This window comes from Streptomyces sp. NPDC025651 (genome assembly GCF_055558735.1).
Window position 1 is genome coordinate 1,488,071 of record NZ_JBVHLZ010000001.1, and the last position, 56,213, is coordinate 1,544,283.

Below are 56,213 nucleotides of genomic sequence, written 5' to 3' on the forward strand. Positions count from 1 at the left end.
CAAGCGCCTGGACGGCGTGGACGAAGCGCTGCGGACGCTGCTCACCACGTTGCTCACGGAGTCCGACACCCCGGCCCTCGACGTACGCAACCTGCTGAGCGGCCCGGCGGCGACGATCCCGGCGGTCGCGCTCTGGGGCTACGAGGACCGCATCGTCCCCGCCTCCAACGCGGCGTCCCTGAAGGGCAGGGCGGAGTTCCGCCTGGCGCGGGGCGCGGGCCACATGCCCCACATGGAGACACCGGGGGAGGTGGTGGCGGCGGTGGAGGAGGCGGTGGCGAACGCCGGGCGCTGAGGGGCCGTTCCCGCCCGCGCTAGGCGCTGAGCGACCGTTCCCAACCCGGCGCCGTCCCGGTCACCCGGCACAGCGCCAGGTACAGGGGAATCGGAGGCGTGTAAGGAACCTCGTCCTCCGGCCGGTTGATCAGCACGGGCTGCCGCCAGGCGTCCCGCACCACGGCCCCCGCCGAGTAGGCGACGGGCGCGGGCCACTCCATGGCGACGTCGGAGTCCGCGGGGACGATCCACCACCAGCGCGGCCCGTCCTCGTACACGCAGCCCACGCGGGGCAGCCGGGACATCAGCCGGGGGCCGAACGCCGCCGGCACCGCCACCGCGTCGCAGCCGAGCGGCTCGGTCATCCCTTCGGGCAGATCGAGCCGCAGGGGTGGTGGTGTCGGCGCTCCGGCACGCTGCCGCTGCCGCGACAGACGGACCAAGGTGTTCAGATCCAACGGCCGCACCGTACCCGCGCTCACATGCCCCCCGCCCGCGTTACTGCCACGCTCGACTCACTCACGAACTACGAACCACGAACTACGAACTACGAACTCGAACCAGGAACTCGAACTGAGAATTGAGAACCAAGAACTGAGAACCAAGAACTGTGAAAACTACGCACACGCGGACGCCGACGACGCCGTCGTCACCGTCCGCCGCAACTCCGCCCACACCGTGAGCCCGATCCCGGGCCCCGCGTCGTGGACGCCCCACGCGCTGCTCACCGCGTCGACAAGAAGCAGTCCCCTCCCGTGCTCCTCGTCGGCCCCCCTGTGCACCGGGTGCGGCGTTCCTGAACCGCACCCTTCGTCACGTACGGCTATCCGCAGCTTCTCCGGATCCGCGCAGAGCTCGCAGATGATCCGCCGGCTCGCGGTGTGCACCACGGCATTGGTGACCAGTTCGGAGAGGACGAGTGCCGCCGCGTCGCGGGCGTCGTCGTCGCACACGGCCCATCCGTCGAGCTGCTCGCGCATCAGGCGTCTGGCCTGTGCGACGGAGCCCGGACGCGGGGCGAGGGCGAAACTGACGCAGACCTCCGCGGCCTCGGGCCACGCCTCGGCGAGATCGCCAAGACGGCCTCCGGCGGCTTCGGTTCCTAACGGCGCGGGCGGAGTCACGCTCTCCACTATCGCCCCGCCCGGAACACCTTGGCAAGGGCCACTCTGAAAAGTGCACAGTGGCGTGTGCCTTCGAGAGCGCGCATGGCACACTGCTCGCTACAGCTCGCGGTGCGGTGTGAGTTGAGGCAACGCGGAGTCAGGTGGAGGTAGGAGACAGTGAGCGAACCGCGGTCCGCGCCGACCGTAGGTCAGGTCGTTCTCGGTCGTCGCCTGCAGGATCTGCGCGAGAGCGCGGGCCTGAAACGCGAGGAGGCCGCGAAGATACTGCGCGTCGCCCCCGCCACCGTCCGCCGCATGGAGACGGCCGAGGTCGCGCTGAAGATCCCGTATCTCCAGCTGCTCCTGAAGTCCTACGGTGTCGCGGACGACGAGGCCGACGCGTTCGTGACCCTCGCCGAGGAGGCCAACAAGCCGGGCTGGTGGCAGCGGTTCCACGACATCCTGCCGGGCTGGTTCAGCATGTACGTCAGCCTGGAGGGCGCGGCCAGCCTCATCAGGTCCTACGAACCCCACTTCGTGCCCGGGCTCCTGCAGACCGAGGAGTACGCGCGCGGCGTGATGCGCTCCGGCGCCATCGGCCAGACCAGGCCCGAGGACATCGACCGGTATGTCGCGCTGCGCATGGAACGCCAGGCGCTGCTCACCCGTGAGGACGCGCCCCGGCTGTGGGTCGTGATGGACGAGACCGCGCTGCGCAGGCCCGTCGGCAGCGCCGACGTGATGCGCGAGCAGCTCGACCGGATGCTCGAAGCCACCGAGATGCCGCATGTCACGCTGCAGATCGCGCCGTTCTCGGCGGGGCCGCACCCCGGGACGTACGGACCGTTCGTGCTCTTCAGGTTCGCCATGGCGGAGCTGCCCGACATGGTCTACAGCGAGTACCTGACCGGCGCCGTCTACCTGGACGCGCGCAAAGAGGTGGCCACCCACCTGGAGGTCATGGACCGCATGGCGGCGCAGGCCGCCACCGCACAACGCACGAAGGAGATCCTCAGGGATCTCCGCAAGGAGCTGTGACATGGACCGACATCGAGCCGGAACGCGCCCAGCCGGTCCGCGTTCACCCGGAGCCCGCGACGACTCGCGCAGTGAACCCCGCGGCGAGTCCCGGATCTACAACGGCATGCCCGCCCGTGACCTCGGCAACGACGGCTGGCACAAGCCGTGGAGCGGCGGCAACGGCGGCAACTGCCTGGAGGCCATGAAGCTGGCCGACGGGCGCGTCGCGGTGCGCCAGTCCACCGACCCGGACGGCCCCGCGCTCATCTACACGCGTGGCGAGATCACCGCGTTCATCCAGGGCGCGAAGGCGGGCGAGGCGGACTTCCTGCTCTCGTGACCCCCGCCCGACCGTCAGTCCGTCGTCGACCTCTGGAGCGCACATGACCGACCCGTCGTACATCGACACCAGCAAGCCGCACCCGGCACGGATGTACGACTGGTTCCTGGGCGGCAAGGACAACTACCCGGTGGACGAGGAGATGGGCCGCCAGCTCGTCGCCATGGACGGGCGGGTCCTGACCACGGCGCGGGCCAACCGGGCGTTCATGCAGCGCGCCACACGCTGGCTCACGGGCCATGGCGTGCGGCAGTTCCTCGACATCGGCAGCGGGATACCCACCGAGCCGAACCTCCACCAGATCGCCCAGGGGATCGCGCCGGACACGCGCGTCGTCTACTGCGACAACGACCCGATCGTGCTCGCCCACGCCGGGGCGCTGCTGCGTTCGACGCCCGAGGGCGTCACCGCGTACATCCAGGCGGACTTCCGCGAGCCGGAGAGGATCCTGGAAGAGGCCGCGCGGGTCCTGGACCTGGACCGGCCCGTGGCCCTGTCGCTCGTCGCGCTGCTGCACTTCATCGCGGACGAGGACGGTGCGTACGAACTGGTGGACCGCCTGATGCGGGCGCTGCCGTCCGGCAGCCACCTGATGCTGTCGCACGGCACCGGCGACTTCACCCCGGAGACGGCGAAGCGGGCCGCGGAGCTGTACAAGGCGCGCGGCATGACGCTCGCGCTGCGCACGCGCGCGGAGGTGGAGCGCTTCTTCGAGGGGTACGAGATGGTGGACCCCGGGGTGGCGGTGGTCGACCGGTGGAAGCCGGAACTGGGGGAGCGGGCACCGGAGTCGGGGGACGGGCCGACTCCCGGGTACGGGGCGGTCGCGAGAAAGCCCTGACGGGGCAGGCCGCGGCCGTGCGCAGGCTCAGGTCAGCGCGAGGACGAAGGCCGCCGTCGCGCCGATCGACGCGACACCGCGGACGTGGTTCCACGCCGTCCACTCCTTGACGTACGTACGCCAGTACGCCGCGCCCTCCGCGCTGTCCGGGTCGACCTTGGCGAGGGCGTCGTTGCGCGGAATGTTCGCCGCGACGGTCACCCCGAACGAGCCGACCAGATACAGCGCGCAACCGACCAGCAACTCGACGGTGCCCTCGTCGGGCCAGAGCACGAACGTCACGACGGCGAGCACCACGCACAGCCCCGTGGCACCCAGGAAGATGGCCATGAAGGCCGGGGTGACCGCGGCGACGTTGATCCGGTTCATCGCGGCGATGCCCTGGGCCGGCGGCAACGCGGCCAGGCCCTTCATCACCATCGTCGAGAACGCGGCGAAGACCCCGGCGGCGAGTCCGCAGGCGAGCGCCCCGAGCACGGCGAGTGCGAAGTACGGTCCGTCGATCATGGCAACTCCCGTGGGTACTGGGGCGATTACATCCGGACGGGCGGCCCGCGGCTGACTGATCCTGCACGGCGCCTGTCATCACCACAAGTCAATTGCCACGAGCGCCGAACGGCCATACGTGACACCCGCGCTCCCATACGCGGCCGTCTCGGCTACGCGGCCGTCTCGGCTGTGGTGGGCACGACGCCGTCTCTGCTGTGGTGGGCGCAGCGCTTGAGCCCGGGCACCGATTCACCGAGCCTCAGGAAACGCTCCCGACCCCCGGTTCCCGCCACTCCCGCAACACCGCCTCCACCCCAGGCGCAATCCTGCGCCGCGCCTCCCCCCGAGGCACCCCACTCATCAGCAGCCGGTCGTAGGGCGTAGCCGCATGCCGCACCGCCGCCACGACCGCCGCCCGCACCGCCCCCTCCGAAAGCGCCCGCCCCGCCGCGCTCCGCCCCACCCGCCCACTGCCCCGCACCGAGGCATGCGCGGCGATGGCGTCGGCCCGCTCCCCGGGGCACCCGGGAAAGAGCCTGCGTATCTCCGCGGCGAACGCCCGCGTGAACCGCACGTCCTCCGCCGCCCGCCGCGCCGCGTCCCGCACCCTGCGCCGCGCCCGCGCCTCCGCGTCCGCCAGGCACCGCTCCTCGGCACGGGCGAGCGCCGCCTCCTCGACGAGGACGCCCTGCCGTTCGTAGCGCGCGCGGCGCCGGTGGAAGCGGACGACGACCGCGGAGAGACCACTGCCCTCGCGGGCCCGCCGCGTGAGCGCCGTGTCGCCGCGCGGCAGGTACACGAGGTGCCCGAGGTCGGCGCAGTCCAGGCAGCGCGGCTCGCCGCCCTCAAGGGCGAGCAGCGGCAGTGGCCCGGAGCGGCACTCCGCGCAACGGCGCCGCTTCAACGGCTGGTAGACCACGAGCCCTGCCATGCCCGTTACCTTCCCCGTCGCGGTGGCCCACGACCGTCCCTCCGCGCACGCCGCGGCACCCGGCATCATGGGTCCGTGCGACTCGAACCGATCACCTGGGAACGCCTGGCCGACACCCTCGCCGACCGCCTGCTCGACCTGAAGGCGGCCGACGGCGGCGCCTGGCCGCGGATCGCCTTCGACGGCGCGCCGGCCGCAGGCACCGGCGACCTCGCGCGCCGGGTGAGCGACGCGCTGCGCCTGCGCGGTCGGATCTCGCTCGTGATCGGCACGGAGGACTTCCTGCGGCCCGCGTCGCTGCGGTTCGAGTACGGCCACGAGGACGTGGAGGCGTACTACAGCGGGTGGTTCGACACCGGGGCGCTGTGGCGCGAGGTGTTCGGGCCGCTCGACCCCGGCGGCACGGGCCGGGTCCTGCCCGACCTGTGGGACCCGGCGGCCGACCGCGCCACCCGCAGCCCGTACGTCCGACTCCCGCCCGGCGGCCTGCTGTTGCTGCACGGCCCGCTGCTCCTCGGCCACTGGTTCCCGTTCGACCTGACCGTGCACGTGCGGCTCTCGCCGGGCGCCCTGAGCCGGCGTACACCGCGGGCGGAGCAGTGGACGCTGCCGGCCTTCGAGCGGTACGAGACGGAGACGGACCCGGTGGCGGCGGCCGACGTGGTGGTGCGGGCGGACGACCCGCACCACCCGGCGTGGAGCGGCTGACCGGGGCCGGCACCGCCGGCCGGCTCCGGATGCGGGCCGCACCGGGCGCCGCGAGAATGAAGGGCGCCGGGACCAGCGGCGCCTGCGCGCCGCTCCGGACACTGCCCGGCAACGGGAGGTAGTGATGACCACCGCCGGAGACATCATGCACCGGGGCGCCCAGTGGATCCCCAGGCACGAGACCCTGGACCGCGCCGCCCAACTGATGCGCGAACTCGACGTGGGCGCACTGCCCATCAGCGACGAGAACGAACGGCTCTGCGGCATCCTCACCGACCGTGACATCGTCGTCGGCTGTGTGGCCATGGGCCACGACCCGGCCAAGGTCACCGCGGGCGACATGGCCAAGGGCACGCCCCGCTGGATCGACTCCGGCGCCGACGTCGACGAGGTCCTGCGGGAGATGCAGGGCCATCAGATCCGCCGCCTTCCGGTGATCGAGAACAAGCGGCTCGTCGGCATGATCAGCGAGGCCGACCTGGCCACGCACCTCACCGACGACCAGCTCGCGGGCTGGGTCGAGAGCGTGTACGCCAAGAGCTGACGCGCATGCCCGGAGGCGGCGCGCATGTCCGAGGCGGCGCGCATGCCCGGGGTGCGCCTTTCACAACCAGCCGTTCCGCCGGAAGCCGCGGTACAGCGTGAAACAGATCGTCGCGATCACGCACATGACCAGCGGGTAGCCGAACTGCCAGTGCAGCTCGGGCATGTGGTCGAAGTTCATGCCGTACATACCACAGACCATCGTCGGCACCGCGATGACCGCCGCCCAGGCGGTGATCTTCCGCATGTCCTCGTTCTGCGCGACCGTCACCTGGGCGAGGTGCGCCTGGAGGATCGAGTTCAGCAACTCGTCGAAGGCGGCGATCTGTTCGGCGGCCCGCTTCAAGTGGTCGTCGACGTCACGGAAGTACGCCTGTATCTCCGGGGCGATGACCCGCATCGGCTGGGTGGCGAGCACCTGGAGCGGACGGCCGAGCGGGACCACCGCCCGCTTCAGTTCCAGCAGTTCGCGCTTGAGCTGGTAGATGCGGCCGGGGTCGGTCCGCTCGCCGTCCCGGGCGAAGACGTCGGACTCGACCTGGTCGATGTCCGACTGCACCGCGTCCGTCGCCGCGAGGTAGTCGTCCACGACCTGGTCCGCGATGGCGTGCAGCACCGCGGCGGGGCCCTGGGCGAGCTGCTCGGGCGCCGCCTCCAGCGCCTCGCGCAGCGGGCCGAGCGAGCCGTGCCTGCCGTGCCGGACGGTGATGACGAACTCCCGGCCGACGAAGACCATGATCTCGCCGGTGTCCACCACCTCGCTGGTCGCGGTGAGTTCGGTGTGTTCCACGTAGCAGACGGTCTTGAAGACGGCGAACAGCGTCTGGTCGTACCGCTCGACCTTGGGGCGCTGGTGCGCGTGCACCGCGTCCTCGACGGCGAGGGGGTGCAGGTCGAAGAGGTCGGCGATGCCCGCGAACTCGTCCTCCGTCGGCTCGTGCAGCCCCAGCCAGACGAAGCCGTCGCCGTTCTTGCGGACGCGCTCCACCGCCTCGACCAGATCGCGGGCGGACGGCTGGCGCACCCCCTCGCGGTAGGTCACGCAGTTCACCACCGACGAGCCCAGCGGGGAGCGCGCGGGGTGACTCAGGTCGACGCGCCCGGCGCGGTGGCGCAGCCGTGCGACCTTCCGCAGGCCGCCGACCGTGCGCAGGCCACCGGCCTTGCCCAGGCTTCCGACCTTCCGCAGATTGCCTGCCATCGACATGTGGGGCTCCTTGCACCGACGACTTGGCGTGCCAGTCTGCCAGTACGTTCCGACACTTCGCCGAGGGCTGTGGGAACGGAGTATTCCGCCCCGGAACATCCGGTTCTGCTACTCGGGAGCAAGCGGGACAACTGGGATGATCACGGCATGACGCGAATCGACGGACATCTCCTCGACCCCCGGCAGTACTCCGATCCCGGACAGCTCTCCGACCACCGCCGGCTCCCCGACCACGGGCCGTCCGCGGCGCAGTCGCGCTCCGACGCCTTCGCCGCCCTCTTCGACCCGACGACCTTCGGGCACATCGAACGCCTGGGCATCGGCCCCGGCTGGCGCTGCTGGGAGGTCGGGGCGGGCGGCACCTCCGTGATCTCCTGGCTCGCCAAGCGGGTCGGCCCCACCGGCCGCGTCCTCGCGACCGACACCGACACGTCCTGGCAGACGCGGGCCGCGCGCTCGCCCCTGGAGGTACGGAAGCACGACGTCGCCGTCGACGCGCCGCCGGTCGAGGGCTTCGACCTGGTGCACGCGCGCCTGGTCCTGGTCGAAGTCCCGGACCAGGAGCGGGCCTTGGCGTCGATGCTGCGGGCGCTGCGGCCCGGCGGCAGGCTGCTGATCGAGGAGGCCGATCCGGCGCTGCAGCCGCTGGCCTGCCCCGACGAGCACGGCCCCGCACAGGAGTTGGCGAACCGACTGCGCCACGGGGTGCGCGCGCTGCTCGCGGAGCGCGGCGCCGATCCCGCGTACGGGCGCCGGCTGCCGGGGCTGCTGCGCGAGGCGGGCCTGCGCCAGGTGGAGGCCGACGCGTACTTCCCGCTCGCCTCGCCCGCCTGCGCCGCCCTGGAGACCGCGACACTCCGTCAGCTCCACCCGGAACTGACGGCCGCGGGCCTGGCCACGGCAGAGGACATCGACGAGCACCTGGCGAACGTCGCGACGGGCACCTTGGACCTGGCGACGGCGCCGTTGATCGCGACGTGGGGGAGGAAGGCGTAGGGCACCCCCGGGTGGGGGTGCAGTCGTCACTGCCGGGCACCTGGCGACGGCTTCGGTTGTTGTCGCCGGGTTCTCGGCGGCGGCTGGGGTTGTTGTTGCCGGGTTCTTGGTGGCGGCTGGGGTTGTTGTTGCGGGTTGTTGTTGCGTGTTCTTGGCGGCGGCTTCGGTTGTTGTCGCCACGTTCCTGGCGGCGGCAGCGGCTACTGCCGCCGTCGCCAACCGGCCGCACCGCCGCTCCGGCACTCCCCGCCGCCTCCGGGAGCGGTGGCGCCCGCCGTGCTCCGCGTCGCCACCTCCCGCTACGTCCCCATCGGCGGCGGCCTGCCTCCCACCTGTTCCACGGCCCGCGCCCCCGCACCACACCCCTCGCCCGCCGCCTCGCGGAGCCCCGCGCCGCCGAGTCGCGCGGCGAGGAACGCGCCGGTGAACGCGTCGCCCGCGCCCGTCGAGTCCCGCACACGCGCGGGTGGTGCGGGGGCCCGGCCGAGCACCTCGCCGCCCCGCGCCACCCACGCCCCCTCGGCGCCCGACGTGACCACCACAGAGGGGAAGCGGCGGCTCAGCTTCGACGCCGCGTCCGCGGGATCGGGCAGCCCGGTGAGCAGCTCCGCCTCGGCGCGGCTCGGCAGCAGCGTCTCCACCCCGTCCACCGCCGAGAGGAACCGCTCGGCGCCCGACTCCGCGAGGAACCCCACCGACGCGGGATCCACGCTCACCGGCACCCCACGCGCGCGTGCCGCGGCCAGAGCGGTCCGTGCCGCCGCGCGGCCCGGCTCGGCGAAGAACAGGTAACCGGACAGGTGCAGCAGGGCCACGCCGTCGAGCAGTTCGGGCGACCAGTCGGCGGGGGAGAGCCGCAGCGAGGCGCCGTTGTCCGTGAGGAACGTCCGCTCGGCCGCGGCGGCCCCGTCCACCAGGCAGATCACCGTCCCCGTCGGCTCGGCGGGGTCGACGACGAGCCGGGGCCGCACGCCCGCGCGCGTGAGGGCGTCCTCGTGCCAGGCCGCCGCGTCGGCACCGACCCGCCCCAGGAGAGCCACGTCCGAGCAGCCCCAGTACGCCGCCCAGCACGCCACGTTGGCACCCGCGCCGCCGGGCACGGTACGGATCTCCGCCGCGGTGTCGGTGCCGGTGAGAAGAGCCGTGCGGTGCCGGGCGACGATGTCGGTGACGACGTCCCCGACCACCAGCAGCCCGCCCTTTGCCGCCCCCGCACCCCGCGGGCCCACGAACGGATCAGGCCCGCCACCCCGCGCGTGGCCGGTCCCGCGCGGGGCGACAGCCGCCGCCTCCGCGCCCCGGCGCGTTGCCTCTGCTCCCCGGTTCGCTGCCTCCGCGCCGCGGCGCGTTGCCTCTGCGCCCCGGCCCGCCGCCTGCACGCCCCGGTCTGCTACCTCCGCACCCCGGTCCGTTGCCCCTGTGCCCTGGCCCGCCGTCTCCGCACCCCGGCCCTCCGCCTGTGCGCCCCGGCCCGTTGCCTCTGCGCCGCGGTCCGCCGTCTCCGCACCCCGGCCCGCTCCTTCGGAGTCGGCCCTCGCAGGACCGCCCTGGGACCGCTGGCTTCCCGTCCTGCCCTCGGACCGCATGCCTCCCGTCCTGCCCTCGGACCGCACGCCTCCCGCCCCCCCCTTGAACCGCAGGCTCCCCGCCCCGCCCGGGCCCCCGCCGCGCACCATCACCGCTCCGCCCACGCCACCGCGATGCGCCCCGCCAGGCGGGTGTTGCCGCGGACCGCCGCGAGGTTGGCCTCCAGGGAGGCGCCGTCGGTGCGGCGCACCAACTCCTCCAGGAGGAACGGCGTGATCGCCTGCCCCGTGATGCCCCGCTCCTTGCACGCCTCCAGTGCCTCGGCGAGCACGCGCGCGTGGAGGTCGGGATCCAGCTGTTCGTCCCGAGGCACCGGATTCGCCACGATCAGCGCCGAGTCGGGCCCGTCGAGCGCGTCCTGCGCCCGCATCACCTCCGCCACCTCCCCGGGGCTGCGCAGCGTCCAGTCCACGGGGTGTCCGGAGTCGGCGAGATAGAAGCCGGGGAAGCGGTCGGTCCCGAACCCCGCCACCGCGACGCCCAGCGTCTCCAGGCGCTCCAGCGTCGCCGCCACGTCCAGGACCGACTTCACGCCCGCGCACACCAGCGTGATCCTCGTGCGGGCGAGCAGCCCCAGATCGGCCGACTCGTCCTGTGCCACCGTCCACTGCCGGTGCACCCCGCCGAGCCCGCCCGTGGCGAACACCCGCACACCCGCGCGCGCGGCGAGCAGCGCCGTCGCCGAGACCGTCGTCGCCCCGCTCGCACCCGTCCCGAGGGCGAGCGGCAGATCGCGGTGGCCCAGCTTGCGGATGCCGTCCTCGTGCGCGACCCGACCCAACTGCTCCTTGTCCAGGCCGACATGGGGACGCCCGTCCAGGACGGCGATCGTCGCGGGGACGGCGCCCTCGTCACGTACGACCGCTTCGAGCTCCTCGGCCGTCCGCAGACGCCGCGGGCGCGGCAGCCCGTGCGCGATGATCGTGGACTCCAGGGCCACCACGGGCCGCCGCTCCGCGACAGCCGTCTGCACCTCGTCGGACACCACCAGCACGGGCCTGCCTCCTGCCTGTCGGGTCTCCCCTCATCCCTGGCGGGCCGGGCGCCCCGCCAAACCCGACCCCGACCGATGCCGACCGCGAACCCCGGCTAGGGTGACCGGCCATGACCACGAATGATCAGGCTGTTGCGTCTTTTGCCGTGCACATTCCCGACGTCGAGCTGGAGGTCGAGCCGCTGGACCCGGAGCAGATCGTCTCCGGCGACCCGGTGGTGACCGGCAAGGTGCTGTGGGAGTCCGCCGACGGCAAGCAACTGCGCGGCATCTGGCAGATCACGCCGGGCGTGGTCACCGACACCGAGGCCAACGAACTCTTCGTGGTCGTCAGCGGCCGCGCCACCGTCGAGGTCGAGGGCGGCGACACCCTGGAGATCGGCCCCGGCGACGCGGCCGTGCTGCGCGAGGGCGACCGCACCACGTGGACCGTGCACGAGACGCTGCGCAAGGCGTACCACATCACGCTTCCCTGACCGCGGGGAACGCCTCGCTCACCGCGCGGCCGAGCCCGGCCAACTCCCGCAGGCCGCGGGGGAGTCACGCCTTCCTGACCGCCCTGCGGACGGCGAGCGCGGCCATCGGCAGCAGTACACAGGCGCCGACGAGGTTGAGCCAGCCGTAGCTCGCCTTCGCGACGATCAGACCCGCGGCCGCGCCGCCGATGCCCGCCGCCGCGTTCATCGTCAGGTCCGACAGACCCTGCACGGCGGCCCGGGCCTGCTGCGGCACCGAGTCGGTGAGCAGCGCGGACCCGGAGACGAGCCCCGCGGACCAGCCGAGCCCGAGCAGGAAGAGACCGGCCGCGGTCCGGCCGTGGCTCGGCCCGGCCGTGCCGGCGAGCAGCGCGGCACAGCTCAGCAGCCCGACCGCGAGGCCGATCACGGAGAGTCTGCCGAACCGGTCGGCGAGCCAGCCCATGACCGGCGAGAACGCGTACATGCCCGCGATGTGCCCGCTGATGACCAGGCCGACCAGCTCCAGGCTCGCTCCGTGGTGCCCCAGGTCGACCGGGGTCATCACCATGATCGAGACCATCACCGTGTGCGAGGCGGCCACCGTCACCAGCGCGAGGCGGGCCATCGGGGACGCGGCCACCGCGGCGATCCCGGCCTTCAGGGAGCTGCCCCGCGGCGCCGCGTCCTGTTCCGGGTCCAGGGCGCGGGCGGTGAGCAGCGGGTCGGGCCGCAGCAGCACCGCCACCACCAGCGCGGCGACCGCGAAGATCCCGCCGGCGAAGAGGAAGGGGCCCGCCTCCTTCGAGATCGCGGTGTCGGCGAAGACGCGGCTCGTGGGCGCGGCGATGTTCGGCCCGAGGACCGAGCCGATCGTGGTGGCCCAGATGATGAGGGAGATGGAGCGGCCGCGCCGGTCGGGCTCGGCGAGGTCGGCCGCGGCGAACCGCGCCTGCAGCGTGGCCAGCGAGCCCGCGCCGAACGCCGCCATGCCGAGCAGCAGCAGCGCGAAGCTCCCGACGACCGAGGCGAGCACCACGACGCCCGCGCCCAACGCGCCGATCAGATACGCGAGGACGAGCCCGGCACGCCGTCCGCGCGCGTTCATCAGCGCGGCGAGCGGCAGCGAGAGCAGGGCCGTGCCGGCCGCGGAGGCCGTCGGCGCGAGGCCGGACACCGCCTCCGTGCCGCTCACGTCGGTCGCGAGGACGGGCGCCAGGGTGATGCCGACCGGCACCCCGAGCCCGCCCAGTATCTGACCGGCGATCAATACCGCGTTCGTACGGCGGCGCAGTGCGGGCAGCGCCTCCGGCGCGGGTATGTCAGGAGCGTCGAGGGTCGAAGTCACTGACGCAGTGTGCCAGGGCGCCCGTGCGCACGAAACCACGCGGGAGCCGGGCAACGACCACGTCCGGAGGCGTCAGAACAGCGGCTGCGGAAGCACTCCCTCCAGCGCGAGCAGCTGCCGCTTGGTCTCCAGACCGCCCCCGAAGCCGCCGATGCCCCCGTCGCTCTCCACCACGCGGTGGCACGGCACCACGACCGGCAGGGGGTTGGCGCCCATGGCGATGCCCACGGCCTGGGCCGCGCGGGGCTGGCCGACGCGGCCTGCCAGGTCGCCGTACCCCACGACGGCGCCGTACGGCACGCCGGAGGCGAGCTCGCGCAGCACCTGGCGGTTGAAGCCGGAGATGAGCGACCAGTCCAGCGGCAGCTCGAAGTCGCGGCGCTCACCGGCGAAGTACTCCGCGAGCTGGCGTATCGCCTCGGCGAGCAGAGGTGAATCCGGCGCGTGGAGCGGCTCGGCGCCCAGGCGGGAGCCGAGCCGCTCCAAGGTCTTGTCGCGCACCGCGTCCGTGGCGTGGAAGGCCACGGTGACCAGGCCCTCGTCGGTCGCGGCGAGCAGCAGCGGGCCGATGTCGCTGCCGACGACGGCCCACACGACCCGCCGCTGCTCCCGCTCCCGCTGACGCGGCTCCTGCTCATGCTCCTGCGCATTCGCGTTCATGCCGACCACCGTACGGCGGCCCACTGACAACGCGGCGCGGCAGCCGCCGGCCCTCAGTCCTCGCCCAGAGCCTCGCGGACGACGTCAGGCTTGTTGGTGATGATCCCGTCCACGCCGAAGCCCGCGACGCGCACCGCGTTCGGGGCGTCGTTGACGGTCCACGTGAAGATCTCCAGGGGCTTGCCGTGCGGGCCCTTGAGCGCGTGGATCGCGGAGACGTAGTCGGCCGAGATGGACGTGTGCGTGGAGTTGATCTGGTCGGCGAACTTCGCGTACGCGGGCAGGTCGGCCACCGCGGGCGTGCCGAGGAAGCCCGTCTTCACGTCGGGCCGCAGCTTGTGCACCGTCTTCACACTGTCCGCGCTGAAGCTCTGGATGACGAGCTTGCTCTTGACGTGGTGCTTGTCGAGCCAGCCCGTCTTGCGGAGCACCCGCAGACCCTCCTTCTCGATGCCCGGGTACAGCTCGGGCTTCTTGAACTCGAAGACCAGCTTCTGGTGGTTGTGCGACACCCGGCGCATGTACTGCTCCAGCGTCGGCACGCGCTCGCCCGCGTACTTCGGGCTGAACCAGCTGCCCGCGTCGAGCCTCGCGATCTCCGCCGCCGTGAAGTCCGCGACCTTCCACGGGGCGCGGTCGGGGAAGAGCTCCTCGACGTTCGTCGTCCGCTTCAGGGTGTCGTCGTGCATGATCACGAGCTCGCCGTCCCTGGTCCGCTGGACGTCGTTCTCGACCCAGCGGAAGCCCATGTCACGGGCCTTGTCGATGGCCGCGAGGGTGTTCTCCGGAGCGTAGGCCGAGGCGCCGCGGTGGGCGACGACCAGTGGTCTGTCGTGCCGGACGTCGCTCTGCGCGGCGGGCGTCCGGGTCGAGTGGGTCTGCGCGGTGGCGGTGGCGGTGGGGAGGACGAGTGCGCCGGCTCCGAGAAGGGCGGCAGTGGTGACGGCAGCGCGTGCGTACACGTGTACTCCTCGCGTCGAGAGGTCGCGGACCGGTCGAGAGTGACAGTCCACGGCCAACGGGAGACAGGTGCAGGATGGCCACAGGTTGAACGGAGTCGACAAACTCTGGGACCCCGCGCGTGGGTAACGCGATTCTTTGCCGGAAAATCGTTCGTACGTTCCGGCGCGAGCTTTACTCTCTGCCTCAGCCGACGGTCTTTCAGATGGCCGCCGACGGGGGGTGTATCGGGCGTTATCAGGGCATTTGGGCACAACAGGCGGAAGGGCTACCGCGCATGCAGGGCACGGTCGACGGGTTCAGCTACGGAGTCGTCACACCGGTGGTGGCCTATCTCATGGCCTGTCTGGGAGGGGCGCTCGGTCTGCGCTGCACGACCAGATCGCTGCTCGTCGCGCACTCCTGGCGGCCCGGCTGGCTGGCGCTCGGTTCGGCCGCGATCGGGTCCGGGATCTGGACCATGCACTTCGTGGCGATGATGGGCTTCACCGTCGAGGAGGCCCCGATCCACTACGACAAGGCGCTGACCTTCGCGAGCCTGGCCGTCGCCATCGTCATGGTCGGCATCGGCATCTTCATCGTCGGCTACCGCGGCGCGACGGGCACCGCGCTCTTCACCGGCGGAACCATCACGGGCCTCGGCGTCGCCACGATGCACTACCTGGGAATGGCCGGTATGCGCCTTCGCGGGACGCTGGAGTACAACACCCTGACCGTCGCCGCGTCCGTGGTGATCGCCATGTGCGCCGCGACCGCCGCGCTCTGGGCGGCGGGGCAGGTCAAGGGGCCCCTGTGGAGTCTGGGCGCGAGCCTCGTGATGGGCCTGGCGGTGAGCGGCATGCACTACATGGGCATGGCGGGGCTCAGCGTCCATCTGCACGGCTCGGGCGTCGCGCCGCCCGGCGACTCGCCCGCCGAGATCCTCGCGCCCATGATGATCGGGCCGCTCGCCTTCCTCCTCCTCGCGGGCGTGATCGTGATGTTCGACCCGCTGATGGTGATGGGCGGCCAGGCCGACACCAGGAGCCACGCGAACGGCGGCCGCCCCCGGCAGCCCTACCCCGTCCCGCGCTCGGGCGACCGGCACGTGCCCGGGCCCCGCCGCCGGACCCGCAACCGCACCCGCCCCGGCTCCCGCACCCCGCAGAACTGGTGACGGGACACCGCTGAGCGGGCGATCGGGCCCGGTTGTCAGTGCGGGGTCGTACGGTGGATCCCATGCGGCCCGTATCCAAGATCGAACGCACGGTGGCGCCCTTCGAGGTCGTCAGCCCGTACCAGCCCAGCGGCGACCAGCCGGCGGCCATCGCCGAGCTGGAGCGGCGCATCCGCGCAGGTGAGAAGGATGTCGTCCTCCTCGGCGCGACCGGCACCGGCAAGTCGGCCACCACCGCGTGGATGATCGAGAAGCTCCAGCGCCCCACGCTCGTGATGGCGCCGAACAAGACACTGGCCGCCCAGCTGGCGAACGAATTCCGCGAGCTCCTGCCCAACAACGCCGTCGAGTACTTCGTCTCGTACTACGACTACTACCAGCCCGAGGCGTACGTCCCGCAGTCGGACACCTACATCGAAAAGGACTCCTCGATCAACGAGGAGGTCGAGCGCCTGCGTCACTCCGCCACGAACTCGCTGCTCACCCGCCGTGACGTGGTCGTGGTCGCCTCCGTCTCCTGCATCTACGGCCTCGGCACCCCGCAGGAGTACGTGGACCGGATGGTCCCCCTCAAGGTCGGCGACGAGATCGACCGCGACCAGCTCCTGCGCCGCTTCGTCGACATCCAGTACACGCGCAACGACCTCGCGTTCACCCGCGGCACCTTCCGGGTGCGCGGCGACACCATCGAGATCTTCCCGGTCTACGAGGAACTGGCCGTCCGCATCGAGATGTTCGGCGACGAGATCGAGGCGCTCTCCACCCTCCACCCGCTCACCGGCGAGGTCATCAGCGACGACGACCACCTCTACGTCTTCCCCGCCTCGCACTACGTGGCGGGTCCCGAGCGCATGGAGAAGGCGGTCAACGGCATCGAGAAGGAGCTCGCCGAGCGCCTCGCGGAGCTGGAGAAGCAGGGCAAGATGCTGGAGGCCCAGCGCCTGCGCATGCGCACCACGTACGACCTGGAGATGCTCCGCCAGATCGGCTCCTGCTCCGGCGTCGAGAACTACTCGATGCACTTCGACGGCCGCGAGCCCGGCTCCGCGCCGAACACCCTCATCGACTACTTCCCCGACGACTTCCTCCTGGTCCTCGACGAGTCGCACGTCACGGTCCCCCAGATCGGCGCGATGTACGAGGGCGACGCGTCCCGCAAGCGCACCCTCGTCGACCACGGCTTCCGGCTGCCCTCCGCCCTGGACAACCGCCCCCTGAAGTGGGAGGAGTTCCTCGGCCGCATCGGACAGACGGTCTACCTCTCGGCGACCCCGGGGAAGTACGAACTCTCGCGCGGCGACGGCTTCGTCGAGCAGATCATCCGCCCCACCGGACTCGTCGACCCCGAGGTCGTCGTCAAGCCCACCGAGGGCCAGATCGACGACCTGGTGCACGAGATCCGTACGCGCACCGAGAAGGACGAGCGCGTCCTGGTCACCACGCTCACCAAGAAGATGGCCGAGGACCTCACGGACTACTTCCTCGAACTGGGCATCCAGGTCCGCTATCTGCACAGCGACGTCGACACCCTGCGCCGCGTCGAGCTCCTGCGCGAACTGCGGGCCGGCGAGTTCGACGTCCTGGTCGGCATCAACCTCCTCCGTGAGGGCCTCGACCTGCCCGAGGTCTCCCTCGTGGCGATCCTGGACGCCGACAAGGAGGGCTTCCTGCGCTCGGGGACCTCCCTGATCCAGACCATCGGCCGCGCCGCGCGCAACGTCTCCGGCCAGGTCCACATGTACGCCGACAAGATCACCCCGGCGATGGAGAAGGCCATCGAGGAGACCAACCGCCGCCGGGAGAAGCAGATCGCGTACAACAAGGAGAAGGGCATCGACCCGCAGCCCCTCCGCAAGAAGATCAACGACATCGTGTCGCAGATCGCCCGCGAAGAGGTCGACACCGAGCAGCTCCTCGGCTCCGACTACCGCAAGCCGAAGGCGGGCAAGGGCGCCAAGGCCCCGGTGCCCTCCCTCGGCGGCGACGCGGCCAAGGCGGGCAAGGCGACCGCGTCCGCGAAGTCCAAGGCCAAGGGCAAGAAGGGCGCGGAGACCGTCCCGACCGACCGCCCCGCCGCCGAACTGGCCGAGCAGATCGAGGAGATGACCGAGCGCATGCGCGCGGCCGCCGCCGACCTGCAGTTCGAGATCGCCGCCCGGCTGCGTGACGAGGTGTCGGAGATGAAGAAGGAACTGCGGCAGATGAGGGAGGCGGGCCAGGCCTAGAAGCACCCCAGGGACGGGGGAAACGGCGTACTGGGCGGTCTGTTGCAAGACCGCCACAAAGTACGGCCCGGAGTACGAGCGCCCAGGTCGCACTGCATAGGGTGCTGGGCAACCGCAAGAGGCGGTTGCCCAGGCAGTTCGAGAGGGGACAGCGCGTGACGGTCAACATGACCAAGGGTCAGGCCATCAGCCTGCAGAAGGACGACGGGGGCGCCCTGTCCGCGGTGCGCATGGGACTCGGATGGCAGGCGGCCCCGCGCCGCGGCCTGTTCGGCTCGCGCACCCGCGAGGTCGACCTGGATGCCTCGGCGGTCCTGTTCGCCGACAAGCAGCCGGTGGACGTCGTGTTCTTCCGTCACCTGGTCAGCGACGACGGCTCGGTGCGGCACACCGGCGACAACCTCGTCGGCGGCGTCGGCCAGGGCGGGGACGACGAGGCCATCCTCGTCGACCTGCAGCGGGTCCCCGTCCACATCGACCAGATCGTCTTCACGGTGAACTCCTTCACCGGCCAGACCTTCCAGGAGGTGCAGAACGCCTTCTGCCGCCTGGTCGACGAGACCAACGGCCAGGAGCTCGCCCGCTACACCCTCGACGGCGGCGGTCAGTACACCGCGCAGATCATGGCGAAGGTCCACCGCGCGGGCGCGGGCTGGCAGATGACGGCCATCGGCAACCCCGCCAACGGCCGCACCTTCCAGGACCTGATGCCGGCGATCCTGCCGCACCTGTAGGCACCGTCCGTACGTACGAGGGGGAACGAAGGCAATGACGGCCGAGCTGGTGCGGGGGCAGAACCACCCGCTTCCCGGAACCCGCCTGGAGATCCGAGTCTCGGCCGGCAAGCCGATCGTGGCGGGTGCCACGCTCGGCGACGACCAGGGCAGGGTCCGCGGCGTGGAGTGGGTGGCCCACCCCGGCTCGCCCACCCTCCCGGGCCTCGAGGTGTCCCAGCAGGCGGCCGCCGACCACCGGCTCGCCGTGGACCTCGACGCCCTGCCGGACACCGTCCACCGGGTCAACGTCCTGCTGGCGCTGCCCGTCGGCGTCGGAGGCCCGGTCAGCTTCCGCGCCCTCGCGGCCCCCTTCGTCGCGGTCACCGGACTCGACGGCGCCGAGGTCGCCAGCTACACCATCACCGACCTGGACGCCGAGTCCGCCGTCGTCGCCCTGGAGCTCTACCGCCGCCAGGGCGCGTGGAAGGTCCGCGCCGTCGGCCAGGGATACGCGGGCGGCCTCGCCGAGATGCTCACCGACCAGGGGCTGCCCCAGGCCCGCGATCTCGCGGGCGCGATCGACGACGCGGTGGCGCGGGGCCTGGCCCGCTCCGTGGCCACCCCACCGGCCCGCCCCTCGGACGACGCCCGCGTGCGCACCGCGTCCCAGGGCGGGCCCACCCCGCCGCAGGGCCGGCCCGCCGCGCCCCCGCAGCAGCCCGCCGACGCCGACGCCCCCACCCCGGGCGGCCCCGTCGACTACACCCACCCCGGACGGCAGACCACCGCGCCCCCGCCGCCCCCGCCGACCGCGCCACCGGCCCGCCCGGGGGAGCCCGCGCAGCCCGTCGCGGGCGACGCCACCGGCTGGTCCATGGAGGAGCGGCTCTACAACCAGGTGTGGGGCATGTTCGAGGACCTGGCCCGCACCACAGCGGCGTACCGAAGCGCCGTCGACTTCGCCGACTCCCGCATGGAGCAGGAGCTCGACAAGGTCCTGTCCGACCCGCGCAGCCGCATCGGCGGCACGGGCGATGCCGCCCGCGAGCGCGCCCGCGCCAAGCACGCCGACCTCGTCGGCCAGGCCAGGGCCGCCCTCGACCGCGACCTCGCCCAGCTCGCCGCCGAGGCCGACGTCGTCGAGCCCGCCCTCCCCCCGGCGTACGCCGCGTGGAGCAGCCCCGTCTGGCACGCCTACCGCGCACCCATGGAGATCCCGATGGCGCTCCGCCTCGGCGACCTCCACCTTCCCGAGCGCATCGACCTGCGGATCCCGATGCTCGTCAGGCTGCCCCTGGAGCGCGGCCTGTGGATCGACAGCGGCAAGGCCCTCACCAACTCCTTCACGGACTCCGCCGAGCTGCGCAGGATCGCCGTGGACACCGCGGTCGCGCACGCGGCCCGGCTGCTCGCGGTCTATCCGGCGGGCGAGTTCCAGGTGCACGTCATCGACGCGGCGGGCTCCGCCGCGCCCTCCCTCGCGCCGCTCGTGACGGCCGGCGTGCTCGCCGGGCCCCCTGCCACCGGCGCGGCCGGCGTCTCCGCGGTCCTCGCCGAGCTCACCCAGCGCGTGGACCTGGTCCAGATGGCGGTCCGCGGCGGCGCCGCCGACGCGCTGCCCGCGGACCTGGACACCGCCGAGCAGCTCCTGATCGTCAACGACTTCCCGCACGGCTTCGACGACCGCGCCGTGACCCAGCTGCGCTACCTCGCGGACGAGGGCCCGGCCGTCGGCGTCCACCTCATGATGGTCGCCGACCGCGAGGACGCCGCGGAGTACGGCCCGCTGCTCGACCCCCTGTGGCGCGCGCTCCTGCGCCTCACGCCGGTGCCCGACGACCACCTCGCCGACCCCTGGGTCGGCCACGCGTGGACGTACGACCCGCCGTCCTTCCCCCTGGGCAGCCGGATCCTGAGCCAGGTCCTCGACCAGGTCGCCACGGCACGGCGCAACGGCGGACGTTGACGGCAAAGCGACTTTTGTACGTCTCTGACCTGGCCTTTTGGGTCTTGTTTGCCATCGCCTTTACCAACCCTTGGTGTTTCGCGTACGCTTCTGTCTGCGGAGGGGAGTACTCCCGGCTGCGACGTGCCCGTCAATACGGACCGCCATCGGTCCCGGGGCGTCGGCCCGACTCACGGCGGTGAACCGCCTCGGGTGGAAGAGACCTCCGGCAGCGACGACGCTGATCAGTAGCCGTACGACGCCGGAGGCGCAGTGGACGTTTCTATGACCCTGTGGGTGACGACCGTTCTCGGTCTGTGTGCCCTGATCGCGGTCGACTTCTTCATCGGGCGCAAGCCCCATGACGTGTCGATCAAGGAAGCCGGAATCTGGACGGTCGTCTGGATCGTCCTCGCGGCGCTCTTCGGTCTCGGCCTGCTGATCGCGGGCGAGAGCCAGGCGTCCGGCGAGTTCTTCGCGGGCTTCATCACCGAGAAGTCGCTCTCCGTCGACAACCTCTTCGTCTTCATCCTGATCATGGCGAAGTTCTCGGTGCCGACCCATCTCCAGCAGCGCGTGCTGCTGTTCGGTGTGCTGATCGCCCTGGTCCTGCGAGCGATCTTCATCGCCGCCGGCGCCGCGGTCATCGCCAACTTCTCCTGGGTCTTCTACATCTTCGGCGCGTTCCTGATCTACACCGCCTGGAAGCTCATCCAGGAGGCGCGTGCCGACGAGGAGGAAGAGGACTGGGAGGAGAACCGCCTCCTGAAGTCCATCGAGAAGAAGTTCGGCGTCTCCGACCGGTACGAGGGCACGAAGCTCTTCGTCCAGCGGAACGGCAAGAAGATCATGACCCCGCTCATGGTCGTCATGCTCGCCATCGGCACCACCGACGTGCTCTTCGCGATGGACTCCATCCCCGCGATCTTCGGCCTCACCCAGGACCCGTACATCGTCTTCACCGCCAACGCCTTCGCCCTCATGGGTCTGCGGCAGCTGTACTTCCTGATCGGCGGGCTGCTCAAGAAGCTGGTCCACCTCAGCTACGGCCTGTCGGTGATCCTCGGCTTCATCGGCGTGAAGCTCGTGCTGCACGCCCTGCACGAGAACGGCGTGAACGTCCCGGAGATCTCCATCCCGTTCTCGCTCTCCGTGATCTGCGGCGTCCTGGTGATCACCACGATCACCAGCCTCATCGCCTCGAAGAAGCAGGCGGCGAAGGAGGCCGAGGCCGCGGCCGCCGGCGACGCCTCGAAGGACAGCGTCGAGGCCTGACGGCACCAAGCACCAAGTAGCGACACCCAAGCGCCCGGGGCAGCATCGAGTCATGGTCACTCGGCTCCGGGCGCTCGGCATGCAATGGACGGCCGTGGTGCCGATCCTCGCGGTGGTACTTCTCGCCCTCACCTGGGGGCGGAGCCTGCCCGGCCCGGTCGTCGCCCTGGTGACGCTGGTCCTCGCGGGCTCGGTCCTCGCCGCCGTCCACCACGCCGAGGTGATCGCCCATCGCGTCGGCGAGCCCTTCGGCTCGCTGGTCCTCGCGGTCGCGGTGACGATCATCGAGGTGGCGCTGATCGTCACCCTGATGGCCGACGGCGGCGACAAGAGTTCCACGCTCGCCCGCGACACCGTCTTCGCCGCCGTGATGATCACCTGCAACGGCATCGTCGGCGTCAGCCTTCTGGTGGGCTCCCTGCGCCACCGCGTCGCCGTCTTCAACCCCGAGGGCACCGGCGCCGCCCTCGCGACCGTCGCCACCCTGGCCACGCTCTGCCTGGTCCTGCCGACGTTCACCACCACCAAGCCGGGCCCGGAGTTCACCACGGCCCAGCTCACCTTCGCGGCGGTCGCCTCCCTCATCCTGTACGGCCTGTTCGTGACGACCCAGACCGTCAGGCACCGCGACTACTTCCTGCCCCTCACCAAGCAGGGCGACGTCATCGACGCCGACAGCCACGCCGAGGGCCCCTCGTCCCGGGAGGCGATGATCAGCCTCGGGCTGCTCGGGCTCGCGCTGATCGGCGTGGTCGGCCTCGCCAAGGGCGTCTCCCCGACGATCGAGTCGGGCGTGGAGAGCGCCGGCCTGCCGCACGCCGTGGTCGGCGTGATCATCGCGCTCCTCGTGCTGCTGCCGGAGACGATCGCGGCCGTGCGCGCCGCACGCCGCGACCGCGTGCAGACCAGCCTGAACCTCGCCCTCGGCTCCGCGATGGCCAGCATCGGCCTGACCATCCCGGCCGTGGCCGTCGCCTCCGTGTGGCTGTCCGGGCCGCTCGTGCTCGGCCTGAGCTCGACCCACATGGTGCTGCTCGTCCTCACGGTGATCGTCGGCACGCTCACGGTCGTGCCGGGACGCGCCACACCGCTCCAGGGCGGCGTCCACCTGGTGCTGTTCGCGGCCTATCTGGAGCTGGCGGTCAATCCGTAGGCGTACGCGGTCAATCCGTAGGCGTACGCGGTCCAGCCCTGAGGCCCGGCGTACGCCCTCTCGTTCACCCCGTGGCCGCCACCGGTTCGACGGCCCTGACCGGCCGCGTCTCCGGAAGCAGCGCGAAGCACCCGAGGCTCAGCAGCGCGATGCCCGACAGATACGCGGCCACGCCCCACGGCGTCCCGTCCCCGTGCGCCACCGCCGTCGCCACGATCGGCGTGAGCGCGCCTCCGAGCACCCCGCCGAGGTTGTAGCCGACCGCGGCGCCCGTGCAGCGCACCCGCGGCTCGTACAGCTCCGGCAGATACGCGGCGATCACGGAGAACATCGTGATGAACGCGAGCATCGCCACCAGGAACCCGGAGAACATCAGCAGCGGCTGCCCGGTCGAGAGCAGGGCGATCATCGGGAACATCCACAGCGCGATCGCGGTGCATCCGATCAGGCACAGCGGCCGCCGCCCGTACCGGTCGCCGAGCATGGCCGCCAGGGGTGTCAGGGCGCCCTTCACGACGACGGCCGCCATGACGCAGGCCAGCATCACCGTGCGACTCACCCCGAGCCGCTCCACTCCGTAGGCGAGGGACCACGTCGTCACGGCGTAGAACACCGCGTACCCGACGGCGAGCGCGCCCGCCGTCAGGAGCACCAACCGCCAGTGCCCGCGGACCACTTCGGCGAGCGGCACGCGCGCGTGCTCGCGCAGGCGCAGGAAGTCCGGGCTCTCCGCGAGCGAGGTGCGCAGCGCCAGCCCGGCAACCGCGAGGACGCCCGCCGCCCAGAACGGCACGCGCCACCCCCAGGCCGCGAACTGCGCGTCGGTGAGCAGCGCGGAGAGGGCCAGCATGGTGCCGTTGGCCAGCAGGAAGCCGACCGCGGGCCCGATCTGCGGAAAGCTCGCCCACAGTGCGCGCCGCTCGGCCGGCGCGTGCTCCGCGGTCAGCAGCACGGCACCGCCCCACTCGCCGCCGAGCCCGAACCCCTGCAGGAAGCGCAGCGCGACGAGCAGCAGGGGAGCGGCGATCCCGATCGTTTCGTACGTCGGCACACAGCCGACGGCGACCGTGGCGAGGCCGGTCAGGAGCAGCGACGCGATGAGTACGGGCCGCCGTCCGCGCCGGTCGCCGATGTGCCCGAAGACGACCGACCCGAGGGGCCGCGCCACGAAGCCCACTCCGAAGGTCGCGAAGGCGGCGAGCGTGCCCGCCAGCGGAGAGAACGTCGGGAAGAACAGCGGCCCCAGGACCAGCGCGGCCGCCGTCCCGTAGACAAAGAAGTCGTAGAACTCGATGGCGGTCCCGGCCAGGGAGGCGGCCGCGAGGCGCGGCAGTGACGGTGGGGCGGTCGGGGGCGGGGGGTCGGTCCGGTGCGAAGGGTCGGCCTGCGCCGGAGGGTCGGTCTGGTGCGGAGGATCGGACTTGCGCATGCCGCGTCAACTACCCACAGTGACGGGCGGTTACGCAGAGGTGACTTCCCTGTCTCAGTACGTCACGGTGACGCGCCGCTCCAGCCCGTCGACCCGCACGGTTCCGCCGTAGGGGATGACCAGTTGGGGATCGGTGTGCCCGAAGTCCACGTCGAAGACCGCCGTCGTCCCGGGCGCGTACGTGTCGAGCGCCCGCAGTACGGCTTCACGCTGTTCGCGCGCGTACGTGGCCTTCGCGTCCGCCTCCTGGGGGCGGTCGAAGGACCAGGCCTTCGCGCGGGCCATCAGGAGGGCGGGGAAGCGGTGCAGCAGTCCGCGCTCGCCCATGTTGCGCAGGGTCCGGAACACCTCGTCGGCGCTGGGCAGTTCCTCGGAGGTCTCCAGGAACAGCACGCAGCCGTCGTACGCGGAGAGGTCCCGCTCGATCTCGCGGTCCGCCATCAGGAGCCAGGACAGGATCTCCAGGTTGCCGCCCCAGGACCGGCCCTCCACGACCCGCTCGGGGCCGTGCCAGCGCCAGCCCCCGCACGGCTCGGTCGGCGGCTCCGCGATGAGCGTCGTGGGGTCGTCCCAGGGCAGGTCGATGTCGCGGCTGCGCTCGACGGGCCGCAGGTCGTAGGGCCCGGAGGTGAACAGCGCGGCGCGCAGCGACTCCTCGGTCGCGGGCGCCATCGCGCCGGGGCGGCCGAGCTCGCACATCACGGACGCGCCGTGGTAGCCGACGATGCCCGACTGCCAGAGGTACGCGAGCAGGTTGGTGTTGTCGCTGAAGCCGATGAACGGCTTCGGGTTCGCGCGGATCAACTCCCGGTCCAGGTGCGGGAGTACGGTGATCTGGTCGTCGCCGCCGATGCTCGCGATGACGGCCTTGATCGTCGGGTCGGCGAACGCCGCGTGGATGTCGGCGGCGCGTTCCCGCGGTGTCGCGCCCATCTTCCTGGTCGTCGGGTACTCGACGGGTTCGAGGCCGAAGTTCTCGCGGAGCCGTTCGAGGCCCAGCTCGTAGGGGAGCGGGAACAGCTCGGGCAGGCCACTGCCGGGCGAGAGTACGGCGACGCGGTCGCCCGGCGACGGCTTGGGCGGGTACAGGGGTTCGACGCTCATGGCGGGAGCGTAGGCGGGTCCTACGGAGAGCGCACACGACTTATGACGCAGGGGGGCGCCCGGATTCCGATGGCTCCCGCGCGCGGGAGGCGTGATAGACCTCCCTGTATGACGCGCAGCCTCGCCACCGCCCCGATCATGGTCCTGAACGGCCCGAACCTGAATCTCCTCGGCCTCCGTCAGCCGGAGATCTACGGCACGGACACCCTCGCCGACGTCGAGGCCCTGTGCGCCAAGGCGGCGGCCGCGCACGGCGGGACCGTGGACCTGCGCCAGAGCAACCACGAGGGCGAGTTGGTCGACTGGATCCACGAGGCGCGCGAGCACCACGTGGGCATCGTCATCAACCCCGCGGCCTACTCCCACACGTCCGTCGCGATCCTGGACGCGCTCAACACCTGTGACGGGATGCCGGTGTTGGAGGTGCACATCTCCAACATCCACCAGCGCGAGGCCTTCCGGCACCACTCCTACGTCTCGCAGCGCGCCGACGGCGTCATCGCGGGGTGCGGCGTGCAGGGGTACGCGTTCGCGGTGGAACGGGTGGCGGCTCTGGTCGCCGCCCGCGCCTGACGCGTACGCGCACCCCTTCGGATCACCAGCCCCGCGCGCGCCATTCGGCGAGGTGGGGGCGCTCGGCGCCGAGTGTCGTGTCGTTGCCGTGGCCGGGGTAGACCCACGTCTCGTCCGACAGGGTCCCGAAGATCTTCGTCTCGACGTCGTCGATCAGGCTCGCGAAGGCCTTCGGGTCCTTCCATGTGTTGCCGACGCCGCCCGGGAAGAGGCAGTCCCCGGTGAACACGTGCGGGTGGCCGTGCGGGTCGTCGTAGACCAGCGCGATCGAGCCCGGGGTGTGGCCCACCAGGTGGCGGGCGGTGAGCTCGACGCGGCCGACCTTCACGGTGTCGCCGTCGTCGACGAGGACGTCCGTCGGCACGGGGATGCCCTCGGCGTCCGCCCGGCCCGCGTACGTCCGCGCGCGGGTCGCCGAGACGACGGCGGCGAGCGCCTGCCAGTGGTCGCCGTGCTGATGCGTGGTGACGACGGACGCGATGCCGTCGTCACCGATCAGCGTCAGGAGCGTCTCGGCGTCGTTCGCCGCGTCGATCAGCAGCTGCTCGCCGGTGGCCCGGCAGCGCAGCAGGTAGGCGTTGTTGTCCATCGGTCCGACGGCGACCTTGGAAATCATCAGGTCCCGCAGCTCGTGCACGTCCGCAGGTCCGCCGACCTTCACCGCTCCGCTGTACGTCATGTCCGCCAGCCTATAGCGGGGGCAGGGCGGGCAGGAGGCCCCCTTCGGCCGTCAGCGCGGAGCCGTCGCGCCGCCCCGCGAGCCAGCCGACCAGATCGGGCGCGGCCCCGGAGACGGTGACCTCCGGCTCGCCCTCGCGGCCCGTGCTCCACGCGTGCGTGCCGTCCGTGATCCGGGTGGGCGGGACGCCGGCGTTGCCAGTGAAGCGCGCCGCGAGGAACGCGATCTCGCGCTGCACGAACTCCTCGGGGAGGTCCTCCAGCTCGTACCCGATGCCGAGATCGACGTGGTGCAGGTCCACTTCGACCCACCGCCGGAACGGGACGCGCGACGCGGAGTCGGTGACTCCGTTGCGCATCTCGATCGTGCGGGACCAGTCGGCGGGGACGGCGGCCTGCGCCTCGAAGCGGGCCATGCTCTCGCGTACGTCGTCGAGCTGGGCGGCCAGCGGGCGCGGGGCGTCCCGCTCGATGTCCGCGTCCCGTGCCTCGGCGCTGGGGTACATCGGCCGCCCGGCGAGAACGTTCACCAAGGCGTCCGCGTTCCGCGCGAGGTGGGCGAGGACGTGGCCGCGGGTCCAGCCCGGAAGCCGTGACGGTTCGGCGATCGAATCGTTGTTCAGTTTCGTGGCTGCGGTGAGCAGCCGGTCGGTCGCGTCACGTACAGACGCCAGGTCGCGCACATGATCAATCATGCGGTCGACGATAGCCGCGCCACACGTTCGGGTGAAGGCGTCGGGGCAGCCCCGCAAATCGAATGCACGTGCTATATGGTCGACGGCGGCGTCGGGCATTCTTGATGGTCCGGGCTTGTTGTGTACGTGGAACCAGGGAAGCGGCCCGGCGTTGTCAGTGGCTCGCCCTAGTCTGTGAACGACGGGGGTCTTGCCCCTGTCACCACTCTCAAGAAAGGTGCGGACCGGCGTGGCCGACCGTCTCATCGTCCGTGGCGCGCGCGAGCACAATCTCAAGAACGTCTCGCTCGACCTCCCGCGTGACTCCCTCATCGTGTTCACCGGTCTCTCCGGGTCGGGCAAGTCCTCGCTCGCGTTCGACACGATCTTCGCCGAGGGCCAGCGGCGGTACGTCGAGTCGCTGTCCTCGTACGCCCGGCAGTTCCTCGGCCAGATGGACAAGCCCGACGTCGACTTCATCGAGGGGCTCTCCCCGGCGGTCTCCATCGACCAGAAGTCGACCTCGCGCAACCCGCGCTCGACGGTCGGCACCATCACCGAGGTCTACGACTACCTGCGCCTGCTCTTCGCGCGCATCGGCAAGCCGCACTGCCCCGAGTGCGGCAGGCCCATCTCCCGGCAGTCGCCGCAGGCCATCGTCGACAAGGTCCTCGAGCTGCCCGAGGGCAGCCGCTTCCAGGTCCTCTCGCCGCTGGTGCGCGAGCGCAAGGGCGAGTTCGTCGACCTCTTCGCCGACCTGCAGACCAAGGGGTACTCCCGCGCGCGGGTCGACGGCGAGACGATCCAGCTCTCCGAGCCGCCCACGCTCAAGAAGCAGGAGAAGCACACCATCGAGGTGGTCGTCGACCGCCTCACGGTGAAGGACTCCGCCAAGCGTCGCCTGACCGACTCCGTGGAGACCGCCCTCGGCCTCTCCGGAGGCATGGTCGTGCTCGACTTCGTCGACCTCCCCGAGGACGACCCCGAGCGCGAGCGCATGTACTCCGAGCACCTCTACTGCCCGTACGACGACCTGTCCTTCGAGGAGCTGGAGCCCCGCTCCTTCTCCTTCAACTCGCCCTTCGGCGCCTGCCCGGACTGCACCGGCATCGGTACGCGCATGGAGGTCGACCCCGAGCTGATCGTCCCGGACGAGGACAAGTCGCTCGACGAGGGCGCCATCCACCCCTGGTCGCACGGCCACACCAAGGACTACTTCGGCCGGCTCGTCGGCGCCCTCGCGGACGCCCTCGGCTTCTCCACCGACATGCCCTGGGCCGGACTCCCGCAGCGCGCCAAGAAGGCCCTCCTGTACGGCCACAAGACCCAGATCGAGGTCCGCTACCGCAACCGGTACGGCCGCGAGCGGGTCTACACCACCGCCTTCGAAGGCGCCGTCCCCTTCGTCAAGCGCCGCCACAGCGAGGCCGAGAGCGACGCGAGCCGCGAGCGCTTCGAGGGCTACATGCGCGAGGTGCCCTGCCCCACCTGTGAGGGCACCCGCCTCAAGCCGATCGTCCTGGCCGTCTCGGTCATGGGGAAGTCCATCGCCGAGGTCTCCGCGATGTCCATCAGCGACTGCGCGGACTTCCTCGCGGAGCTGAAGCTGGGCGCCCGCGACAAGAAGATCGCCGAGCGCGTCCTCAAGGAGGTCAACGAACGGCTGCGCTTCCTGGTCGACGTCGGCCTGGACTATCTGTCGCTGAACCGCGCCGCGGGCACGCTCTCCGGAGGCGAGGCCCAGCGCATCCGCCTGGCCACGCAGATCGGCTCCGGCCTGGTCGGCGTGCTCTACGTACTGGACGAGCCGTCCATCGGTCTCCACCAGCGCGACAACCACCGCCTGATCGAGACCCTCGTGCGCCTGCGCGACATGGGCAACACCCTCATCGTCGTCGAGCACGACGAGGACACCATCAAGGTCGCCGACTGGGTCGTCGACATCGGCCCCGGCGCGGGCGAGCACGGCGGCAAGGTCGTGCACAGCGGCTCCATGAAGGAGCTGCTCGCCAACGACAAGTCGATCACCGGGCAGTACCTCTCGGGCAAGAAGTCCATCCCGGTCCCGGACGTGCGCCGTCCCGCCGACCCCTCCCGCCGGCTCACGGTGCACGGCGCCCGCGAGAACAACCTGCGGGACATCGACGTCTCCTTCCCGCTCGGCGTCCTCACGGCGGTCACGGGCGTCTCGGGCTCCGGCAAGTCGACCCTCGTCAACGACATCCTGTACACGCACCTGGCACGGGAGCTGAACGGCGCACGCTCCGTCCCCGGCCGCCACACGCGCGTGGACGGCGACGAGCTGGTCGACAAGGTCGTGCACGTCGACCAGTCGCCCATCGGCCGCACCCCGCGCTCGAACCCGGCGACGTACACCGGAGTCTTCGACCACGTCCGCAAGCTCTTCGCGGAGACGACCGAGGCGAAGGTCCGGGGCTACCTCCCCGGGCGCTTCTCCTTCAACGTCAAGGGCGGTCGCTGCGAGAACTGCTCCGGTGACGGCACCATCAAGATCGAGATGAACTTCCTCCCGGACGTGTACGTCCCGTGCGAGGTCTGCCACGGCGCGCGCTACAACCGCGAGACGCTGGACGTGCACTACAAGGGCAAGTCCATCGCCGAGGTCCTCGACATGCCCATCGAGGAGGCGCTCGGCTTCTTCGAGGCCGTGCCCGCCATCGCGCGTCACCTGAAGACGCTCAACGACGTCGGCCTCGGGTACGTACGCCTCGGTCAGTCCGCGCCCACCCTCTCCGGAGGCGAGGCCCAGCGCGTGAAGCTGGCCTCCGAGCTCCAGAAGCGCTCCACGGGCCGGACGGTCTACGTCCTGGACGAGCCGACCACCGGTCTGCACTTCGAGGACATCAGCAAGCTGATCACGGTCCTGTCCGGCCTGGTCGACAAGGGCAACACGGTCATCGTCATCGAGCACAACCTCGACGTCATCAAGACCGCGGACTGGGTCGTCGACATGGGCCCCGAGGGCGGCAGCGGCGGCGGTCTGGTCGTCGCCGAGGGCACCCCCGAGGAGGTCGCCGGGGTGCCGACCAGCCACACCGGCAAGTTCCTGCGGGACATCATCTCGGCGGACCGGATCAGCGACGCGCTGCCCTCGCAGGGCCGCAAGCCCGCCAAGAAGGTCCCGGCGAAGAAGTCCGCCGCCAAGAAAGCGGTGGCGGCGAGCGCCACGGCCACGAAGAAGACGGCGACGGTCACGGCGGACACCACCGCCAAGAAGGCCGCCTCTCCGAAGAAGACGGCCCCCACGAAGAAGGCCGCCACCACGAAGAAGGCGGCCCCCGCCAAGAAGGCCGCCGCCAAGAAGGCGACCGCCACGAAGGCGACGCGGGCCCGCAAGGCCTGACGCTCTCCTTCGGCGCGCCGCGGCGCCCCGTCCCTCACCAGGGGCGGGGCGCTCGCGCGTCGTACGCACGGGGCGTACGACCCCGCCGACCCGAACTCCCCTTGTCCACCGCCCCGTTCCCGTGGTCGGCTTGTGTCATGCCCGTACGCAGCGAACGCGCAGGCCCCGTCACCACCGTTGTCCTGTCCCGCCCCGCCGCGCGGAACGCCGTCGACGGGCCCACCGCTCGCGCCCTCGCGGACGCCTTCCGTGACTTCGAGGCCGACCCGGACGCCTCCGTCGCCGTCCTGTGGGGCGAGGGCGGCACCTTCTGCGCGGGCGCGGACCTCAAGGCCATCGGCACCCCGGACGGCAACGCGGTCACCAAGGACGGGGACGGCCCCATGGGCCCGTCCCGGATGCGCCTGTCCAAGCCCGTGATCGCGGCGATCTCCGGGCACGCCGTCGCGGGCGGCCTCGAACTCGCCCTCTGGTGCGACCTGCGCGTCGCCGAGGAGGACGCCGTCCTCGGGGTGTTCTGCCGCCGCTGGGGCGTCCCGCTCATCGACGGCGGGACGGTGCGGCTGCCCCGGCTGATCGGCGAGGGCCGGGCCCTCGACCTGATCCTGACCGGCCGCGCCGTGGGCGCCGCGGAGGCGCTCGGCATGGGCCTGGTCAACCGCACCGTGCCCACCGGCACCTCGCGCGCGGCAGCCGAGCGCCTCGCCGCCGAGATCGCCGCGTTCCCGCAGACCTGCCTGCGGCGCGACCGGCTCTCCGTGCTCGACCAGGGCGGCCTGACCGAACAGGAGGCGATGGCGGTCGAGTTGGGGCACGGCCTGCACTCGCTGGCCGACGCCGCCGAGGGCGCCGCCCGCTTCGCCGCGGGAGCGGGCCGGCACGGGGTGTTCACGGACCGCTGAGACAGGGTGTTCACGGACCGCTGAGACGGGGTGTTCACGGACCGCTGAGACGGGGTGTTCACGGACCCCCCTGAGGGCGTGCCGATGCCCGCCCCCTCCCCGCGGGCCGCGGTTCAGCCCTGCTCCGCCTCGGGCTCCAGGAACTGCATGTCCAGCTGGATCTTCACCACGTCACCGAGCAGGCCGGGAGCGAAGTCGAGGCCGAAATCGCCGCGGCGGATCTCGCCCGTCGCCTCGAACCCGGCGTGCCGGCGGTCCTGGCCGGGGAAGCCCTGCACACCGCCGAACTCCACGCCCAGCGTCACCGGCCTGGTCACGTCGCCGATGGTCAACTGGCCCTCCATGGACCACTCCTCGCCCGAGCCCTCGATCCGCGTCGAACGGAAGGTCATCGTCGGCCGCTTCTCGACGTCGAGCAGGTCGGAGGCGACCACGTGCGCGTCCCTGTCCTTGTTGCCCGTGTCGATCGAGGCCAGCGCGATGGTCGCGGTCACCGACGAGGCCTCGGCGCTCCCGCCCACCACCAACTCGGCCCGGACGTCGGTGAAGCGGCCCCGCACCTTGGAGATGCCGAGGTGGCGGATGGAGAAGTTCACCGCGGAGTGGAAGGGGTCGATCTCCCAGTTCCCCGGTGCGAGCGGCAGTGTCGTGTCCGTCGTTTCAACAGTCATGCCGCCACTGTGAGGCCCGGTCGGCAGGGCAGGAAGGCCGGGCCGAGACTGGTAGTGACAGGGCCACGATCCGCGCGGCACCCGCTGATACGTTCGCACCGTGAGCGAGAACGAGCTGGGCGTCTTCCTGCGTACGCGCAGGGAGGCCGTGACACCCACCGAGGTCGGGCTGCCCAGCGGCCCCCGCCGCCGCACGCCGGGGCTGCGCCGCTCCGAGGTCGCGACCCTCGCGGGGATCAGCGTCGAGTACCTCACCCGGCTCGAACAGGGCCGGGACCGCCATCCGTCCGCCCAGGTGCTCGGCGCGCTCGCCGACGCGCTGCGCCTGAGCATGGAGGAGCGCATCCATCTGCGCCGCCTGGAGAAGGAGATGGGCGCGGGCAACCCCTGCTGTCCGACGGCCGTGCCGCCCGCGGACTCGGTGCGCCCCACGGTGCGCGCGATCCTGGACAGCCTGGAGCCCGCGCCCGCCGTCCTGCTCAACCGCCTCGCCGACGTCCTCGCCTGCACGGAGGGGTACCGGCGGATCGCGGCGCCGCTCGGCGTACTGGACGGAGAGCGGCCCAACCTCGCCCGGTTCGTGTTCACCGACGAGCGGGCCCGCGCCGCCTACGCCGACTGGGAGCGCCTCGCCGACGACCTGGTCGGACACCTCAAGACCGAGTCCATGCTCGACGACCCCCATGTGCGGGGCTTCGCCGACGAGTTGACGGTCATGGCGGGCGCCCCGTTCGCCGACCGCCTCACCGGGGCGCCCACGCTGCCCCGGCGCACCGGCGTCGAACCGATCGCCCACCCCGAGGCGGGCGGCCTCCGTCTGGCGTACGAGACGCTGGCGCTGCCCGACATCGACCCGCAGCGCCTGATCGTCTACGTCCCCGCCGACGACGCCACGTCGGTGGCCCTCGACCGGCTCAACGGCCGCAGACCCGGCGGCCTGCACGCCGTGAACGGCTGACCCGCCCGCCCTGGGCGCCCGTCGAGGAACCGGCCCCGAGCCCCCGGGCGTCCCTTCCCCATGAAGCGATACCGGACCGGGGCCCTGATCGCCCTCCTCGTGACCGTGTGCACGGTCGTGGGCGCCTTCGTGTGGGTGAGCGGGGACGCGGGCCCTCCGACGCGCCATCGGCCGGACCCCCGCTTCGAAGACGCCTCCCTCGTCCACTTCGAGTCGGGCACCCATGTGCGCGGCAGCTCCGTGCGGACGGTGCTGCGCTCACGCCACGACGTGACGGCGTTCAGCGGCTGGTTCCCCCGCCTCGACGTGGAATCCGACCTCGCCGGACGGGACTTCCGTACCGAGGCGCTGATCGCCTTCATATGGGGCACGGCTTGTACGCGGGGAGATTCGGCGGTACTGACCCACGCCGAACCCACGGGTTTCTCCGTGCGCCTGACGGACACGACCACCAGTCAGACCTGCACGGAGCCGTACAGCGCCATCGCGGTGTTCGCCGTGCCTCGGGACGAGGCGCCCGAGGACATGCACATCGGCGGCATGCCGCCGGGACCGCCGGGCCCCGCGGAGCAGATCGCGTTCGCCCCGCTGCGCGAGGCGGTGCGACCGCGCGGCGCCGAGGTCAGCCAGCCCGACCAGCTCCGGGACTTCCTGGACGGGCTGCCCGAGGAGCGAAAGGGGTCTCAGCTGGAGGACCTGCCTGAAACCAGCGCGGGACAACGCCTGTTCGCGTACGTCATCCAGGGCTGCCGGCACACCGGTGCCGTGCTGCGCATCACCGAGAAGCGGATGGTCCCGGAGCCGGTGGGCGGCAAGGGGGTCCGCTGCGTGGCGCCGGAGTCGTTCGTGGCGGTGTTCCGCGTACCGGCCCAGCAGGTACCGCCCACGGCTGCCGTCGGGTGACGTGGTCGAGTGACCTAGTCGAGGCCGAGCTCCGCCGCGTACGGAGGCTCCGCGCCCGCCCGTGAGCAGGTGACCGCCGCCGCCCGCGCGGCGAACCGCAGCACGTCGGCGAGGGAGGCGGCGTCGAGCCCGGCCAGCTCCCTTGCCGACAGCGCGCCCCGCGCCGCGAGGCCGTGCAGCAGCGCCGCGTTGACCGTGTCGCCCGCGCCGATCGTGTCCACCACGTCGACGCGCTCGCCGGGCACACGCAGCTCCGCGCCGCCTCGTGTGTACAGCGACAGGCCGTTCCCGCCGTGCGTGACGACCACGGCAGCGGGCCCGGCCGCCAGCCACTCGTGCGGGGTGCCACCGAGCCAGTCGGCGTCCTCCTGCGACAACTTGAGCAGCGCGACCGACGGCAGCCAGCTCTTGAACCGGGCGCGGTAGGCGTCCGCGTCGGGGATCAGACCGGTGCGGATGTTCGGGTCGAGCGCCGTGAAGACCCCGCGGTCCGCCGCGCGGCGCATCAGCTCCTCGTACGCGCTCGCGCCCGGCTCCAGGGCGAGCGAGCAGGTGCCGAACGACATCGCCCGTACCCCGTCGGGCAGTTCGGAGGGCACCTCGAAGAGCCGGTCGGCCGTGCCCTCGACGTAGAAGGAGTACCCGGCCGAGCCGTCCGCGTCGATCGAGGCGACGGCGAGCGTCGTCGGCTCGGGGCCCCGCTGCACGTACGACAGGTCGACGCCCGCGGCCCGCAGTCCGCCGAGCAGCGCCTCGCCGAACGCGTCCCGCGACACGCGCGAGCAGAAGGCGACGGGAGAGCCGAGCCTGCCGAGCGCGACGGCGGTGTTGTAGGGGCCGCCGCCGAGGCGCGGCGCGAGCGCGGGCAGCCCCGCGCCGCCCGGACCCTGCGCCACCTGTGCCGCCTGCGTCCCCTGTATCCCCTGTGCCCCTTGCCCTTCCCGCGTCTCCTGGGGGACGAGGTCGATCAGGGCCTCTCCGGCGACGACTATCACGGGCGGTTCCTCTCGGGCGCTGCCTGGGCTCGGCTCACGGCGCCGCACGCGGGCGCGCGGCGTCCCGTTCAGGCTAGGCCGTGCGCGGGGCCGAGGGCCGGAGCGGGCGGCACTCGGGCACGCCCGAACCCGACACGGTCACGGCGCCTCGCACCGGTATGGTCTGATCCGTCACCGATGCCCCTGACCTGTGGAGACACCATGTCCGGCACGCCTCCTGCCCGTCGCACCGTGCTGCGGGCCGCCGCTCTCGCCCCGGCCGTCGGGCTCGGGCTCACCGCCTGCTCGTCCGGCGGCGACGGTGGCTCCCGGTCGGCGCCGACCGCGCCGGTGGACCTCGGGAAGTCCGACGACGTGAAGGTGGGCGCCTCGAAGCTGTACACGGACCAGAACGTGGTCGTCAGCCGCATCTCCGACGACGAGTACAAGGCGTTCAGCACGATCTGCACGCACGCGCGCTGTCCGATCAACAAGCTGGAGGGGCACAAGCTCATCTGCCATTGCCACGGCAGCCAGTTCGACGCCACGAACGGCAAGGTGCTGCACGAGCCGGCCGTCACCCCGCTTCCCGAACTGCCGGTGAAGGTGGAGAACGGCAAGATCATCGCAGGCCCCGAGAAGAAGGCCTAGTCCGCTCCCTTCCCGGAGCGCCCGGAGCGCCCCTGCAAGAAGGCCCCGTTCACGCCCAGTCCCACGCGATCCCCAGGATCCCCGCCCGCACCTGCGGTTCCACCAGGTGCACCGAGCGGTGGCTGCCGCTCAGCGTCAGCTCCTGCCGGCCGCCGCGCGGGGCCGCGGCCGAATGCTGGGCGAAGCGGTGGCAGCGTACGGGCAGGGCCTGTTCGTCGAAGCGCACCTGCAGGGCGTACTGCCCGCCCGCGTAGGTGAAGCCGCGCACGTACTCGGTGGCCACGCCCGCCGTGCCGTCCTCGAAGCCGTAGCCGAACAGATGGGTGTCGCCCGCGCGCAGACGGGCGTCGAAGAGCAGCTCGGCGACCAGCACGCCCGTGCCCTGGTGCCATCGCACGCGTCCCGTACGGCAGTTCTCCAGGGCGCGCACGCGGACGCGGTCGGGGGCACAGCCGGGGTCTCCGTAGTGGATGGCCACATAGCGGTCCACGCCGTCCCGGTGGGCGCGCACGACGTGCTGCGAGTCGCGGCCGACCAGTTCGCGCAGCGCGCCGATGCGCACCCGCTCGTGGTGGCCGATGGTGTGCAGGCCGCCGTCGACGGGGGAGTCGAGCTCGGCGAGGAGGGCCCGCAGCACGTCGGCCGCCTCCACCAGTGAGCGGTACGAGCGCGCGGCGGGCCGTTCCCGGTCGGCGCGGTCGGGCGGCTGGACGAGGAGGCGGATCAACGACTCCTCGGGGAGCCGCAGTATCTCTTCGAGGGCGCGTACGGCACGCAGGGACTCGGCGCGCTGCGGGCGCCGGGCGCCCTGCTGCCAGTAACTCAGGCTCGTCACGCCGACGTTGACCCCCTGCCGGGCCAGGTGGTGGCGTATGCGCTGCAGGGGGAGCCGGCGCGCGGCGATCGCGGTGCGCAGCGCGACGTGGAACGGCCCCGTACGCAGAGCGGCCTCCAGGTCCGCCGAGGGCTCGCCCCCGTCATCCGCTTCGTTGTGCTCGTCCGCGAGTCGTGTGGCGTGCCGCAATGCGGACTCCTTCTGTGAACGTTCACTTCTGTCGCCCTGGCGTTCATGCCGGTGAAAGCGGGGTGCCAGGTCGGCGTACGGCCCATGTTCACATTCGTACGACGCTGTTCACGGGCCAAGTAATGCCGTATTGAAGCTTGTTGACCTGCACTCGACAACACTCGATGCTCAATCGCAGCGTCCGGACGCGGTCCTCCACACCCCACATCCCCGCTTGGGAGGAACGCGATGCGCCAACCACACAGCAGGAGGAGCGGCACAGGCAGACGGAGACACCTCTCCGCGCTCGCCGTCGTCGCAGCAGCCCTCTTCGTCGCGCCGACGGCCACGGCCACGGCGGCCCCGCTCGCCCCCGCAGCCACCCCCGTCACCGCGGTCGCGCCCGCGGCGAGCGGGACGAGTGCCGCCGATCCGTCCGTCCTGGCGGCCAAGCGTCTGAACATCACCATGCAGGCGCAGCAGAAGACCAACTGGTGCTGGGCCGCCGCGGGCAACACCATTGCCACGTACCTGGGCCGCAACCACAGCCAGAACCAGTTCTGCAACGCGGCCTTCGGGCGCAACCAGAACACCGAGTGCCCCAACAACCAGGCCACGCTCGGCAATGTGCAAAGCGGTCTGCGCTGGGCGGGCATCAACCCCGGTTCGTACGTCACCGGCTGGCTGCGCTACCCGACCGTGAAGGCCGAGATCGACGCGGGCCGCCCGGTCGAGACGCGGATCCAGTGGTCCAACGGCGGCGGCCACATGCACGTCATCTACGGCTACGACGACGCCAACAGCTGGGTCTACTGGGGCGATCCCTGGCCCTCCAGCGACCGCTACAACTGGGCCTCGCACGCCTGGTACGTCGACAACAACACCTTCTCCTGGACCCACTCGCTCTACCGGATCGGGGCGTGAGAGCGATGACCCGTCACCTGCTCAAGGCCGCGCTCGCAGGCTCGGCGGCCACCCTCCTCCTCGGCCTCGCCGCCCCCGCCGCCTCCGCCGACTCCGGCCCCGCGGCGCCCTCCGCGGCCTCCCGCGCCGCCGCGCACGAGGCGGCCTCGGCGCCGCGGACCCTCGACACCCTCTCCCGCTTCTTCGCGCGGGAGGGCGCGGTCAGCAGGTCCGCCGCGGACCCGCGGATCGAGGGCAGGAGCGTGCCCGTGTACTACCTCTCCCCGGAGTTCGTCGCGGGCAAGAAGGGCGCGCCGATCGCCCGCCTGGAGTTCCTCGCGGACAAGGCGGTCTCTTCCGACGGCCAGGAAGCGTCCCTGTGGACCGTGAAACAAGGCGGCTCCTGGCAGGTCGTGAACATCGCCACCGGGGACGACGAGACCCACTACGCGCGCGTGGGTGCCAAGAAGTCCCCCGGAGGCACCGTCTTCCACGAGCCGCAGATCAACGCCTGGTACGTCCGGACCGACGGGGACGACGCCCACGCGCGCGTGCTGCCGCTCGACAAGGACGCGGTGCGCGCCGTGGGCGCCGAGGGGACCTCGGTCGCCGCCTACCGCGAGCGCGTCCAGAAGGCGTACGGCGACAAGCTGCCCGGCACCGCGTACGAGAAGTCGGGCAAGGCGGGCGGCTACGGCACCGAGAAGCCCGCGAAGGAGTCCGTGCAGGGGCCGGTCACGGTGGCCTCCTCGATAGCCGGCGCGGGCGCCCTGCTCGCCCTCGGCATCTCCGGCACGGCACTGGTGCGGCGCCGCGCGGCGCGGCGGCAGGACTGACCCGTCACGGGGAGCGGCGGCCGGGACACCGGCCGCCGCCTTCGTGCGCCGACCCGTCAGCTCAGCGCGCTGCCCGCGCGCCACTCCTGCCAGCCGACGTTCCACGCTCCGTATCCGTTGCCCGCCGCCACGGTCTCCTTGGAACCGACGACCCGCACGATGTCTCCGGGGATCACGGTTTCGTAGAAGCGGCGTGCGGTTCCGTCGGTGGCCAGGCCTATGCAGCCGTGCGTGACGTTGGTCCGCCCCGCGGCGGCGTTCGCGTTCGGGTTCTCGTGGAGGTAGGTCCCCGAAGTCGTCAGGTGGACCGCGTAGTTGTAGTAGTCCTTGTACGCCTTTCCGTAGCCCACTGTCCGCGAGTCCATGAGCACCCGGGACTGCTTGTCGAGGACGACCATCGTGCCGTTCCAGGTGTCCATGCCCGCGGCGCCCGCCGTGACCTTCACGCGGCGCGTCCTGCCGTCCTCGACCACGGTCATCGTGTGGGTGCGCACGTCCACGGTGGCGACCAGCGAACGGCCCACCTCGAACGTCCGGGTGGTCGAGGCGCCCACCCGTACGGTGACCCTCGTGCCGGGCTTCCACGGCTCGCGCGGGCGGTAGTCCACGCGCTGCCCTTCGTGCAGACTGCGGTCCTTGACCCAGCTCCACGACCCGGTCGCCCCGGGGTCGGCCAGCACCTTCAACCGCCGTTCCACCGCCGCCCGTTCCGCGGCCGGCACCGGGCGGTCGAACGTGAGCGAGACCGGCATGCCGACGCCGACGGTCTGTCCTTCGGAGACGTTGATCCGCGCGCCCTTGAGGGCGGCGGGCTCCACGACGGGCCGCCGCTTCGCCTTGGCCCGCTCCTTCACGGCCGCTCCGCGGTCGGCCGCCGTCGTCACGGACTTCGGTTCGCCCGCGCCGTCCCGCCCGTCCGCCGCGGAGCAGCCCGCGAGCGCCAGCGGGCAGAGCGCCGCGGCTCCCCACACGCGCGCGTTGCGCCTCATCCTGATTCCTGTGGTCATCGGTCCCCCTGGGCTGTGTTTCGATGTACGCGACCTGTACGCACGGGGGAGGCGGCAGGTTGCAGACCAATCCCAGGAATTTCCGATCACGTGATCCGGCAGGGCCGGACGGGGGCGCGGGGGCATGACGGAGGACGAGTTCGACGCGTTCTACGCCGCCGCCTTCCCGCGCCTGGTCGGCCAGTTGTACGCCCTGACCGGTGACCACGGCGAGGCACAGGACGTGGTCCAGGAGGCGTTCGTGCGGGCCTGGGACCGCCGGCAGGACTTCCTCGCCGACGAGGCGCCCGAGGCGTGGATCCGCACGGTCGCCATGCGCCTGGCCGTGAGCCGCTGGCGCAGGGCCCGACGCTGGCTCGACCTCGTGCGCAGGAACCCGCCCGCCGACCGCGTCCCCGGCCCAGGACCCGAGCACACCGCCCTGGTGGAGGCGTTGCGCGCGCTCCCGGAAGCGCAGCGCACGGCCGTCGTGCTGCACCACCTGTGCGACCTCAGCGTGGAGCAGGTAGCCTCCGAGACCGGCTCGCCCGTGGGCACGGTCAAGGCCCGCCTCTCGCGCGGCCGGGCGGCGCTCGCCGCGCGGTTGGCCGCCGAGCGGGACGACGACGGCGACGACCAGCGGAGCGCGAAGGAGGGTGGCCGTGTCCGATGACCTGACCTCCACCGACCTGACCTCCGCGCTCAAGGACCTCGCGGCCGGCCACCAGAGCCCGGCGCCCGTCGCGGGAGCCGAGATCCGCCGCAGGGCCACCACGCGCCGCCGCCGTCGCCGTACCGCGTACGCGGGAGCGGCCCTGGTCACCGCCGCCGTCGCCGCGACCGTCACCGCGGGGCTGCTGTCCGGGTCCGACGACCGCTCGCGCGAGCGCCCCGCCCCCGTCGCGACGGACGGCATCGGAAAGCCCGCCGCCACGGTCGACCTGTCCCTGCGCCGGATGACCGTCGCGGGCCGGGAGCTGCCCGTCTCGGGAGGCACCGCGCGGCACCCCACGCCCACCGGTCGCCTCACGGTCGTCGCCACGCACCGCGAAAAGCGCATGCCCGCGGGGGACTTCGGCCTCGGCGGCGAGTACGACCTGAAGCTGCCCTGGGTGATCGAGCTGCGCACCCCGGGCGGCGGGAGGAACTACGTCGTCGCCCTGACCTACGACGAGCAGGCCCCCGGCACCAGGGACATCACCCGGGGCTGGATCGGCCTGCGCCCCGACGACGCCCGGTGGCTCCACGACCGGCTCGAACCGGGCGACGTCATCGCCGTCACCGCCGGCGGATCCGGACGCTGACCCGCGCTGTCGGACCTCGCCAGTAGGCTGTCCGACATGGCCGACCCTTCCAGCTACCGCCCCCAGCCGGGACAGATCCCCGACGCCCCGGGGGTCTACAAATTCCGCGACGAGCACCGCCGGGTGATCTATGTCGGGAAGGCCAAGAGCCTGCGTCAGCGCCTGGCCAACTACTTCCAGGATCTGGCCAATCTCCACCCGCGTACGCGCTCCATGGTGACGACGGCCGCCTCCGTCGAGTGGACGGTCGTCACCACCGAGGTCGAGGCGCTCCAGCTGGAGTACTCCTGGATCAAGGAGTTCGACCCCCGGTTCAACGTCAAGTACCGCGACGACAAGAGCTATCCGTACCTCGCGGTGACGATGAACGAGCAGTTCCCGCGCGTGCAGGTGATGCGCGGCGCGAAGAAGAAGGGCGTGCGCTACTTCGGTCCCTACGGCCACGCGTGGGCGATCCGCGACACGGTCGACCTCCTGCTGCGCGCCTTCCCCGTCCGCACCTGTTCCGCGGGCGTGTTCAAGAACGCCGCGCGCACCGGCCGCCCCTGCCTGCTCGGCTACATCGGCAAGTGCGCGGCGCCCTGCGTGGAGCGCATCACCCCCGAGGACCACCGCCAACTCGCCGAGGACTTCTGCGACTTCATGGCGGGCCGCACGGGGACGTACATCCGCCGCCTGGAGCGCCAGATGACGGACGCGGCCGAGGAGATGGAGTACGAGAGGGCGGCGCGCCTGCGCGACGACATCGACGCCCTCAAGAAGGCGATGGAGAAGAGCGCCGTCGTCCTCGCCGACGCCACGGACGCGGACCTCATCGCCCTCGCCGAGGACGAGCTCGAAGCCGCCGTGCAGATCTTCCACGTCCGCGGCGGCCGTGTGCGCGGACAGCGCGGCTGGGTCACCGACAAGGTCGAGGCGGTCACCAGCGGCGACCTCGTCGAGCACGCGCTCCAGCAGCTGTACGGAGAGGAGAGGGGCGACGCCGTACCCAAGGAGGTGCTCGTCCCCGCGCTGCCCGACCCCATAGAGCCGGTCCAGGAGTGGCTGACCGAGCGCCGCGGCGCGAACGTCTCGCTGCGCGTCCCGCAGCGCGGCGACAAGAAGGCCCTCATGGAGACCGTCGCGCGCAACGCCCAGCAGTCCCTCGTCCTGCACAAGACCAAGCGAGCCTCCGACCTCACCACGCGCTCGCGCGCGCTCGAGGAGATCGCCGCCGCCCTGGATCTCGACAGCGCCCCACTGCGCATCGAGTGCTACGACATCTCGCACCTGCAGGGCGACGACGTGGTGGCGTCGATGGTCGTCTTCGAGGACGGCCTCGCCCGCAAGAGCGAGTACCGCCGCTTCCAGATCAAGGGCTTCGAGGGTCAGGACGACGTCCGCTCCATGCACGAGGTGATCACGCGCCGCTTCAAGCGGTACCTCGCGGAGAAGGAGAAGACGGGGGAGTGGGTGGACGAAGAGACGGGTGAGGTGGCGGACACCGGCCCGACCGAGGAGGACGGCCGCCCCAAGCGCTTCGCCTACCCGCCCCAGCTCGTCGTGGTCGACGGCGGCCAGCCGCAGGTCGCGGCCGCCAAGCGGGCCCTGGACGAGCTCGGCATCGACGACATCGCGGTCTGCGGCCTCGCCAAGCGCCTGGAGGAGGTCTGGGTCCCGGACGAGGACGACCCGGTGATCCTGCCGCGCACCAGCGAGGGGCTCTACCTCCTCCAGCGCGTACGTGACGAGGCGCACCGCTTCGCCATCACCTACCAGCGCACCAAGCGGGCCAAGCGCTTCCGCGCCGGGCCCCTGGACGAGGTCCCGGGCCTCGGCGACGCGCGCAAACAGACACTGATCAAGCACTTCGGTTCGGTGAAGAAGCTCCGATCCGCGACAATCGACCAGATCTGCGAGGTTCCCGGCGTGGGCCGCAAGACGGCCGAGGCCGTCGTGGCGGCCTTCGCCCGAGCGGCACCCGCCGCACCCGCCGTGAACACGGCGACCGGAGAGATCATGGAAGAGGAGGAGCCCGTGACCGCGGGCACCTCGGAGGAACGACGGGGGCAGGAGACATGAGCGAGCACGACGAAGGTGGAGAGCAAGTGAGTGCGGGCACGCCGATCGAGACGCCAGGAGTACCGGAAGCGGCGATCCCCGAACTGGTGATCATCTCCGGCATGTCGGGCGCCGGACGCAGCACGGCGGCCAAGTGCCTGGAGGACCTCGGCTGGTTCGTGGTCGACAACCTGCCGCCCGCGCTGATCCCCACCATGGTGGAGCTCGGCGCCCGCTCGCAGGGCAACGTCGCCCGCATCGCGGTCGTCGTCGACGTGCGCGGCAGGCGCTTCTTCGACAACCTCCGCGACTCCCTCGCCGAGCTGGAGTCGAAGAACGTCACGCGGCGCATCGTCTTCCTGGAGTCCTCGGACGAGGCCCTGGTCCGCCGCTTCGAGTCGGTCCGCCGCCCGCACCCGCTGCAGGGCGACGGCCGCATCGTCGACGGCATCGCGGCCGAGCGCGACCTCCTGCGCGAGCTGCGCGGCGACGCCGACCTGGTCATCGACACCTCCAGCCTGAACGTGCACGAGCTGCGCGCGAAGATGGACGCCCAGTTCGCGGGCGAGGAGGAGCCCGAGCTGCGGGCCACGGTCATGTCCTTCGGCTTCAAGTACGGCCTGCCGGTCGACGCCGACCTGGTCGTGGACATGCGCTTCCTGCCCAACCCCCACTGGGTCCCCGAGCTGCGCCAGTACACCGGCATGAACGAGGAGGTCGCGGCGTACGTCTTCAACCAGCCCGGCGCCAAGGAGTTCCTCGACAGGTACGCCGAACTGCTCCAGCTCATCGCCGCGGGCTACCGCCGCGAGGGCAAGCGCTACGTGACGATCGCGGTCGGCTGTACGGGCGGCAAGCACCGCTCCGTGGCCATGTCGGAGAAGCTCGCGGCGCGCCTGGCGTCCGAGGGCGTGGAGACCGTCATCGTCCACCGGGACATGGGGCGCGAATGAAGCCCAACCGCCGGACCGTCCGCCTGAGCAGGCTGGGCCGCAAGCGGGGCACCCAGCCGAAGGTGGTCGCGCTCGGCGGGGGCATGGGCCTGTCCGCCTCGCTCGCCGCGCTGCGCCGCATCACCGGAGCCGGAGACCTCACCGCCGTCGTCACGGTCGCCGACGACGGCGGCTCCAGCGGGCGCCTGCGCGACGAGCTGGGCGTGCTGCCGCCCGGCGACCTGCGCAAGGCGCTCGCCGCGCTGTGCGGCGACGACGACTGGGGCCAGACCTGGGCCCGCGTCATCCAGCACCGCTTCCAGTCCAAGGGCGACCTGCACGAGCACGCGGTCGGCAATCTGCTGATCGTCGCCCTGTGGGAACAGCTCGGCGACCACGTCCAGGCCCTCGACCTGGTCGGCCGCCTGCTCGGCGCGCAGGGCCGCGTCCTGCCCATGTCGGCCGTTCCACTGGAGCTCCAGGCACTGGTCAAGGGCCACGACCCCGAGCGCCCGGACGACGTGGACACCGTCCGCGGGCAGGCCACGGTGGCCCTCACCCCGGGCGAGGTCCAGTCCGTGCACGTCGTGCCGCACGACCCGCCGGCCGTCCCCGAGGCGGTCGCCGCCGTCCTCGACGCGGACTGGGTGGTGCTCGGCCCGGGATCCTGGTTCTCCTCGGTGATCCCGCACCTGCTGGTCCCCGAACTGCTCGACGCGCTCACCGAGACGAAGGCCCGCAAGGTCCTCTCGCTCAACCTCGCCCCGCAACCGGGAGAAACCGAAGGCTTCTCTCCGCAGCGTCATTTGGAGGTTTTGGCCCGACACGCCCCTAAACTCGCCCTGGACGTGGTGCTGGCCGACGACGCCGCCGTGCCCGATCGTGAGTCCCTGACCGATGCCGCCAAGCGGCTCGGTGCCACGGTCGAGCTGGCGCCCGTGGCCCGGCCCGACGGGACTCCGAGGCACGATCCGGAGCTCCTGGCAGCCGCGTACGACCGTATTTTTCGGATGCATGGAAGGATCGGCCCATGGCGATGACGGCAGCGGTGAAGGACGAGATCTCCCGGCTCCCCGTCACCCGGACCTGCTGCAGGAAGGCAGAGGTCTCGGCGATCCTGCGGTTCGCGGGCGGCCTTCACCTGGTGAGCGGCCGCATCGTGATCGAGGCGGAGCTGGACACCGCGATGGCCGCACGGCGGCTCAAGCGGGACATCCTGGAGATCTTCGGGCACAGCTCGGAGCTGATCGTGATGGCCCCCGGCGGGCTGCGGCGCGGCTCGCGCTACGTCGTCCGCGTGGTCGCGGGCGGCGACCAGCTGGCCCGCCAGACGGGGCTCGTGGACGGCCGCGGCCGTCCCATCCGCGGCCTGCCGCCGCAGGTGGTCTCGGGGGCCACCTGTGACGCGGAGGCGGCGTGGCGCGGCGCGTTCCTCGCGCACGGCTCGCTCACCGAGCCCGGCCGCTCCTCCTCCCTGGAGGTGACCTGCCCGGGCCCCGAGGCCGCGCTCGCGCTGGTGGGGGCCGCGCGCAGGCTGAGCATCGCCGCCAAGGCGCGCGAGGTGCGCGGCGTGGACCGCGTGGTCGTCCGCGACGGCGACGCGATCGGCGCCCTGCTCACCCGGTTGGGCGCACACGAGTCGGTGCTCGCCTGGGAGGAGCGGCGGATGCGGCGCGAGGTGCGCGCCACCGCCAACCGCCTGGCCAACTTCGACGACGCGAACCTGCGCCGCTCGGCCCGCGCGGCCGTCGCCGCGGGCGCCCGGGTGCAGCGCGCCCTGGAGATCCTCGGCGAGGAGGTGCCCGAGCACCTCGCGGCCGCCGGCCGCCTGCGCATGGAGCACAAGCAGGCCTCCCTGGAGGAGCTGGGCGCGCTCGCCGACCCGCCGCTGACCAAGGACGCGGTCGCGGGCCGCATCCGCCGCCTCCTGGCCATGGCCGACAAGCGGGCCCAGGACCTGGGCATTCCGGGTACGGAGTCCAATCTGACCGAGGAGCTCGCCGACAACATGGCGGTCTGACCGCCTCGTTCGCTCCCCGAGCCGCCGGTGCCCCGAGGCACCGGCGGCTTCTTTGCGTCCTCCTGGACGTCACCCTTCACGCCATATTGACATGATCATGAAGTATCACGAGCCTGGCGTTCGCGCACAAACGTGCCGGACGACTGCAAGGGGGGCTCATGAGACGAAAAGCGGGCGCGAGATCGATTCTCGCCGCGAGCGCACTGCTCATCGGCGGTCTCACCGCCGCGCCGCACGCCCAGGCCGCGGGGCCGGGCAGGACCCCGACGGCCGACGATCCGCAGGCCGTGAAGGTCTACCAGGCAGAGGTCACCAAGAAGCAGATCCCGATCCTCGTCAAGGCGGGCCAGGACGCCCATGAACTGGTGGGGCAGGCGCCCGAGCGCGGCACCGGCCGCGTCGAGCTGTACCTGACCGAGGGCCAGGCCAAGGCGATCGAGCGCCAGGGCATCGAACTGAGCGAGCACAAGGTCTCCAAGGCCGCGCAGAAGCGGCTCAAGGCCGCGGGGGACGGCGTCTTCCGGCCGTACAGCGGCAAGGGCGGGCTCCAGGAGGAGATCGTCAAGACCGGGCAGGCCCACCCCGACCTCACCAAGGTCGTCTCCATCGGCAAGACCCTCCAGGGCAAGGACATCCTCGCCCTGAAGCTCTCCAAGGGCGCCAAGAAGTCCAAGGACGGCTCCAAGCCGTCCACGCTCTACATGTCCAACCAGCACGCGCGCGAGTGGATCACTCCCGAGATGACCCGCCGCCTGATGCACCACTACCTGGACAACTACGGCAAGGACAAGCGCATCACCAAGCTCGTGAACTCCACCGAGCTCTGGTTCGTGATCTCCGCCAACCCCGACGGCTACGACTTCACGCACGCCGCCGACGGCGACCGCCAGTGGCGCAAGAACCTCCGTGACGTCGACGGCGACGGAAAGATCGCCCCGGGCGACGGCGTCGACCTCAACCGCAACTTCGCCTACAAGTGGGGCTACGACAACGAGGGTTCGTCCCCCGACGCGTCGTCGGAGACCTACCGCGGCACCGGGCCGATCTCCGAGCCCGAGACCAAGGCGATCGACCGCTTCCAGAAGCGCATCGGCTTCACGTACGGCATCAACTACCACTCCGCGGCCGAACTGATCCTCTACGGAGTGGGCTGGCAGGTCGCGACGCCGACCCCGGACGACGTGCTCTACAAGGCGCTCGCCGGCACCCCGGAGAAGCCCGCGATCCCCGGCTACCACCCGCAGGTCGCCTCCGAGCTCTACACCACCAACGGCGAGGCCGACGGCCACGCGGGCAACGTCAACGGCATCCCGATGTTCACGCCGGAGATGTCCACCTGCCAGACGGTGTCGAACATCGATCCCAACGACGCCTGGAAGCCCGAGGACTGCGCGTCCATCTTCACCTTCCCGGACGACGAGAAGCTGATCCAGCAGGAGTTCGCGAAGAACGTTCCCTTCGCGCTCGCCGTCGCCGAGACGGCGCTCCACCCCGACCAGCCGGTCTCCGTCACCGGCATCGAGGCCCCGGACTTCACCCCTGACTCCTTCTCCACCTCGTACGCGCGCGGCGGGGACCAGGAGGTCGCCGTCACCGCACGCAAGTCCGTGCGCGACAAGGAGCTCAAGTACCGCGTCAACGGCGGTCGTACGCAGGACGAGGACCTCAGGGCCTGGAAGGGCGGCGAGACCTACGGGGGCGACGACAACCTCCACTTCGACGAGTACCGCGCCGAGGTCGAGGGCGCGCGCGTGGGCGACAAGGTCGAGGTGTGGTTCGCCGGCCGCACGAAGAAGGGCCGTACCGAGAGCGAGCATTTCACGTACACCGTCGCCGAACGCCCCAAGGCCAACACGCTCGTCGTCGCCGAGGAGGGCGCGACGGCGACGCAGACCCAGAAGTACGTCGACGCGGTGAAGGCCAACGGCCGCTCGGCCACCGTCTGGGACGTCGCCAAGCAGGGCACCCCGCACCCGCTCGGCGTCCTGTCCCACTTCTCCGCGGTGGTCCACTACACCGGTGACCCCGTCCCCGGCGCACCCACCCAACTCGCCCTGCGCGACTACCTCAACGAGGGCGGCAAGCTCATCGAGTCCGGCGAGCGCGCCGGCGGCGACGTCGACCTCGGCGACGCCCTCACCGACGACTTCGCGCAGTACTACCTCGGCGCGTACGAGCGTCTGTCCGCACCCGGCGTCAAGAGCTTCACCGGCAGCGGCGCCCTCGACGGGGTGAGCACCCCGCTCGCCGCCGCCGACGCCAACCCGCTCGACAAGGCGGGCCGGTTCACCGTCACCTCCGACAACCTGCCGCCCAAGCAGTTCCCGCGGTTCGCGAGCGAGGCCGCGGGCTCCTACCCCGGCCTCACCAACCCGTACGCGCCCTTCGAGGGACAGGGCATGGCCTCGGCCACCCACGCCGACCGGGACTGGAAGCGGCTCACCCACACCTTCGACCTGACCGGCGTCACGGCCGCCGAAGCCCCGGAGCTGCGGTTCGCCCTCAACTGGAGCCTGGAGCCCGGCTACGACCACGGGCTTCTCGAGGCCCACACCGCGGGCGCCGACGACTGGACCACGCTGCCCGACAAGAACGGCAACTCGTCCAGCGCCGTGCCCGCCGAGTGCGAGGCCGGCTTCTTCCTCAACGGCCACCCGTTCCTGCGCCACTACCTGACGTCCGGCGCGGGCGGCTGCACGGCGAGCGGCACGAGCGGCGCCTGGAACAGCTTCACCGGCTCCTCCAGCGGCTGGAAGCCCGTCGCGTTCGACCTGAGCGCCTACGCGGGCAAGAAGGTCGAGATCTCCCTCAGCGCCGTCACCGACCCCTCCAGCGGCGGCCGCGGACTCTTCGCGGACAACGCGCAACTGGTCGTCGGCGGAGATGTCAAGGAGACCGAGGGATTCGAGTCCTCGCTCGGCTCCTGGAGCGTCGCTCCGCCCCCGGCCGGAAGCCCCAATATCACAGGCGACTGGTCCCGGACCGGGGAGCTCTACAGGCCCCACGCGGCGGTCACAGCGCGTGACAGCGTGCTGCTCGGCTTCGGGTTCGAGCATGTGCCCGGAAGTGCCGAGAGGGCCGCTCTTATGGGCGCCTCCCTGGCACATCTGCGCAGCTGACGCTGCGTAATCGGGACCTAGGTCCCGGTGGCCCGTATTCCTACTGGGGGGTACGGGCCACAGTGCCGCTCGCGGCCCCTCTCGATGTCACCTCAGGGCCTTCAGAGAGGTAGGGTCGGAGGCGGTCGGGGACATCCCATACAACTCGCCGGCGTCTAAAACCGGCGTACCAACGAGGAGATCGGTTCGTGACGATCCGCGTAGGCATCAACGGCTTTGGCCGCATCGGTCGCAACTACTTCCGCGCGCTGCTCGAGCAGGGTGCGGACATCGAGATCGTGGCTGTCAACGACCTGGGTGACACCGCGACCACTGCTCACCTGCTGAAGTACGACACCATCCTGGGCCGCCTCAAGGCCGAGGTGTCGCACACCGAGGACACCATCACCGTCGACGGCCACACCATCAAGGTGCTGTCCGAGCGCAACCCCGCCGACATCCCGTGGGGCCAGCTGGGCGTCGACATCGTGATCGAGTCGACCGGCATCTTCACCAAGAAGGCCGATGCCGAGAAGCACATCGCCGGTGGCGCGAAGAAGGTCCTCATCTCGGCTCCGGCCAAGGACGAGGACATCACCATCGTGATGGGCGTCAACCAGGACAAGTACGACGCGGCCAACCACCACGTCATCTCCAACGCCTCCTGCACCACCAACTGCGTGGCGCCGATGGCGAAGGTTCTCGACGAGAACTTCGGCCTGGTCAAGGGCCTGATGACGACGGTCCACGCGTACACCAACGACCAGCGCATCCTGGACTTCCCGCACAAGGACCTGCGCCGCGCCCGCGCCGCCGCCGAGAACATCATCCCGACGACGACCGGCGCCGCGAAGGCCACCGCCCTCGTCCTCCCGCAGCTCAAGGGCAAGCTCGACGGCATCGCGATGCGCGTCCCGGTCCCGACCGGCTCGGCCACCGACCTGGTCGTGGAGCTGGAGCGCGAGGTCACCAAGGACGAGGTCAACGCCGCGTTCAAGAAGGCCGCGGACGGCGACCTCAAGGGCATCCTCTTCTACACCGAGGACGAGATCGTCTCCTCGGACATCGTCAGCGACCCGGCGTCCTGCACCTTCGACTCCTCCCTGACCATGGTCCAGGAGGGCAAGACGGTGAAGATCCTCGGCTGGTACGACAACGAGTGGGGCTACTCCAACCGTCTCGTCGACCTCACCGTCTTCGTCGGCGGTCAGCTCTAGTCACCAGAGCAGGCACCCAGATGTGAACACAGGGTCCGGACCGCGCAACGCCGCGCGCTCCGGGCCCTGTTGTGCGTCAGTCCACCCAAGGAGTCCAGTTCATGAAGACGATCGACGAGCTTCTCGCCGAAGGCGTCGACGGCAAGCGGGTCTTCGTCCGCGCCGACCTCAACGTGCCGCTCGCCGAGGGCACCATCACCGACGACGGCCGCATCCGCGCCGTCCTGCCGACCGTCAAGGCCCTCGCCGAGGCGGGCGCCAAGGTGGTCGTGGCCTCGCACCTGGGCCGCCCCAAGGGCGCCCCGGACCCGGCCTTCTCGCTGCTGCCCGCCGCCGAACGGCTCGGTGAGCTCCTCGGCGCGCCCGTCGCGTTCGCGCAGGACACCGTCGGCCCCGCCGCGCACGACGCGGTGGACGGCCTGCAGCCCGGCCAGGTCGCCGTCATCGAGAACCTCCGCTTCAACGCGGGCGAGACCTCCAAGGACGACGCCGAGCGCGGGCAGTTCGCCGACCAGCTCGCCGCCCTCGCCGACGTCTACGTGGGCGACGGCTTCGGCGCCGTGCACCGCAAGCACGCGTCCGTGTACGACCTGCCGGCCAAGCTCCCGCACTACGCGGGCTACCTGATCGCCACCGAGGTCGGCGTCCTCAAGAAGCTCACCGAGGAAGTGAAGCGCCCGTACACCGTCATCCTCGGCGGCGCCAAGGTCTCCGACAAGCTCGCCGTCATCGACGAGCTGCTCGGCAAGGCCGACCGGCTCCTGATCGGCGGCGGCATGGCGTACACCTTCCTCAAGGCCCAGGGCCACGAGGTCGGCATCTCCCTCCTCCAGGAGGACCAGATCCCGGCCGTCAAGGAGTACATGGAGCGCGCCGAGAAGAACGGCGTCGAGCTCGTCCTCCCCGTCGACGTCCTGGTCTCCACGGACTTCCCCGACCTGAAGACGAAGACCCCGGCCGACTTCGAGACCGTCGACGCGGACAAGATCCCCTCGGACAAGGAGGGCCTGGACATCGGCCCCAAGTCCCGTGAGCTCTTCGCCTCGAAGATCGCGGACGCCGAGACCGTCTTCTGGAACGGGCCGGTGGGCGTCGCCGAGCACCCCGACTACGCGAACGGCACCGCCGCCATCGCCAGGGCGCTGCTCAACTGCGACGGCTTCACCGTGGTGGGCGGCGGCGACTCCGCCGCGGCCGTCCGTAACCTGGGCTTCGACGAAACCGCATTCGGCCACATCTCGACCGGCGGCGGCGCCTCCCTCGAATACCTCGAGGGCAAGACGCTCCCCGGCCTCGCCGCACTGGAGAACTGACACCCCCATGACGAATCAGCCCACCCGTACGCCGCTGATGGCGGGCAACTGGAAGATGAACCTCAACCACCTCGAGGCCATCGCCCACGTCCAGAAGCTGGCCTTCGCCCTGGCCGACAAGGACTACGACGCCTGTGAGGTCGCCGTCCTGCCGCCCTTCACGGACCTGCGCTCCGTGCAGACCCTGGTCGACGGCGACAAGCTCAAGATCAAGTACGGCGCCCAGGACATCTCGGCGCACGACTCCGGTGCCTACACCGGCGAGATCTCGGGCCCGATGCTGTCCAAGCTGAAGTGCACCTACGTCGCCGTGGGCCACTCCGAGCGCCGCCAGTACCACAACGAGTCCGACGAGATCTGCAACGCCAAGGTGAAGGCCGCCTTCAAGCACGGCCTGACCCCGATCCTCTGCGTCGGCGAGGGCCTGGACATCCGCAAGGCCGGCCAGCAGGTCCAGTACACGCTGAACCAGATCGACGGCGGCCTCAAGGACGTCCCGGCCGAGCAGGCCGAGACGATCGTGATCGCGTACGAGCCGGTCTGGGCGATCGGCACCGGCGAGGTCGCGACCCCCGAGGACGCGCAGGAGGTCTGCGGCGCGATCCGCGGCCGCCTCGCCGAGCTGTACTCGCAGGAGCTCGCGGACAAGGTCCGCATCCAGTACGGCGGCTCCGTGAAGGCGAAGAACGTCGCCGACATCATGGCGCAGCCCGACGTCGACGGCGCCCTGGTGGGCGGCGCGGCACTGGACGCCGACGAGTTCGTCAAGATCGTCCGCTTCGGCGACCAGTGAGTATGCGCTAGCGGCGTTACGACGTACCCTGACGGGGGTCGAAGCTCGAGAAGCGAGCCTGAAAGCTCGCGAATGCAGCCTTCGGCCCCCGTCGTCGATTAGATCCGAGTCAGATCCGAGGAAGTTGGTCCAGCCGTGGTTATGGGGTTCTCGATCGCCCTGATCGTCTTCAGCCTGCTGATGATGCTGCTGGTGCTGATGCACAAGGGCAAGGGCGGCGGTCTCTCCGACATGTTCGGTGGCGGCATGCAGTCGTCCGTCGGCGGCTCCTCCGTCGCGGAGCGCAACCTCGACCGCATCACGGTCGTGGTCGGTCTGCTGTGGTTCGCGTGCATTGTCGCGCTGGGCCTGCTGATGAAGGCGAACAACTAGCGCCAGGCACTGGCTGCTTGTCCGGTGCGCGCCCGCGTGCGCGGCTTATCATGGGGCTTGCGTCCGGGGGTGGGGTGTAACTCCCAACACTGGACGCGCGTTGGGCCTTACGTAAACTGAGGCGCCCGCAGCAGCACCATCACGCAGGGAGTTACGACCGTGGCAAGTGGCAACGCGATCCGAGGAAGTCGGGTCGGGGCGGGGCCGATGGGCGAGGCCGAGCGCGGTGAGTCCGCGCCGCGACTGCGCATCTCCTTCTGGTGCTCGAACGGGCACGAGACGCAGCCGAGCTTCGCCAGCGACGCGCAGGTCCCCGACACGTGGGACTGTCCCCGCTGCGGCTTTCCGGCCGGTCAGGACCGGGACAACCCGCCGGACCCGCCGCGCACCGAGCCGTACAAGACGCACCTGGCGTACGTACGCGAGCGGCGCAGCGACGCGGACGGCGAGGCGATCCTCGCGGAGGCACTCGCCAAACTGCGGGGCGAGATCTAGGACTTGAGCACCGGCCGGACATCCACTGGGTGTCCGGCCGGTGGTCTTTTTCCGCCATGTGTGCGGCTTTCTCGTGATGTGCCCGGACAGACAGGTCTCGACCTCTCATACCGGCCCTCGATCAATTAGGTTGGTCGTGCAGCGGGGCCAAGGTATGTACAGAGGTCGAGAGAAGGCTGAAGTCCGAGATGAACGCAGAAAGCCGTGCGAGGCTCAACCAGACGCCCGAGTGGACGGCGCTCGCCAAGCACCGCGAGCAGCTCGGGGAGGTGCAGCTGCGCGAGCTGTTCGCCGCGGATCCGGCGCGCGGCACGGCGTACACCCTCCAGGTCGGCGACCTGCACATCGACTACTCCAAGCACCTCGTCACCGACGAGACGCTGACGCTGCTTCGCGGGCTCGCCGCCGCGACCGACGTCTTCGGGCTGCGGGACGCCATGTTCCGCGGCGAGAAGATCAACACCACGGAGGACCGCGCCGTCCTGCACACCGCGCTGCGCGCCCCGCGCGGTGCCGTGATCGAGGTCGACGGCGAGAACGTGGTGCCGGCGGTGCACGCCGTGCTCGACAAGATGAGCGCCTTCTCGGAGAAGGTCCGCTCGGGCGAGTGGACCGGGCACACCGGCAAGCGCATCAAGAACGTCGTCAACATCGGCATCGGCGGCTCCGACCTCGGCCCCGCGATGGCCTACGAGGTGCTTCGCTCCTTCACCGACCGCGACCTCACCGTCCGCTTCGTGTCGAACGTGGACGGTGCGGACCTGCACGAGGCCGTACGGGACCTGGACGCCGCCGAGACGCTGTTCGTCATCGCCTCGAAGACCTTCACCACCATCGAGACGATCACGAACGCGACGTCCGCGCGCGAGTGGCTGCTCACCGAGCTGAAGGCCGGTCAGGAAGCCGTCGCCAAGCACTTCGTGGCGCTGTCGACGAACGCCGAGAAGGTCTCCGACTTCGGCATCGACACGGCCAACATGTTCGAGTTCTGGGACTGGGTCGGCGGCCGCTACTCCTACGACTCCGCGATCGGTCTCTCCCTGATGATCGCCATCGGGCCCGACCGCTTCCGCGAGATGCTCGACGGCTTCCACCTCGTCGACGAGCACTTCCGCACGGCGCCCGCCGAGTCCAACGTGCCTTTGCTGATGGGCCTGTTGGGAATCTGGTACGGCAACTTCCACGACGCGCAGTCGCACGCCGTGCTGCCGTACTCGCACTACCTCTCCAAGTTCACCGCGTATCTGCAGCAGCTGGACATGGAGTCCAACGGCAAGTACGTCGGCCGTGACGGCGAGCAGGTCGACTGGCAGACGGGCCCGGTCGTCTGGGGTACGCCCGGCACCAACGGGCAGCACGCGTACTACCAACTCATCCACCAGGGCACGAAGTTGATCCCGGCGGACTTCATCGGATTCGCCGAGCCCGTGGCGGATCTGCTGCCGGGGCTCGTCGCCCAGCACGACCTGCTGATGGCCAACTTCTTCGCGCAGACACAGGCGTTGGCGTTCGGCAAGACGCCCGACGAGGTGCGCGCCGAGGGGGTGGCCGAGGAGCTCGTCCCGCACAAGACGTTCAAGGGCAACCACCCGACGACGACGATCCTGGCGACGTCCCTGACCCCCTCGGTCCTCGGCCAGCTGATCGCGCTGTACGAGCACAAGGTGTTCGTGCAGGGCGCCGTGTGGAACATCGACTCCTTCGACCAGTGGGGCGTCGAGCTCGGCAAGGTCCTCGCCAAGCGCGTCGAACCCGCGCTCACGGAGGGCGCCGACGTCCCCGGGCTCGACGAGTCGACGAAGGCTCTGGTCGCCAAGTACCGCACCCTGCGCGGGCGTTAATCGGATGCGGGGGTCCCGCCCGGCGGGTGACACTGCTTCGGCTCTGTCACCCGCCGGGAGGGAAACCCGTCATGGACCAGCTGCTCGCCGCGCTCGCCGACCCCGAGAGGCTGCGGCTGTTCGCGCGCATAGTCCTCGACGACCTGCCGCCCCGCGAGGCGGACTCTCCCGTCGCCCGCAAGCATCTGGGGCGCCTTCTGGCCGCCGGGGTCGTGGAGCGGCTGCCCGACGGTTCGCTGCGGGCCGACCCGGCCGTCTTCCGGCGGGCGCCCGCCCCGGTGGACGCCCACCCCACCGTGCCGCGCCGCCTCACCGGCTTCTTCTCCCACGGCCGCCTCACGGCCATTCCCGTACGCCCCGTCGTACGCCACGAGCTCCTCGTCCACCTCACGGACACCCTCTTCGACGCCGACCGCACCTACAGCGAGTCCGAGGTCAACGACGCCTTCCGCACGGTCCACGACGACACGGCCGCCCTGCGCCGCTACTGCGTCACGGACGGGCTCCTGGTGCGGGAGCAGGACGGCAGCAGCTATCGCCGCTGCCTCGTGGAGGTCTGAGGGTTCGGCCTCGCCCGAATGGGCCCATGCGCGGGTGTTTCCGCTGGTGAGCGGGGTGGGGGGCGGGAATTCTGGGGGCAGGAGTCATTTCTGCCCCGCCGAAAAGAGCCCGCGATGTCCGAACCTCCCGCGTACCCGCCGCAGGGCGGCCCCCAGGGGTGGGCCGCGCCGCCTGTCCCGCCGCAGCGACCGAAGCGCAGGAAGTGGCCGTGGATTCTGCTGGTCGTGCTGATCCTGCTGGTCGGCGGCTGTGCCGCGCTCGTCGTGGGGGTCGGCAACGAGGTGGACAAGGAGTCGAAGCGCGAGATCACCGTGGAGTACGAGGTCACCGGTGACGCGAAGGGCGTCACGATCACCTACTCCACGTACAGCGACGGCGACCTGTCGCAGAACCAGCTGAGTGACGTGGACCCGCCGTGGTCCAAGAAGGAGAAGACCAAGGGGTTCGTCAAGGGCGGGACGCTGACCGTGACCACGGGGGCCTCCGGCGGGTCCGTGCGGTGCAAGGTCACCGCCGATGGGACGACGCGTACCGCCACCGCCAGCGGCACCTTCGCCACCGCCACCTGTAACGGGTTCTGAGGGCTGACACACCGGGGCCCCGCACCGAAACGGTGCGGGGCCCCGGTCGCGTACGGCGGAAAACCGTTACGCCACCGCCGGCGGATACAGCTCGGGCGGGAGCTGG

56 protein-coding genes (2 of these 56 running past the window's edge) are annotated in these 56,213 nt (G+C 71.2%); 37 read left to right on the forward strand and 19 right to left on the reverse strand.

Translation table 11 applies throughout. From position 1 onward, the window contains the following. Positions 1-295: the end of an acetoin dehydrogenase dihydrolipoyllysine-residue acetyltransferase subunit gene (locus tag ACZ4D5_RS06890; RefSeq protein ID WP_467771256.1), read on the forward strand. It extends 821 nt beyond the left edge of the window; only the last 295 of its 1,116 coding nucleotides appear in the window; the start codon falls outside the window, past its left edge; its stop codon occupies positions 293-295. A 19-nt stretch (positions 296-314) separates the two neighbouring features. Here the strand turns inward: ACZ4D5_RS06890 and ACZ4D5_RS06895 are convergent, their stop codons facing one another. Then, a complete protein-coding gene (locus tag ACZ4D5_RS06895; protein ID WP_467771257.1) occupies positions 315-734 on the reverse strand; it encodes a hypothetical protein in 420 nt (139 codons plus the stop codon). A gap of 159 nt (positions 735-893) precedes the next feature. After that, entirely contained in the window at positions 894-1,400 is a 507-nt protein-coding gene (locus ACZ4D5_RS06900; RefSeq protein WP_467771258.1) for an ATP-binding protein, read from the reverse strand. 159 nt (positions 1,401-1,559) lie between these two features. On the opposite strand from ACZ4D5_RS06900, the gene ACZ4D5_RS06905 reads away from it, so the two are divergent. From ACZ4D5_RS06905 to ACZ4D5_RS06915, 3 genes are read left to right on the forward strand one after another with little or no spacing between them, the layout of a single operon-like run. Further along, entirely contained in the window at positions 1,560-2,420 is an 861-nt protein-coding gene (locus tag ACZ4D5_RS06905; RefSeq protein WP_467771259.1) for a helix-turn-helix domain-containing protein, read from the forward strand. A gap of 1 nt (position 2,421) precedes the next feature. Continuing rightward, positions 2,422-2,742, forward strand: a complete 321-nt coding sequence (locus ACZ4D5_RS06910) for a DUF397 domain-containing protein (protein WP_362335267.1) — start codon at positions 2,422-2,424, stop codon at positions 2,740-2,742. 43 nt (positions 2,743-2,785) lie between these two features. Next, entirely contained in the window at positions 2,786-3,583 is a 798-nt protein-coding gene (locus ACZ4D5_RS06915) for an SAM-dependent methyltransferase (protein WP_467771260.1), read from the forward strand. Between the two features lie 27 nt (positions 3,584-3,610). Here the strand turns inward: ACZ4D5_RS06915 and ACZ4D5_RS06920 are convergent, their stop codons facing one another. Both ACZ4D5_RS06920 and ACZ4D5_RS06925 read right to left on the reverse strand, forming a co-directional pair. Next, positions 3,611-4,090: an anthrone oxygenase family protein gene (locus tag ACZ4D5_RS06920; protein ID WP_467771261.1), complete on the reverse strand. Its 480-nt coding sequence runs from the start codon at positions 4,088-4,090 to the stop codon at positions 3,611-3,613. A gap of 241 nt (positions 4,091-4,331) precedes the next feature. Beyond that, positions 4,332-5,003 carry a DUF2293 domain-containing protein gene (locus ACZ4D5_RS06925; protein ID WP_467771262.1) on the reverse strand — a complete coding sequence of 224 codons (672 nt, stop codon included), beginning with the start codon at positions 5,001-5,003 and terminating at the stop codon, positions 4,332-4,334. Between the two features lie 75 nt (positions 5,004-5,078). Between ACZ4D5_RS06925 and ACZ4D5_RS06930 the strand changes: the two genes are divergently transcribed. Continuing rightward, positions 5,079-5,711 carry a nucleoside/nucleotide kinase family protein gene (locus tag ACZ4D5_RS06930; protein ID WP_467771263.1) on the forward strand — a complete coding sequence of 211 codons (633 nt, stop codon included), beginning with the start codon at positions 5,079-5,081 and terminating at the stop codon, positions 5,709-5,711. Between the two features lie 124 nt (positions 5,712-5,835). Then, positions 5,836-6,255 carry a CBS domain-containing protein gene (locus ACZ4D5_RS06935; RefSeq protein WP_467771264.1) on the forward strand — a complete coding sequence of 140 codons (420 nt, stop codon included), beginning with the start codon at positions 5,836-5,838 and terminating at the stop codon, positions 6,253-6,255. A gap of 60 nt (positions 6,256-6,315) precedes the next feature. Here the strand turns inward: ACZ4D5_RS06935 and corA are convergent, their stop codons facing one another. Further along, positions 6,316-7,461, reverse strand: coding sequence for a magnesium/cobalt transporter CorA (corA, locus tag ACZ4D5_RS06940; RefSeq protein WP_467771265.1), 1,146 nt, complete (start codon positions 7,459-7,461; stop codon positions 6,316-6,318). Positions 7,462-7,608: 147 nt separating this feature from the next. Between corA and ACZ4D5_RS06945 the strand changes: the two genes are divergently transcribed. Then, positions 7,609-8,457, forward strand: a complete 849-nt coding sequence (locus tag ACZ4D5_RS06945; RefSeq protein WP_467771266.1) for a methyltransferase domain-containing protein — start codon at positions 7,609-7,611, stop codon at positions 8,455-8,457. A gap of 299 nt (positions 8,458-8,756) precedes the next feature. Here ACZ4D5_RS06945 and ACZ4D5_RS06950 read toward each other — a convergent pair whose 3' ends face one another. Together ACZ4D5_RS06950 and ACZ4D5_RS06955 are read right to left on the reverse strand one after the other, a co-directional pair. Further along, positions 8,757-9,686: a carbohydrate kinase family protein gene (locus ACZ4D5_RS06950; RefSeq protein WP_467771267.1), complete on the reverse strand. Its 930-nt coding sequence runs from the start codon at positions 9,684-9,686 to the stop codon at positions 8,757-8,759. 446 nt (positions 9,687-10,132) lie between these two features. Then, positions 10,133-11,038 (reverse strand): pseudouridine-5'-phosphate glycosidase, encoded by a 906-nt coding sequence (locus ACZ4D5_RS06955; RefSeq protein WP_467771268.1) that lies wholly within the window; start codon positions 11,036-11,038, stop codon positions 10,133-10,135. A gap of 110 nt (positions 11,039-11,148) precedes the next feature. Between ACZ4D5_RS06955 and ACZ4D5_RS06960 the strand changes: the two genes are divergently transcribed. Further along, complete coding sequence (locus tag ACZ4D5_RS06960) at positions 11,149-11,514, forward strand: cupin domain-containing protein (RefSeq protein ID WP_362335293.1); 366 nt, start codon at positions 11,149-11,151, stop codon at positions 11,512-11,514. 64 nt (positions 11,515-11,578) lie between these two features. Here the strand turns inward: ACZ4D5_RS06960 and ACZ4D5_RS06965 are convergent, their stop codons facing one another. The 3 genes from ACZ4D5_RS06965 to ACZ4D5_RS06975 form a co-directional block, all read right to left on the reverse strand. After that, positions 11,579-12,841 carry an MFS transporter gene (locus ACZ4D5_RS06965; protein ID WP_467771269.1) on the reverse strand — a complete coding sequence of 421 codons (1,263 nt, stop codon included), beginning with the start codon at positions 12,839-12,841 and terminating at the stop codon, positions 11,579-11,581. A 72-nt stretch (positions 12,842-12,913) separates the two neighbouring features. After that, positions 12,914-13,501 (reverse strand): methylated-DNA--[protein]-cysteine S-methyltransferase, encoded by a 588-nt coding sequence (locus ACZ4D5_RS06970; protein ID WP_467771270.1) that lies wholly within the window; start codon positions 13,499-13,501, stop codon positions 12,914-12,916. A gap of 53 nt (positions 13,502-13,554) precedes the next feature. Further along, positions 13,555-14,463: a glycerophosphodiester phosphodiesterase gene (locus tag ACZ4D5_RS06975; RefSeq protein ID WP_467771271.1), complete on the reverse strand. Its 909-nt coding sequence runs from the start codon at positions 14,461-14,463 to the stop codon at positions 13,555-13,557. A gap of 275 nt (positions 14,464-14,738) precedes the next feature. Here ACZ4D5_RS06975 and ACZ4D5_RS06980 point away from each other — a divergent pair, with 275 nt between their 5' ends. From ACZ4D5_RS06980 to ACZ4D5_RS07005, 6 genes are all read left to right on the forward strand, one after another. Next, positions 14,739-15,617: an MHYT domain-containing protein gene (locus ACZ4D5_RS06980; RefSeq protein ID WP_467771272.1), complete on the forward strand. Its 879-nt coding sequence runs from the start codon at positions 14,739-14,741 to the stop codon at positions 15,615-15,617. 62 nt (positions 15,618-15,679) lie between these two features. After that, entirely contained in the window at positions 15,680-17,842 is a 2,163-nt protein-coding gene (gene uvrB, locus ACZ4D5_RS06985) for an excinuclease ABC subunit UvrB (protein WP_467771273.1), read from the forward strand. A gap of 155 nt (positions 17,843-17,997) precedes the next feature. Continuing rightward, positions 17,998-18,576 (forward strand): TerD family protein, encoded by a 579-nt coding sequence (locus tag ACZ4D5_RS06990; RefSeq protein ID WP_467771274.1) that lies wholly within the window; start codon positions 17,998-18,000, stop codon positions 18,574-18,576. A gap of 34 nt (positions 18,577-18,610) precedes the next feature. After that, the gene (locus ACZ4D5_RS06995) at positions 18,611-20,524 is read left to right on the forward strand and encodes a TerD family protein (RefSeq protein ID WP_467771275.1); all 1,914 of its coding nucleotides are present in this window, start codon (positions 18,611-18,613) and stop codon (positions 20,522-20,524) included. Positions 20,525-20,776: 252 nt separating this feature from the next. Further along, positions 20,777-21,778, forward strand: coding sequence for a TerC/Alx family metal homeostasis membrane protein (locus tag ACZ4D5_RS07000; protein ID WP_467771276.1), 1,002 nt, complete (start codon positions 20,777-20,779; stop codon positions 21,776-21,778). 52 nt (positions 21,779-21,830) lie between these two features. After that, positions 21,831-22,931, forward strand: coding sequence for a calcium:cation antiporter (locus tag ACZ4D5_RS07005; protein ID WP_467771277.1), 1,101 nt, complete (start codon positions 21,831-21,833; stop codon positions 22,929-22,931). Between the two features lie 64 nt (positions 22,932-22,995). Here the strand turns inward: ACZ4D5_RS07005 and ACZ4D5_RS07010 are convergent, their stop codons facing one another. Next, positions 22,996-24,264 (reverse strand): MFS transporter, encoded by a 1,269-nt coding sequence (locus ACZ4D5_RS07010; RefSeq protein ID WP_467771504.1) that lies wholly within the window; start codon positions 24,262-24,264, stop codon positions 22,996-22,998. A 150-nt stretch (positions 24,265-24,414) separates the two neighbouring features. Next, entirely contained in the window at positions 24,415-25,464 is a 1,050-nt protein-coding gene (locus ACZ4D5_RS07015; protein WP_467771278.1) for a S66 family peptidase, read from the reverse strand. Between the two features lie 108 nt (positions 25,465-25,572). Between ACZ4D5_RS07015 and aroQ the strand changes: the two genes are divergently transcribed. Then, positions 25,573-26,037: a type II 3-dehydroquinate dehydratase gene (gene aroQ, locus ACZ4D5_RS07020; protein WP_467771279.1), complete on the forward strand. Its 465-nt coding sequence runs from the start codon at positions 25,573-25,575 to the stop codon at positions 26,035-26,037. A gap of 22 nt (positions 26,038-26,059) precedes the next feature. Here the strand turns inward: aroQ and ACZ4D5_RS07025 are convergent, their stop codons facing one another. Continuing rightward, positions 26,060-26,716, reverse strand: a complete 657-nt coding sequence (locus ACZ4D5_RS07025) for an MBL fold metallo-hydrolase (protein ID WP_467771280.1) — start codon at positions 26,714-26,716, stop codon at positions 26,060-26,062. A 10-nt stretch (positions 26,717-26,726) separates the two neighbouring features. Then, a complete protein-coding gene (locus ACZ4D5_RS07030) occupies positions 26,727-27,410 on the reverse strand; it encodes a maleylpyruvate isomerase family mycothiol-dependent enzyme (protein WP_467771281.1) in 684 nt (227 codons plus the stop codon). 229 nt (positions 27,411-27,639) lie between these two features. Between ACZ4D5_RS07030 and uvrA the strand changes: the two genes are divergently transcribed. Together uvrA and ACZ4D5_RS07040 are read left to right on the forward strand one after the other, a co-directional pair. Beyond that, positions 27,640-30,753, forward strand: coding sequence for an excinuclease ABC subunit UvrA (uvrA, locus tag ACZ4D5_RS07035; protein WP_467771282.1), 3,114 nt, complete (start codon positions 27,640-27,642; stop codon positions 30,751-30,753). Between the two features lie 137 nt (positions 30,754-30,890). Continuing rightward, positions 30,891-31,655: a crotonase/enoyl-CoA hydratase family protein gene (locus ACZ4D5_RS07040; protein ID WP_467771283.1), complete on the forward strand. Its 765-nt coding sequence runs from the start codon at positions 30,891-30,893 to the stop codon at positions 31,653-31,655. A 113-nt stretch (positions 31,656-31,768) separates the two neighbouring features. On the opposite strand, the gene ACZ4D5_RS07045 is transcribed toward ACZ4D5_RS07040, so the two are convergent. Further along, positions 31,769-32,326 carry a YceI family protein gene (locus ACZ4D5_RS07045; RefSeq protein WP_467771284.1) on the reverse strand — a complete coding sequence of 186 codons (558 nt, stop codon included), beginning with the start codon at positions 32,324-32,326 and terminating at the stop codon, positions 31,769-31,771. A 100-nt stretch (positions 32,327-32,426) separates the two neighbouring features. Between ACZ4D5_RS07045 and ACZ4D5_RS07050 the strand changes: the two genes are divergently transcribed. Together ACZ4D5_RS07050 and ACZ4D5_RS07055 are read left to right on the forward strand one after the other, a co-directional pair. After that, positions 32,427-33,284 (forward strand): helix-turn-helix domain-containing protein, encoded by an 858-nt coding sequence (locus tag ACZ4D5_RS07050; protein WP_467771285.1) that lies wholly within the window; start codon positions 32,427-32,429, stop codon positions 33,282-33,284. Positions 33,285-33,344: 60 nt separating this feature from the next. Next, positions 33,345-34,187: a hypothetical protein gene (locus ACZ4D5_RS07055; protein WP_467771286.1), complete on the forward strand. Its 843-nt coding sequence runs from the start codon at positions 33,345-33,347 to the stop codon at positions 34,185-34,187. A gap of 14 nt (positions 34,188-34,201) precedes the next feature. Here the strand turns inward: ACZ4D5_RS07055 and ACZ4D5_RS07060 are convergent, their stop codons facing one another. Beyond that, positions 34,202-35,182 carry a carbohydrate kinase family protein gene (locus ACZ4D5_RS07060; protein ID WP_467771287.1) on the reverse strand — a complete coding sequence of 327 codons (981 nt, stop codon included), beginning with the start codon at positions 35,180-35,182 and terminating at the stop codon, positions 34,202-34,204. A 201-nt stretch (positions 35,183-35,383) separates the two neighbouring features. On the opposite strand from ACZ4D5_RS07060, the gene ACZ4D5_RS07065 reads away from it, so the two are divergent. Next, the gene (locus tag ACZ4D5_RS07065; RefSeq protein ID WP_467771288.1) at positions 35,384-35,812 is read left to right on the forward strand and encodes a Rieske (2Fe-2S) protein; all 429 of its coding nucleotides are present in this window, start codon (positions 35,384-35,386) and stop codon (positions 35,810-35,812) included. A gap of 49 nt (positions 35,813-35,861) precedes the next feature. Here the strand turns inward: ACZ4D5_RS07065 and ACZ4D5_RS07070 are convergent, their stop codons facing one another. After that, positions 35,862-36,836: a hypothetical protein gene (locus tag ACZ4D5_RS07070; protein ID WP_467771289.1), complete on the reverse strand. Its 975-nt coding sequence runs from the start codon at positions 36,834-36,836 to the stop codon at positions 35,862-35,864. A 228-nt stretch (positions 36,837-37,064) separates the two neighbouring features. On the opposite strand from ACZ4D5_RS07070, the gene ACZ4D5_RS07075 reads away from it, so the two are divergent. Then, positions 37,065-37,739 (forward strand): papain-like cysteine protease family protein, encoded by a 675-nt coding sequence (locus ACZ4D5_RS07075; RefSeq protein WP_467771290.1) that lies wholly within the window; start codon positions 37,065-37,067, stop codon positions 37,737-37,739. A gap of 5 nt (positions 37,740-37,744) precedes the next feature. Next, positions 37,745-38,554, forward strand: a complete 810-nt coding sequence (locus ACZ4D5_RS07080; RefSeq protein WP_467771291.1) for a hypothetical protein — start codon at positions 37,745-37,747, stop codon at positions 38,552-38,554. A gap of 56 nt (positions 38,555-38,610) precedes the next feature. Here the strand turns inward: ACZ4D5_RS07080 and ACZ4D5_RS07085 are convergent, their stop codons facing one another. Beyond that, entirely contained in the window at positions 38,611-39,543 is a 933-nt protein-coding gene (locus ACZ4D5_RS07085; protein WP_467771292.1) for a L,D-transpeptidase, read from the reverse strand. 142 nt (positions 39,544-39,685) lie between these two features. On the opposite strand from ACZ4D5_RS07085, the gene ACZ4D5_RS07090 reads away from it, so the two are divergent. The 15 genes from ACZ4D5_RS07090 (at position 39,686) to ACZ4D5_RS07160 (ending at position 56,107) form a co-directional block, all read left to right on the forward strand. Next, the gene (locus ACZ4D5_RS07090; protein WP_467771293.1) at positions 39,686-40,213 is read left to right on the forward strand and encodes a SigE family RNA polymerase sigma factor; all 528 of its coding nucleotides are present in this window, start codon (positions 39,686-39,688) and stop codon (positions 40,211-40,213) included. Further along, a complete protein-coding gene (locus ACZ4D5_RS07095; protein ID WP_467771294.1) occupies positions 40,203-40,844 on the forward strand; it encodes a L,D-transpeptidase in 642 nt (213 codons plus the stop codon). Before ACZ4D5_RS07090 ends, ACZ4D5_RS07095 begins: the two co-directional genes overlap by 11 nt. A gap of 36 nt (positions 40,845-40,880) precedes the next feature. Next, on the forward strand, positions 40,881-42,905 hold the full coding sequence (gene uvrC, locus ACZ4D5_RS07100) for an excinuclease ABC subunit UvrC (protein ID WP_467771295.1): 2,025 nt from the start codon (positions 40,881-40,883) through the stop codon (positions 42,903-42,905). Next, positions 42,902-43,837, forward strand: coding sequence for an RNase adapter RapZ (rapZ, locus tag ACZ4D5_RS07105; RefSeq protein WP_467771296.1), 936 nt, complete (start codon positions 42,902-42,904; stop codon positions 43,835-43,837). The genes uvrC and rapZ overlap by 4 nt, the downstream gene beginning before the upstream one ends. Then, positions 43,834-44,856: a gluconeogenesis factor YvcK family protein gene (locus ACZ4D5_RS07110; RefSeq protein WP_467771297.1), complete on the forward strand. Its 1,023-nt coding sequence runs from the start codon at positions 43,834-43,836 to the stop codon at positions 44,854-44,856. Before rapZ ends, ACZ4D5_RS07110 begins: the two co-directional genes overlap by 4 nt. Next, on the forward strand, positions 44,847-45,836 hold the full coding sequence (gene whiA, locus ACZ4D5_RS07115; RefSeq protein WP_362335382.1) for a DNA-binding protein WhiA: 990 nt from the start codon (positions 44,847-44,849) through the stop codon (positions 45,834-45,836). Before ACZ4D5_RS07110 ends, whiA begins: the two co-directional genes overlap by 10 nt. A gap of 158 nt (positions 45,837-45,994) precedes the next feature. Continuing rightward, positions 45,995-48,955 (forward strand): M14 family metallopeptidase, encoded by a 2,961-nt coding sequence (locus ACZ4D5_RS07120; protein ID WP_467771298.1) that lies wholly within the window; start codon positions 45,995-45,997, stop codon positions 48,953-48,955. A gap of 188 nt (positions 48,956-49,143) precedes the next feature. Beyond that, positions 49,144-50,151: a type I glyceraldehyde-3-phosphate dehydrogenase gene (gap, locus tag ACZ4D5_RS07125; RefSeq protein WP_362335388.1), complete on the forward strand. Its 1,008-nt coding sequence runs from the start codon at positions 49,144-49,146 to the stop codon at positions 50,149-50,151. A gap of 101 nt (positions 50,152-50,252) precedes the next feature. After that, positions 50,253-51,464 carry a phosphoglycerate kinase gene (locus ACZ4D5_RS07130; protein ID WP_467771299.1) on the forward strand — a complete coding sequence of 404 codons (1,212 nt, stop codon included), beginning with the start codon at positions 50,253-50,255 and terminating at the stop codon, positions 51,462-51,464. A gap of 7 nt (positions 51,465-51,471) precedes the next feature. Further along, positions 51,472-52,257, forward strand: coding sequence for a triose-phosphate isomerase (tpiA, locus tag ACZ4D5_RS07135; protein ID WP_467771300.1), 786 nt, complete (start codon positions 51,472-51,474; stop codon positions 52,255-52,257). Positions 52,258-52,398: 141 nt separating this feature from the next. Then, positions 52,399-52,629, forward strand: coding sequence for a preprotein translocase subunit SecG (gene secG / locus ACZ4D5_RS07140; RefSeq protein WP_055702100.1), 231 nt, complete (start codon positions 52,399-52,401; stop codon positions 52,627-52,629). 159 nt (positions 52,630-52,788) lie between these two features. Continuing rightward, positions 52,789-53,124, forward strand: a complete 336-nt coding sequence (locus ACZ4D5_RS07145) for an RNA polymerase-binding protein RbpA (protein WP_003957010.1) — start codon at positions 52,789-52,791, stop codon at positions 53,122-53,124. 188 nt (positions 53,125-53,312) lie between these two features. Then, on the forward strand, positions 53,313-54,965 hold the full coding sequence (gene pgi, locus ACZ4D5_RS07150) for a glucose-6-phosphate isomerase (RefSeq protein WP_467771301.1): 1,653 nt from the start codon (positions 53,313-53,315) through the stop codon (positions 54,963-54,965). A 71-nt stretch (positions 54,966-55,036) separates the two neighbouring features. Then, on the forward strand, positions 55,037-55,525 hold the full coding sequence (locus tag ACZ4D5_RS07155; RefSeq protein WP_467771302.1) for a DUF2087 domain-containing protein: 489 nt from the start codon (positions 55,037-55,039) through the stop codon (positions 55,523-55,525). A gap of 114 nt (positions 55,526-55,639) precedes the next feature. Next, on the forward strand, positions 55,640-56,107 hold the full coding sequence (locus tag ACZ4D5_RS07160) for a hypothetical protein (protein WP_467771303.1): 468 nt from the start codon (positions 55,640-55,642) through the stop codon (positions 56,105-56,107). A gap of 66 nt (positions 56,108-56,173) precedes the next feature. Here ACZ4D5_RS07160 and pgl read toward each other — a convergent pair whose 3' ends face one another. Beyond that, positions 56,174-56,213 carry the 3' end of a 6-phosphogluconolactonase gene (pgl, locus tag ACZ4D5_RS07165; RefSeq protein WP_467771304.1) on the reverse strand. The gene runs 740 nt beyond the window's last position, so the window shows 40 of its 780 coding nt (coding positions 741-780); its start codon lies off the right edge, out of view; the stop codon is at positions 56,174-56,176.

Bases quoted from the DNA above. Each gene is read 5' to 3' on its own strand.
- ACZ4D5_RS06945 (WP_467771266.1), top strand. From the start codon at position 7,609: ATGACGCGAATCGACGGACATCTCCTCGACCCCCGGCAGTACTCCGAT.
- ACZ4D5_RS06910 (WP_362335267.1), top strand. From the start codon at position 2,422: ATGGACCGACATCGAGCCGGAACGCGCCCAGCCGGTCCGCGTTCACCC.
- ACZ4D5_RS07040 (WP_467771283.1), top strand. From the start codon at position 30,891: ATGCCCGTACGCAGCGAACGCGCAGGCCCCGTCACCACCGTTGTCCTG.
- whiA (WP_362335382.1), top strand. From the start codon at position 44,847: ATGGCGATGACGGCAGCGGTGAAGGACGAGATCTCCCGGCTCCCCGTC.
- ACZ4D5_RS06995 (WP_467771275.1), top strand. From the start codon at position 18,611: ATGACGGCCGAGCTGGTGCGGGGGCAGAACCACCCGCTTCCCGGAACC.
- tpiA (WP_467771300.1), top strand. From the start codon at position 51,472: ATGACGAATCAGCCCACCCGTACGCCGCTGATGGCGGGCAACTGGAAG.
- ACZ4D5_RS07090 (WP_467771293.1), top strand. From the start codon at position 39,686: ATGACGGAGGACGAGTTCGACGCGTTCTACGCCGCCGCCTTCCCGCGC.
- ACZ4D5_RS07005 (WP_467771277.1), top strand. From the start codon at position 21,831: ATGGTCACTCGGCTCCGGGCGCTCGGCATGCAATGGACGGCCGTGGTG.
- ACZ4D5_RS07025 (WP_467771280.1), bottom strand. From the start codon at position 26,716: ATGACGTACAGCGGAGCGGTGAAGGTCGGCGGACCTGCGGACGTGCAC.
- aroQ (WP_467771279.1), top strand. From the start codon at position 25,573: ATGACGCGCAGCCTCGCCACCGCCCCGATCATGGTCCTGAACGGCCCG.
- ACZ4D5_RS07055 (WP_467771286.1), top strand. From the start codon at position 33,345: ATGAAGCGATACCGGACCGGGGCCCTGATCGCCCTCCTCGTGACCGTG.
- ACZ4D5_RS07085 (WP_467771292.1), bottom strand. From the start codon at position 39,543: ATGAGGCGCAACGCGCGCGTGTGGGGAGCCGCGGCGCTCTGCCCGCTG.
- ACZ4D5_RS07045 (WP_467771284.1), bottom strand. From the start codon at position 32,326: ATGACTGTTGAAACGACGGACACGACACTGCCGCTCGCACCGGGGAAC.
- ACZ4D5_RS07130 (WP_467771299.1), top strand. From the start codon at position 50,253: ATGAAGACGATCGACGAGCTTCTCGCCGAAGGCGTCGACGGCAAGCGG.
- corA (WP_467771265.1), bottom strand. From the start codon at position 7,461: ATGTCGATGGCAGGCAATCTGCGGAAGGTCGGAAGCCTGGGCAAGGCC.
- ACZ4D5_RS07160 (WP_467771303.1), top strand. From the start codon at position 55,640: ATGTCCGAACCTCCCGCGTACCCGCCGCAGGGCGGCCCCCAGGGGTGG.
- rapZ (WP_467771296.1), top strand. From the start codon at position 42,902: ATGAGCGAGCACGACGAAGGTGGAGAGCAAGTGAGTGCGGGCACGCCG.
- ACZ4D5_RS07080 (WP_467771291.1), top strand. From the start codon at position 37,745: ATGACCCGTCACCTGCTCAAGGCCGCGCTCGCAGGCTCGGCGGCCACC.
- ACZ4D5_RS06920 (WP_467771261.1), bottom strand. From the start codon at position 4,090: ATGATCGACGGACCGTACTTCGCACTCGCCGTGCTCGGGGCGCTCGCC.
- ACZ4D5_RS06925 (WP_467771262.1), bottom strand. From the start codon at position 5,003: ATGGCAGGGCTCGTGGTCTACCAGCCGTTGAAGCGGCGCCGTTGCGCG.
- ACZ4D5_RS07120 (WP_467771298.1), top strand. From the start codon at position 45,995: ATGAGACGAAAAGCGGGCGCGAGATCGATTCTCGCCGCGAGCGCACTG.
- uvrC (WP_467771295.1), top strand. From the start codon at position 40,881: ATGGCCGACCCTTCCAGCTACCGCCCCCAGCCGGGACAGATCCCCGAC.
- ACZ4D5_RS07065 (WP_467771288.1), top strand. From the start codon at position 35,384: ATGTCCGGCACGCCTCCTGCCCGTCGCACCGTGCTGCGGGCCGCCGCT.
- ACZ4D5_RS07015 (WP_467771278.1), bottom strand. From the start codon at position 25,464: ATGAGCGTCGAACCCCTGTACCCGCCCAAGCCGTCGCCGGGCGACCGC.
- ACZ4D5_RS07075 (WP_467771290.1), top strand. From the start codon at position 37,065: ATGCGCCAACCACACAGCAGGAGGAGCGGCACAGGCAGACGGAGACAC.
- ACZ4D5_RS07155 (WP_467771302.1), top strand. From the start codon at position 55,037: ATGGACCAGCTGCTCGCCGCGCTCGCCGACCCCGAGAGGCTGCGGCTG.
- pgi (WP_467771301.1), top strand. From the start codon at position 53,313: ATGAACGCAGAAAGCCGTGCGAGGCTCAACCAGACGCCCGAGTGGACG.
- uvrB (WP_467771273.1), top strand. From the start codon at position 15,680: ATGCGGCCCGTATCCAAGATCGAACGCACGGTGGCGCCCTTCGAGGTC.
- secG (WP_055702100.1), top strand. From the start codon at position 52,399: ATGGGGTTCTCGATCGCCCTGATCGTCTTCAGCCTGCTGATGATGCTG.
- ACZ4D5_RS06935 (WP_467771264.1), top strand. From the start codon at position 5,836: ATGACCACCGCCGGAGACATCATGCACCGGGGCGCCCAGTGGATCCCC.
- ACZ4D5_RS06980 (WP_467771272.1), top strand. From the start codon at position 14,739: ATGCAGGGCACGGTCGACGGGTTCAGCTACGGAGTCGTCACACCGGTG.
- ACZ4D5_RS07110 (WP_467771297.1), top strand. From the start codon at position 43,834: ATGAAGCCCAACCGCCGGACCGTCCGCCTGAGCAGGCTGGGCCGCAAG.
- ACZ4D5_RS06915 (WP_467771260.1), top strand. From the start codon at position 2,786: ATGACCGACCCGTCGTACATCGACACCAGCAAGCCGCACCCGGCACGG.
- ACZ4D5_RS07030 (WP_467771281.1), bottom strand. From the start codon at position 27,410: ATGATTGATCATGTGCGCGACCTGGCGTCTGTACGTGACGCGACCGAC.
- ACZ4D5_RS06960 (WP_362335293.1), top strand. From the start codon at position 11,149: ATGACCACGAATGATCAGGCTGTTGCGTCTTTTGCCGTGCACATTCCC.
- ACZ4D5_RS06970 (WP_467771270.1), bottom strand. From the start codon at position 13,501: ATGAACGCGAATGCGCAGGAGCATGAGCAGGAGCCGCGTCAGCGGGAG.